Annotated in this window: 55 protein-coding genes and 1 tRNA gene (2 of these 56 running past the window's edge); 26 read left to right on the forward strand and 30 right to left on the reverse strand. The window is 67.9% G+C overall.

Translation table 11 applies throughout. The annotated features are described in order from the left end of the window. Window positions 1-180 carry the final stretch of a ComEC/Rec2 family competence protein gene (locus G8O29_RS13290; protein WP_367890179.1) on the forward strand. The gene continues 1944 nt to the left of window position 1, outside the view, so the window shows 180 of its 2124 coding nt (coding positions 1945-2124); its start codon lies off the left edge, out of view; its stop codon occupies window positions 178-180. Here G8O29_RS13290 and lexA read toward each other — a convergent pair whose 3' ends face one another. From lexA to carA, 12 genes are all read right to left on the reverse strand, one after another. Beyond that, window positions 181-867: a transcriptional repressor LexA gene (gene lexA / locus G8O29_RS13295; protein WP_166403714.1), complete on the reverse strand. Its 687-nt coding sequence runs from the start codon at window positions 865-867 to the stop codon at window positions 181-183. 79 nt (window positions 868-946) lie between these two features. After that, window positions 947-2116, reverse strand: coding sequence for a molybdopterin molybdotransferase MoeA (locus tag G8O29_RS13300; RefSeq protein ID WP_166403777.1), 1170 nt, complete (start codon window positions 2114-2116; stop codon window positions 947-949). Continuing rightward, entirely contained in the window at window positions 2116-2592 is a 477-nt protein-coding gene (gene moaC, locus G8O29_RS13305; RefSeq protein ID WP_166403715.1) for a cyclic pyranopterin monophosphate synthase MoaC, read from the reverse strand. The genes G8O29_RS13300 and moaC overlap by 1 nt, the downstream gene beginning before the upstream one ends. Beyond that, window positions 2589-3401, reverse strand: a complete 813-nt coding sequence (gene trpC, locus G8O29_RS13310) for an indole-3-glycerol phosphate synthase TrpC (protein WP_166403716.1) — start codon at window positions 3399-3401, stop codon at window positions 2589-2591. Before trpC ends, moaC begins: the two co-directional genes overlap by 4 nt. A gap of 10 nt (window positions 3402-3411) precedes the next feature. Then, a complete protein-coding gene (trpD, locus tag G8O29_RS13315) occupies window positions 3412-4425 on the reverse strand; it encodes an anthranilate phosphoribosyltransferase (RefSeq protein WP_166403717.1) in 1014 nt (337 codons plus the stop codon). Further along, window positions 4422-5009 (reverse strand): anthranilate synthase component II, encoded by a 588-nt coding sequence (locus tag G8O29_RS13320; protein ID WP_166403718.1) that lies wholly within the window; start codon window positions 5007-5009, stop codon window positions 4422-4424. The genes trpD and G8O29_RS13320 overlap by 4 nt, the downstream gene beginning before the upstream one ends. A gap of 267 nt (window positions 5010-5276) precedes the next feature. Next, on the reverse strand, window positions 5277-5642 hold the full coding sequence (locus tag G8O29_RS13325) for a phosphomannose isomerase type II C-terminal cupin domain (RefSeq protein WP_166403719.1): 366 nt from the start codon (window positions 5640-5642) through the stop codon (window positions 5277-5279). Window positions 5643-5911: 269 nt separating this feature from the next. Then, the gene (gene tdh / locus G8O29_RS13330) at window positions 5912-6937 is read right to left on the reverse strand and encodes an L-threonine 3-dehydrogenase (protein WP_166403720.1); all 1026 of its coding nucleotides are present in this window, start codon (window positions 6935-6937) and stop codon (window positions 5912-5914) included. A 44-nt stretch (window positions 6938-6981) separates the two neighbouring features. Beyond that, a complete protein-coding gene (locus tag G8O29_RS13335; RefSeq protein WP_166403721.1) occupies window positions 6982-8172 on the reverse strand; it encodes a glycine C-acetyltransferase in 1191 nt (396 codons plus the stop codon). Between the two features lie 85 nt (window positions 8173-8257). Continuing rightward, window positions 8258-8809 carry a helix-turn-helix domain-containing protein gene (locus tag G8O29_RS13340; protein WP_166403722.1) on the reverse strand — a complete coding sequence of 184 codons (552 nt, stop codon included), beginning with the start codon at window positions 8807-8809 and terminating at the stop codon, window positions 8258-8260. Between the two features lie 188 nt (window positions 8810-8997). Continuing rightward, on the reverse strand, window positions 8998-10890 hold the full coding sequence (locus G8O29_RS13345) for a glycosyltransferase (protein ID WP_166403723.1): 1893 nt from the start codon (window positions 10888-10890) through the stop codon (window positions 8998-9000). A gap of 62 nt (window positions 10891-10952) precedes the next feature. After that, window positions 10953-12104, reverse strand: a complete 1152-nt coding sequence (carA, locus tag G8O29_RS13350; RefSeq protein WP_166403724.1) for a glutamine-hydrolyzing carbamoyl-phosphate synthase small subunit — start codon at window positions 12102-12104, stop codon at window positions 10953-10955. A 182-nt stretch (window positions 12105-12286) separates the two neighbouring features. Here carA and G8O29_RS13355 point away from each other — a divergent pair, with 182 nt between their 5' ends. Together G8O29_RS13355 and G8O29_RS13360 are read left to right on the forward strand one after the other, a co-directional pair. After that, window positions 12287-12745: a GatB/YqeY domain-containing protein gene (locus tag G8O29_RS13355; protein ID WP_166403725.1), complete on the forward strand. Its 459-nt coding sequence runs from the start codon at window positions 12287-12289 to the stop codon at window positions 12743-12745. A 113-nt stretch (window positions 12746-12858) separates the two neighbouring features. Then, on the forward strand, window positions 12859-13146 hold the full coding sequence (locus G8O29_RS13360; protein WP_166403726.1) for a hypothetical protein: 288 nt from the start codon (window positions 12859-12861) through the stop codon (window positions 13144-13146). A 28-nt stretch (window positions 13147-13174) separates the two neighbouring features. On the opposite strand, the gene G8O29_RS13365 is transcribed toward G8O29_RS13360, so the two are convergent. The 5 genes from G8O29_RS13365 to lipB form a co-directional block, all read right to left on the reverse strand. Then, window positions 13175-13684, reverse strand: coding sequence for a DUF2244 domain-containing protein (locus G8O29_RS13365; protein WP_166403727.1), 510 nt, complete (start codon window positions 13682-13684; stop codon window positions 13175-13177). 14 nt (window positions 13685-13698) lie between these two features. Continuing rightward, a complete protein-coding gene (locus G8O29_RS13370; RefSeq protein WP_166403728.1) occupies window positions 13699-14646 on the reverse strand; it encodes an alpha/beta hydrolase in 948 nt (315 codons plus the stop codon). Window positions 14647-14717: 71 nt separating this feature from the next. Continuing rightward, window positions 14718-16397 carry a cytochrome c oxidase subunit I gene (ctaD, locus tag G8O29_RS13375; RefSeq protein ID WP_166403729.1) on the reverse strand — a complete coding sequence of 560 codons (1680 nt, stop codon included), beginning with the start codon at window positions 16395-16397 and terminating at the stop codon, window positions 14718-14720. A 240-nt stretch (window positions 16398-16637) separates the two neighbouring features. Beyond that, entirely contained in the window at window positions 16638-17048 is a 411-nt protein-coding gene (locus G8O29_RS13380; protein ID WP_166403730.1) for a c-type cytochrome, read from the reverse strand. Between the two features lie 90 nt (window positions 17049-17138). Continuing rightward, the gene (gene lipB, locus G8O29_RS13385; protein ID WP_166403731.1) at window positions 17139-17810 is read right to left on the reverse strand and encodes a lipoyl(octanoyl) transferase LipB; all 672 of its coding nucleotides are present in this window, start codon (window positions 17808-17810) and stop codon (window positions 17139-17141) included. A 98-nt stretch (window positions 17811-17908) separates the two neighbouring features. Between lipB and G8O29_RS13390 the strand changes: the two genes are divergently transcribed. The 6 genes from G8O29_RS13390 (at window position 17909) to G8O29_RS13415 (ending at window position 24436) form a co-directional block, all read left to right on the forward strand. Further along, window positions 17909-19438: a peptidoglycan-binding domain-containing protein gene (locus G8O29_RS13390; protein WP_166403732.1), complete on the forward strand. Its 1530-nt coding sequence runs from the start codon at window positions 17909-17911 to the stop codon at window positions 19436-19438. 98 nt (window positions 19439-19536) lie between these two features. Next, a tRNA-Leu gene (locus tag G8O29_RS13395) sits at window positions 19537-19623 on the forward strand. A gap of 285 nt (window positions 19624-19908) precedes the next feature. Then, window positions 19909-21009 carry an ABC transporter ATP-binding protein gene (locus tag G8O29_RS13400; protein WP_166403733.1) on the forward strand — a complete coding sequence of 367 codons (1101 nt, stop codon included), beginning with the start codon at window positions 19909-19911 and terminating at the stop codon, window positions 21007-21009. 58 nt (window positions 21010-21067) lie between these two features. Continuing rightward, the gene (locus G8O29_RS13405) at window positions 21068-22141 is read left to right on the forward strand and encodes an ABC transporter substrate-binding protein (protein ID WP_166403734.1); all 1074 of its coding nucleotides are present in this window, start codon (window positions 21068-21070) and stop codon (window positions 22139-22141) included. A 59-nt stretch (window positions 22142-22200) separates the two neighbouring features. Further along, on the forward strand, window positions 22201-23454 hold the full coding sequence (locus G8O29_RS13410; RefSeq protein ID WP_166403735.1) for an ABC transporter permease: 1254 nt from the start codon (window positions 22201-22203) through the stop codon (window positions 23452-23454). Window positions 23455-23464: 10 nt separating this feature from the next. Continuing rightward, complete coding sequence (locus G8O29_RS13415) at window positions 23465-24436, forward strand: ABC transporter permease (RefSeq protein ID WP_166403736.1); 972 nt, start codon at window positions 23465-23467, stop codon at window positions 24434-24436. Window positions 24437-24487: 51 nt separating this feature from the next. Here the strand turns inward: G8O29_RS13415 and G8O29_RS13420 are convergent, their stop codons facing one another. From G8O29_RS13420 to G8O29_RS13450, 7 genes are all read right to left on the reverse strand, one after another. Next, the gene (locus G8O29_RS13420) at window positions 24488-25426 is read right to left on the reverse strand and encodes an AEC family transporter (protein WP_166403737.1); all 939 of its coding nucleotides are present in this window, start codon (window positions 25424-25426) and stop codon (window positions 24488-24490) included. Between the two features lie 72 nt (window positions 25427-25498). Then, window positions 25499-26302, reverse strand: a complete 804-nt coding sequence (locus G8O29_RS13425; RefSeq protein ID WP_166403738.1) for an MBL fold metallo-hydrolase — start codon at window positions 26300-26302, stop codon at window positions 25499-25501. Next, window positions 26302-27120 (reverse strand): TatD family hydrolase, encoded by an 819-nt coding sequence (locus G8O29_RS13430; protein WP_166403739.1) that lies wholly within the window; start codon window positions 27118-27120, stop codon window positions 26302-26304. Before G8O29_RS13430 ends, G8O29_RS13425 begins: the two co-directional genes overlap by 1 nt. 5 nt (window positions 27121-27125) lie before the next feature. After that, on the reverse strand, window positions 27126-28259 hold the full coding sequence (locus G8O29_RS13435) for a DNA polymerase III subunit delta' (RefSeq protein WP_166403740.1): 1134 nt from the start codon (window positions 28257-28259) through the stop codon (window positions 27126-27128). Between the two features lie 41 nt (window positions 28260-28300). Next, on the reverse strand, window positions 28301-29485 hold the full coding sequence (locus G8O29_RS13440) for a S1 family peptidase (protein ID WP_166403741.1): 1185 nt from the start codon (window positions 29483-29485) through the stop codon (window positions 28301-28303). Between the two features lie 84 nt (window positions 29486-29569). Then, window positions 29570-29731, reverse strand: a complete 162-nt coding sequence (locus G8O29_RS13445; RefSeq protein WP_166403742.1) for a hypothetical protein — start codon at window positions 29729-29731, stop codon at window positions 29570-29572. 74 nt (window positions 29732-29805) lie between these two features. Further along, window positions 29806-30402: a TetR family transcriptional regulator gene (locus G8O29_RS13450; RefSeq protein ID WP_166403743.1), complete on the reverse strand. Its 597-nt coding sequence runs from the start codon at window positions 30400-30402 to the stop codon at window positions 29806-29808. Window positions 30403-30494: 92 nt separating this feature from the next. On the opposite strand from G8O29_RS13450, the gene G8O29_RS13455 reads away from it, so the two are divergent. Then, window positions 30495-30959, forward strand: coding sequence for a (2Fe-2S)-binding protein (locus tag G8O29_RS13455; RefSeq protein WP_166403744.1), 465 nt, complete (start codon window positions 30495-30497; stop codon window positions 30957-30959). Between the two features lie 2 nt (window positions 30960-30961). After that, window positions 30962-33220, forward strand: a complete 2259-nt coding sequence (locus tag G8O29_RS13460; RefSeq protein WP_166403745.1) for a xanthine dehydrogenase family protein molybdopterin-binding subunit — start codon at window positions 30962-30964, stop codon at window positions 33218-33220. Between the two features lie 16 nt (window positions 33221-33236). Here G8O29_RS13460 and G8O29_RS13465 read toward each other — a convergent pair whose 3' ends face one another. The 5 genes from G8O29_RS13465 to G8O29_RS13485 all read right to left on the reverse strand — a co-directional run bounded on the left by G8O29_RS13465 (window position 33237) and on the right by G8O29_RS13485 (window position 39661). Then, window positions 33237-35732 (reverse strand): cation:proton antiporter, encoded by a 2496-nt coding sequence (locus tag G8O29_RS13465; RefSeq protein WP_166403746.1) that lies wholly within the window; start codon window positions 35730-35732, stop codon window positions 33237-33239. A 163-nt stretch (window positions 35733-35895) separates the two neighbouring features. Next, window positions 35896-36984, reverse strand: coding sequence for a TRAP transporter substrate-binding protein DctP (gene dctP / locus G8O29_RS13470; RefSeq protein WP_166403747.1), 1089 nt, complete (start codon window positions 36982-36984; stop codon window positions 35896-35898). A gap of 51 nt (window positions 36985-37035) precedes the next feature. Continuing rightward, complete coding sequence (locus G8O29_RS13475; protein WP_166403748.1) at window positions 37036-38373, reverse strand: TRAP transporter large permease; 1338 nt, start codon at window positions 38371-38373, stop codon at window positions 37036-37038. Further along, window positions 38374-38883, reverse strand: coding sequence for a TRAP transporter small permease subunit (locus G8O29_RS13480; protein ID WP_166403749.1), 510 nt, complete (start codon window positions 38881-38883; stop codon window positions 38374-38376). A 19-nt stretch (window positions 38884-38902) separates the two neighbouring features. Then, entirely contained in the window at window positions 38903-39661 is a 759-nt protein-coding gene (locus tag G8O29_RS13485) for a DeoR/GlpR family DNA-binding transcription regulator (RefSeq protein WP_166403750.1), read from the reverse strand. Window positions 39662-39804: 143 nt separating this feature from the next. Here G8O29_RS13485 and G8O29_RS13490 point away from each other — a divergent pair, with 143 nt between their 5' ends. From G8O29_RS13490 to G8O29_RS13500, 3 genes are read left to right on the forward strand one after another with little or no spacing between them, the layout of a single operon-like run. Next, on the forward strand, window positions 39805-41202 hold the full coding sequence (locus G8O29_RS13490) for an NAD(P)/FAD-dependent oxidoreductase (RefSeq protein ID WP_166403751.1): 1398 nt from the start codon (window positions 39805-39807) through the stop codon (window positions 41200-41202). After that, a complete protein-coding gene (locus G8O29_RS13495; protein WP_166403752.1) occupies window positions 41195-42403 on the forward strand; it encodes an FAD-dependent oxidoreductase in 1209 nt (402 codons plus the stop codon). Before G8O29_RS13490 ends, G8O29_RS13495 begins: the two co-directional genes overlap by 8 nt. Further along, window positions 42400-43842 (forward strand): FGGY family carbohydrate kinase, encoded by a 1443-nt coding sequence (locus tag G8O29_RS13500; RefSeq protein WP_166403753.1) that lies wholly within the window; start codon window positions 42400-42402, stop codon window positions 43840-43842. Before G8O29_RS13495 ends, G8O29_RS13500 begins: the two co-directional genes overlap by 4 nt. Window positions 43843-43891: 49 nt before the next feature. Here the strand turns inward: G8O29_RS13500 and G8O29_RS13505 are convergent, their stop codons facing one another. Further along, complete coding sequence (locus tag G8O29_RS13505; RefSeq protein ID WP_166403754.1) at window positions 43892-44842, reverse strand: LysR family transcriptional regulator; 951 nt, start codon at window positions 44840-44842, stop codon at window positions 43892-43894. 134 nt (window positions 44843-44976) lie between these two features. On the opposite strand from G8O29_RS13505, the gene G8O29_RS13510 reads away from it, so the two are divergent. The 12 genes from G8O29_RS13510 to G8O29_RS13565 form a co-directional block, all read left to right on the forward strand. Next, entirely contained in the window at window positions 44977-45801 is an 825-nt protein-coding gene (locus G8O29_RS13510; protein WP_166403755.1) for a dioxygenase family protein, read from the forward strand. 5 nt (window positions 45802-45806) lie between these two features. Next, entirely contained in the window at window positions 45807-46763 is a 957-nt protein-coding gene (locus G8O29_RS13515) for a VOC family protein (RefSeq protein ID WP_166403756.1), read from the forward strand. Between the two features lie 8 nt (window positions 46764-46771). Next, window positions 46772-47422 carry an alpha/beta hydrolase gene (locus tag G8O29_RS13520; protein WP_207623821.1) on the forward strand — a complete coding sequence of 217 codons (651 nt, stop codon included), beginning with the start codon at window positions 46772-46774 and terminating at the stop codon, window positions 47420-47422. Beyond that, the gene (locus G8O29_RS13525) at window positions 47419-48477 is read left to right on the forward strand and encodes a maleylacetate reductase (RefSeq protein ID WP_166403758.1); all 1059 of its coding nucleotides are present in this window, start codon (window positions 47419-47421) and stop codon (window positions 48475-48477) included. The genes G8O29_RS13520 and G8O29_RS13525 overlap by 4 nt, the downstream gene beginning before the upstream one ends. Before the next feature lie 22 nt (window positions 48478-48499). Continuing rightward, window positions 48500-49774, forward strand: a complete 1275-nt coding sequence (locus tag G8O29_RS13530; RefSeq protein WP_166403759.1) for an ABC transporter substrate-binding protein — start codon at window positions 48500-48502, stop codon at window positions 49772-49774. 61 nt (window positions 49775-49835) lie between these two features. Next, complete coding sequence (locus tag G8O29_RS13535; RefSeq protein WP_166403760.1) at window positions 49836-50555, forward strand: ABC transporter ATP-binding protein; 720 nt, start codon at window positions 49836-49838, stop codon at window positions 50553-50555. Continuing rightward, the gene (locus tag G8O29_RS13540) at window positions 50556-51263 is read left to right on the forward strand and encodes an ABC transporter ATP-binding protein (RefSeq protein ID WP_166403761.1); all 708 of its coding nucleotides are present in this window, start codon (window positions 50556-50558) and stop codon (window positions 51261-51263) included. 132 nt (window positions 51264-51395) lie between these two features. Further along, window positions 51396-52241: a branched-chain amino acid ABC transporter permease gene (locus tag G8O29_RS13545; protein ID WP_166403762.1), complete on the forward strand. Its 846-nt coding sequence runs from the start codon at window positions 51396-51398 to the stop codon at window positions 52239-52241. A gap of 13 nt (window positions 52242-52254) precedes the next feature. After that, the gene (locus G8O29_RS13550) at window positions 52255-53289 is read left to right on the forward strand and encodes a branched-chain amino acid ABC transporter permease (RefSeq protein ID WP_367890180.1); all 1035 of its coding nucleotides are present in this window, start codon (window positions 52255-52257) and stop codon (window positions 53287-53289) included. Between the two features lie 12 nt (window positions 53290-53301). Next, on the forward strand, window positions 53302-53493 hold the full coding sequence (locus G8O29_RS13555; protein WP_166403764.1) for a hypothetical protein: 192 nt from the start codon (window positions 53302-53304) through the stop codon (window positions 53491-53493). Continuing rightward, window positions 53490-55244: an FAD-dependent oxidoreductase gene (locus G8O29_RS13560; protein ID WP_166403765.1), complete on the forward strand. Its 1755-nt coding sequence runs from the start codon at window positions 53490-53492 to the stop codon at window positions 55242-55244. Before G8O29_RS13555 ends, G8O29_RS13560 begins: the two co-directional genes overlap by 4 nt. A 1-nt stretch (window position 55245) precedes the next feature. Beyond that, a protein-coding gene (locus G8O29_RS13565; RefSeq protein WP_166403766.1) for an intradiol ring-cleavage dioxygenase crosses the window boundary here: on the forward strand, window positions 55246-55889 show its 5' portion. 229 nt of this gene lie beyond the right edge of the window; only the first 644 of its 873 coding nucleotides appear in the window; the start codon lies at window positions 55246-55248; its stop codon lies beyond the right edge, outside the window.

The following is a 55889-nucleotide window of genomic DNA, read 5'->3' on the forward strand; positions in this document are numbered from 1 at the left end:
GGTTGCCGGCTGATCGACCAGCAGACCCTGGCCCAGACCGGCCCCCTTGCGCTGTGGCAGAGCGGTGCGACCCTGCGGTTCGAAACCACGAAGGGGGCGCACCGTCTGTGGTCGCCCCCGTCGCGGGAGGTGGACCTGCCGGACCTGTCGGTCAGGCAGGTCGCCCTGGCGGGTCAGTAGTCAGTAGCTGCGGATCAGCCCGACAAGGCGGCCCTGCACCTTGACAAGGTGGTCGGGGAACACCCGCGTCTCGTAGGCGGGGTTGGCGGCTTCCAGCGCGATCATGTTGCCGCGGCGGCGGTAGCGCTTCAGCGTGGCCTCGTGGTCCTCGACCAGAGCCACGACGATATCGCCGTTCTCGGCCGTGGACTGTTCGCGGATCACCACGATGTCGCCATCGTTGATCCCGGCCTCGATCATGGAATCGCCTTTTACTTCAAGGGCATAGTGCTGCCCCTTGCCCGACAGCATCGACCCCGGCACCGCGACGTGATGCGAGACTTCGGAGATCGCCTCGATCGGCACACCGGCGGCGATGCGGCCCATCACCGGCAGTTCCAGCGCATGAACCGCAGAGATCGGCATCGCGCCGCGCGGCGGATCGACCCTGTCGCCCTCGATCACTTTGGGCGAGAAGCCCGGCTTTTCCATCGCCTCGGGCAGCTTCACGATTTCCAGCGCCCGGGCGCGATGGGCGAGGCGGCGGATGAAGCCGCGTTCCTCCAGCGCCGTGATCAGCCGGTGGATCCCGGACTTCGACCGCAGGTCCAGGGCATCCTTCATCTCGTCGAAGGAGGGCGGCACCCCGTCACGGTCCATCCGCGTCTTGATGAAGTCGAGAAGTTCCAACTGCTTGCGTGTCAGCACGGGGTCCACTCCCACATCATGCGTTTACACAATGTTCTGCCCGTGTTCCCGGTTTGTGTCAAGACTTATCCACATCGCCCTAGAGCGGCAGGTAGGGCACCGTGTCTCCGGCGCGACAGGGCGGGGCATCGACCGGCCGGATCAGAAGCGCATCGGCCTGCCCGAGGATCGACAGGAGGGCCGAGTCCTGCCGGTCGAAGGGCGCGATCCCGGGCAGCCCGTCGTCGGGGGCAAGCCGCGCCCGCATGTAATGCGCGCGGGGGCCGTTGGCGGGAAGGTCCACGGTCAGCCGGCCCTTGCGGGGCTGCGGCGCGGGCGAGGGGTCGCCCAGCATCGCGCGCACCATGGGCAGAAGGAACAGATGCCCGCAGACGATGGCCGAGACCGGATTGCCCGGCAGGCCCAGCATCGGGACCCCGTTCAGCCGCCCCGCCATCAGCGGCTTGCCGGGGCGCAGCGCCAGCTTCCAGAAGCTGTGCTCCAGCCCCGCCACCTTGCCCACAAGGTCATGGTCGCCCACCGACGCCCCGCCGATGGTGACGATCAGGTCTGCCCCCTCGGCCAGAGACAGCACGGTCAGAAGCTCTGCCTCGTTGTCCCGCGCGATGGGCAGCAGCCGCGCCTCGCCGCCCTCGGCCTCGACCAGCGCCTTCAGGGCAAAGCCGTTCGAGGCGATGATCTGGTCGGGGCCGGGAGTTTCCCCCGGCATCACCAGCTCGTCCCCCGTCGCAATCAGCGCGACCACCGGCTTGCGCCGGGCCTGCACGGCGGGGATGTTCATCGCCGCCAGAAGCGCAAGGTCATTCGGGCGCAAGCGGCGGGGAGAAAGGCTGTCGCCTGCGCGGAAATCCTGGCCCGGGGGGCGGATGTGGGTGGCGCTGTCCAGCCCCTTCCGCAGGATGATCCGGTCGCCCTCGCGGACCACATCCTCCTGGATGATGACCCGGCTTGCACCCCGGGGCAGCGGGGCGCCGGTGAAGATGCGGACCGCCTGCCCCGGCCCGACCGTCCCGTCGAAGGCATGGCCCGCACCGGCCTCGCCGATCACCAGGAACGTGTCGTCGGGCGCCGGATTGCCCGACACCGCATAGCCGTCCATCGCCGAGGCCGCGAAGGGCGGCTGGTCGCGGGTTGCCACGGCGGGGACACACATCCAGCGGCCTGCGGCTTCCGCGAGGGGCACGGTCTCGGGCGGCAGAGGTGCCACCAGGGCCAAGCAGCGGGCCAGCGCCTCTTCGACCGAAATCATCATTCCGCCTCGTAACGGCCTGATTTTCCGCCGTCTTTCAGGATCAGCCGGATCCCTTCGATCACCATCGACTTCTCGACCGCCTTGACCATGTCATAAACCGTCAGGGCCGCGACGCTGACCGCCGTCAGCGCCTCCATCTCCACCCCGGTCTGGCCCGAGGTCTTGACGGTGGCCTCGATCCTGACGCCGGGCAGGGCGGGGTCGGCGGTCAGCTTCAGCGCGACCCTGGTGATCGGCAGGGGATGGCACAGCGGGATGAGGTCCGCGGTCTTCTTGGCCGCCATGATCCCGGCAAGCCGCGCCACCGACAACACGTCGCCCTTCTTCGCCCGGCCTTCGGTAATCAGCGCCAGCGTTTCGGCCGTCATCCGCACCGCGCCTGCGGCCACCGCGACGCGGTCGGTCACCGGCTTGCCCGAGACATCGACCATATGGGCCTGGCCCCGGTCATCGAAATGGGAAAGTCCGGTCATAGCCCGCCCTGTGCCGTCAATGGTTTCGAAAGGATCTCCCGGGTGGCGGCGGCCACGTCCGCCTGCCGCATCAGACTTTCTCCTATCAGGAAGCAGCGCGCGCCGTATTGCGCGAGGTCGGCCAGATCGTCGGCCGTGTAAAGCCCGCTTTCGGCGACGATCATCCGATCCTCGGGCACCCGGCGGGCCAGCCGCCGCGTGGTGTCGAGCGTCACCTCGAAGGTGTGCAGATTGCGGTTGTTGATGCCGATCAGCGGCGATTTCAGCAGCGCCGCCCGGTCCAGTTCGGCCTGGTCGTGGACCTCGATCAGCACATCCATGCCCCAGTCCAGCGCCGCCGCTTCCAGTTCGGCGGCCTGGCCATCTTCCAGCGAGGCCATGATGAGCAGGATGCAATCGGCGTTCAGCGCGCGGGACTGGACGACCTGCCAGGGGTCATACAGGAAATCCTTGCGCAGGCAGGGCAGGGCGACCGCGTCGTGGGCGGCGACCAGGTATTCGTCGGCGCCCTGAAAGCTCGGGGCATCGGTCAGGACGGACAGGCAGGTCGCGCCGCCGGCCTCGTAGGCACGGGCCAGGGCGGGAGGGTCGAAATCCGCCCGGATCAGGCCCTTGGAGGGGCTGGCCTTCTTGATCTCGGCAATCAGGCCATAGCCGGTGTGGGCGGCATCCCGCAGCGCCCGGGCAAAGCCGCGTGGGCTGGCGGCGCCGCGGGCGGCGGCTTCCAGCGCGGACAGGGGGGTGGCGGCCTTGGCCCTGGCCACTTCCTCCAGCTTGTAGGCCTTGATGCGGTCGAGGATGGTGGACATGGGCGGCCTCTCAGGCGTTCGTCAGGCGGCAAAGCGCGTCGAGCTTGGCCTTCGCGGCCCCGGAATCGATGGACTCCCGTGCCAACGCGACGCCTTCGGTCAGGGTTCCCGCGCGGTCGGCCACCACCAGCGCGGCGGCGGCGTTGAGGAGAACCGCATCCCGGTAGGCGCCGGGCGCGCCGTCGAGAAGGGCGCGGAAGGCCTGGGCGTTTTCCGCAGGCGTGCCGCCAAGGATCGCCTCGAACGGATGGGCGGGCAGCCCGGCGTCCTCGGGGTGGACGGTGAAATCGCGCACCGCGCCGTTTTCGACGGCAGAGACGCTGGTCGCCCCGCAGATGGTGATCTCGTCGGTGCCGTCCGAGCCGTGGACGAGCCAGGCCTTCTCCGACCCGAGCGCGAGCAGCGTCTCGGCCATCGGGCGGATCAGGGCGTCGGAGAAGGCGCCGGTCAGCTGGCGCTTCACCCCGGCGGGGTTGGTGAGGGGGCCGAGGATGTTGAAGATCGTGCGGGTGCCAAGTTCTGCCCGGACCGGCATGACATGGCGGATCGCGGGGTGGTGCATCGGCGCCATCATGAAGCCGATCCCGGCCTCGGCGAGGCATTTCTCGACCACCTCGGGGCCGACCATCACGTTCAGGCCCAGTTCGGTCAGCGCATCCGCCGCGCCCGACTTGGAAGAGAGATTGCGGTTGCCGTGCTTGGCGACCGTCACGCCCGCGCCTGCGACGACGAAGGCGGTGGCGGTGGAGATGTTCAGCGTGCCCTTGCCGTCGCCGCCGGTGCCGACGATGTCCATGGCACCCGGCGGGGCCTTCACGGCGTTGCATTTCGACCGCATCACGCTGGCGGCGGCGGCGTATTCGTCCACCGTCTCGCCCCGGGTCCGCAGCGCCATCAGGAAGCCGCCCATCTGCGCGGGGGTGCCCTCACCCTCGAAGAGCGCGTTGAAGGCGGCCTCGGCTTCGGGCCGCGTCAGGGGGCGGGTGGCGGCGATGCCGATCAGCGGCTTGAGGGTGTCGGTCATGCCGGGACCCTGGCTTTGGCCGCGTCGAGAAAGTTCCGCAGCAGCTGGTGGCCGTGTTCGGAGGCGATGCTTTCGGGGTGGAACTGGACGCCCTCGATCAGGTGCTGGCGGTGGCGCAGGCCCATGATCGTGCCGTCCTCCAGCCAGGCGGTGATTTCGAGGTCCGCCGGAAGCGTGGCGCGGTCGACGACAAGGCTGTGGTAGCGGGTGGCCTGGAAGGGCGAGGGCAGGCCGCGGAACACGCCTTCGCCGGAATGGTGGATGGTGCCCATCTTGCCGTGGACGATCTCGTGGCAGCGGACGACCTTGCCGCCGAAGGCCTCGCCGATCGTCTGGTGGCCGAGGCAGACGCCGAGGAGGGGGATGCCCGCCGTTGCGGCGGCTTTCGTGAGCGGCAGGCAGATCCCGGCGGCGGCGGGGTCGCAGGGGCCGGGGGAGAGAACGATGACCTCCGGCGCCATGGCGATCACGTCCTGGACTTGGAGGGCGTCGTTCCGTTTCACGACCACTTCGGCCCCCAGTTCGCCCAGGTAGTGGACGAGGTTCCAGGTGAAGCTGTCGTAGTTGTCGATCAGGAGGAGCATAGGTCGGGTCCCGCAGGGCTACGGGCTGGTTATCGCCGATGCGGGGGGCCGTGTAAACCGGGCTTGGGGAGGGGTGCGCCGCGCGTGGCGCGGTTTTCGAGGCTTTGGAAATCAAGGGGTTGGGTGTGGGCGTTTACTTTGGCTTTACCTTTGGACTCGGCTCATCGCGTCCTTCGGTCGCTCTTCTCTGGGGCGCGTCTGCTCATCGCTCCCGTCGGTCGCTCTTCTCTGGGGGTCCGGCGAATGACCGGAGAAAGGAAGGAGGCGTCAGTCGTGGCGCACCGCGTCGTCGTCGCCGAGGTAGTGGCCGGTTTCGACCGCGATCAGGGTGACGGGCAGGCGGCCGGGGTTCTCGATCCGGTGCGGCTGGCCGAGGGGGATCAGGACCGCCTCGCCCTCGCCCACAAGACGGGACCGGATGCCCGTGGTCACTTCGGCGGTGCCTTCGACCACGACCCAGTGTTCCGAGCGGTGGAGATGCGATTGCAGCGCGGTCGCCTGACCGGGCTGCAAGGTCAGCGCGCGGACGCGGAAGCGGCGGCCTTCGGCGAGGACGGGGCCCTTGGGGAGCGGATCAGCGGGCGCAAAGGCCACCCGAGCCTCGGCAAAAACTGCGTGATCGGTTCCGTCCATCGTGCTGCCCCCGTCTGATGCCCCCCGAGACTCCTCGGGAAATGGTTAGCGGGGGGTTAACGACGCGCGGCCATTTCGGGGCATTTCGGGGGTTTTGCGCGGGCGGCCCGGCCGAGGCCCCCCCCCCCCATCCCCTCCCCACAGAGGGGGAGGGGAGGCGCTTGTGGTGCTGGCGGTCTTCCGTGCGCAGCCGGGGTGCGTGGGGAGGCGTCGCTGCCTCCGGCGGGGATATTTGGGGACAGATGAAAGGGCTTGGCTGGCGCGGGAGGTCAGGTCCAGTCGAGCACGACCTTGCCGGACAGGCCGGAGCGCATGGCGGCAAAGCCTTGTTCGAACTCGGCCACCTTGAAGCGGTGAGTGATGACGCGGCGGATGTCGAGGCCGTTTTCCAGCATGGCGATCATCTTGTACCAGGTCTCGAAGATCTCGCGCCCGTAGACGCCCTTGATGGTGATGGCCTTGAAGACGATGCGGGACCAGTCCACGGGGGATTTGCCGGGCGGGATGCCCAGCATGGCGATGCGGCCGCCCATCACCATGTGTTCGACCATCTGGTCGAGGGCGGCCTGGCTGCCCGACATCTCCATCCCCACGTCGAAGCCCTGCGTCATGTGGAGGCCCGCATAGACCGATTTCAGCTCGGTGGTGGCGACGTTCACCGGGACCACGTCGGCAACCCGGGCCGCGAGGTCGAGCCGCGCCTGGTTGATGTCGGTGATGACGACATGGCGAGCGCCGACATGGCGGGCGACGGCGGCGGCCATGATGCCGATGGGGCCTGCGCCGGTGATGAGCACGTCCTCGCCGATCAGGTCGAACGACAGGGCGGTGTGGACGGCGTTGCCGAGGGGGTCGAGAATCGCCCCGATCTCGTCGTCGATGGCGTCGGGCAGGGGGACGACGTTGAAGGCGGGGAGCCGCAGGTATTGGGCGAAGGCGCCGGGCTCGTTCACGCCGATGCCGCGGGTTTCGGGGTCGAGGTGGAAGCGGCCCGACCGGCTTTGGCGCGAGGTCTTGCCGATCAGGTGGCCTTCGCCCGAGCAGCGTTGGCCGATCTCCAGCCCTTCGACGTTGCGGCCCTTGTCGACGATGATGCCTGCGAATTCGTGGCCGGTGACAAGGGGCACGGGAACGGTCTTCTGCGCCCAGTCGTCCCAGTTCCAGATGTGGATGTCGGTTCCGCAGATGCCGGTCTTGTGGATCCTGATGAGCACATCGTCGGGGCCGATCTCGGGGATCGGACGGGTTTCCATCCAGAGGCCGGGCTCGGGTTTGGATTTGGCGAGGACGGTCATTTCGTTTGCGCGCTGTCCGCGCGCGGGCATTTCGTTGGGGCGGGTCATTGCAGGACTCCGGTGGCTTTGCCGGCGGCGGTGAAGGCGTCCAGCGCGAAGTCGAGGTCGGCGCGGGTGAGGGCGGCGTTCATCTGGGTGCGGATGCGGGCCTGGCCCCTGGGGACGACGGGGAAGAAGAAGGGGGCGACATGGACGCCGCGGGTGGCAAGGTCGGCGGCCATGGCCTGCGCGAGTTTCGCGTCGCCGAGCATCACCGGGATGATCGGGTGGTCGCCGGGCAGGAGGGTGAAGCCTGCCTTGGTGAGGCCCGCGCGCCAGTATCGGGCGTTCTCGGCGAGGCGGGCGCGGAGGTCGTCGGCCCCTTCCACGATGTCGAGGGCGGCAAGGGCGGCGCCGACGACGGCGGGGGGGAGGGCGTTTGAGAACAGGTAGGGTCGCGCACGCTGGCGCAGAAGGTCGATCACGGGCTGGGGGCCGGCGATGTAGCCGCCGAGCGCGCCGCCGAGGGCCTTGCCGAGGGTGCCGGTGAGGATGTCGACTCTTACTCCGGCGCGGGCGGGGGTGCCTGCGCCATTGGGTCCGGTGAAGCCGGTGGCGTGGCAGTCGTCGACCATCACCAGCGCGCCGTATCGGTCGGCGAGGGCGCGGATTTCGGGGAGGTTGGCGTAGGTGCCGTCCATCGAGAAGACGCCGTCGGTGGCGATCAGGAGGAAGCGGGCGTTGTCGGCCCTGGCGGCCTTCAGCTGGGCTTCGAGGTCGGCCATGTCGTTGTTGGCGTAGCGGTAGCGTTTCGCCTTGCACAGGCGGATGCCGTCGATGATCGAGGCGTGGTTGAGGGCGTCGGAGATCACCGCGTCTTCGGGGCCGAGGAGAGGCTCGAACAGGCCGCCGTTGGCGTCGAAGCAGGCGGCGAAGAGGATCGTGTCGTCGTGGTTCAGGTAGCGGGCGAGGCGGGTTTCGAGGCGGCGGTGCAGGTCCTGCGTGCCGCAGATGAAGCGGACCGAGGCCATGCCGAAGCCGTGGTCGTCCATCGCCTGTTTCGCGGCGGCGATCAGGCGGGGATCGGAGGCCAGACCGAGGTAGTTGTTGGCGCAGAGGTTCAGCATGTCGCGCCCGGCCATCCGCACATGCGCGCCTTGGGCGCCCTCGATCAGCCGTTCGCGTTTCGTCAGCCCGTCGGCCTCGATCCGGGCGAGGGTGGCGGTGATGTGGTCGAGGAAGCTCGAATCCGTCATAGTAGAACCCTTTCCGGTTTGGCGGAAAATGGCAGATCGTCGAGGGTGTGTCAATTTGACGGATGGTTGTCCGCCATGGTGGAATTCAGCTGTCCTGGACGATGAGGATCGCGCGGGCGGGGCTTTCGGCGGCGATCTCGTGCGGGCGGTCGGCGGGATAGCGGGCGACGTCTCCGGGTTGCAGGTGGTCGGTGGCATCGCCGGAGGTGACGGTGAGGCAGCCTTCCAGCACGGTCAGATGCTCGCGGCAGCCGGGGGAATGGGGGTCGGAGGTGAGACGGGCGTCCCTGGCGAAGGCGAGTTCGTAGACCTCGTGGTGGCCGACGGATTCGGGGGCGGAGAGGATGCGGATCGTCACGCCGCTGCGCTGGATCACCGGGGCCTGGGCGGCGCGGATGACCTCGATGCCGGGGGCGGGGCGGCCTTCGAGAAGGCCGGCGAAGTCGAGTTGCAGCGCCCGGGTCAGGGCCCAGAGGGTGGCGACGGTGGGCGAGGATTCGCCGCGTTCGATCTGGCTGACCATGGAACGGGAGACGCCGGAGAGTTTCGCGGCGGCTTCAAGGGACAGGCCGCGTGCCTTGCGGGCGGCGCGGAGGGAGGCGGCGAGGCGGTCGTGGATGTCGGAACGGTCGGCCATGCAACCACCGTGGAACGGAAGGGCGGAGGCGTCAATCCGCGGCGTCGCGCATCGCGCGGCGCGGCCGGTTTCTGGCCCCGCGGATGTCGGAGCCGCGCATGCCGCATCACGCGTATCGCCATCGCCGCGCCCCGGGGCCGCGGCCTGTGGTGCCAGATCCCCCGATCTACGCCCCCGATCTACGCCCTTCACAATGCCCCGACCTGCCGGCTGCCGACCGCATGGTCAAAAAGGCCATGCGTGGTCTTGTCCCAGTAGAAGGGCCGGGTGGCCAGTTCCAGCAGGCCCTTGTAGGCGGCAAGCGAAGCCAGCGGATGGTAGAGCTTCAGCGTCAGCACCCAGAGCAGGCTGAGCCCGTGGGAGGTGCGACCCAGGCCAAGCGCGCCGACCAGGATATTGGTTGCCTCGGACAGGAGGAAGATCCCGACAATGGCCCAGATCGCGGCGGCGGGCAGGGCGGCCGCAATCGGGTGCGGAAGGCCGAAGGTCAGGATCATGAAGCTCCACAACAGCGGAGCCAGAAGGAACTGCGCGATGGTGCCCAGGAACAGGACCTGAAAGCCCAGAAATCCGCGCGGTCCGAGTTGCCGCCACAGCTGCCGGGGCGTGCGCATGTGCACGACCCAGGTCATCATGTAGCCCTTGATCCAGCGCGAGCGCTGCTTGATCCAGGGCAGGGGCCGGCAGTTCGCCTCTTCCATCGTCACCGTCTCGATCAGCTCGGTCCGGTAGCCATGCCGGGCGAGGCGGATGCCGAGATCGGCGTCCTCGGTCACGTTGTGGGCGTCCCAGGCGCCGAGACTGTCCAGCACGTCGCGGCGGAAGAACAGCGTGGTGCCGCCCAGCGGCACGACCAGGCCAAGCCGCGCGAGGCCCGGCAGCAGCAGGCGGAACCAGCCGGCATATTCGATGGTGAAACAGCGCGACAGCCAGTTGGTGCGGGGATTGTAATAGTCGAGCATCCCCTGAAGGCAGGCGACATCGGGACCGGAGCGCTGGAACCGGGCCACGACCTTGCGCAGCTGGTCGGGTTCGGGCGCATCCTCGGCGTCGTAGACCCCGATGATCGCCCCGCGCGCATGGTCGAGCGCATGGTTCAGCGCGCGCGGCTTGGTCTTGACCTGGCCTTCGGGCACGATCACGACCCGCATCCAGGGCGGCAGTTCCGCCCGGGCCAGCGCATCGAGCGTGACGGAATCCTCGGCCTCGACCGCGAGGATCACGTCCAGACGTTCGACAGGATAGTCCAGCCGCGCAAGCCGGCGCACCAGCCGGGGCGCGATGTCACCTTCGCGGTAGAGCGCCACGATGATCGACACGACCGGCGGGATCGCGTCGCTGACAGGCTCGGCCGCCCGGTCGGGGGCCCGCAGGGTTGCCAGGGTGGCGGCGATCTTCAGCACGGTCAGGCAGGCCAGCGAAAAGACGGCGAAGGCCAGGGCGGCAAGGCCGCTGGCGAGAGGCGCCAGCGCAAGGCTGGCAAGGATCACGCCAAGGCAGGCCATCGCGCGCGGCGAGCGGTGCAGCCGGGGCCAGGACCGGCAGCTTTCGGCCTCTGGCACCCGGGTTTCGGCGGCGCGGGCCAGCTGGTCGCCGCGCCGGGCATGGATCGCGGCCAGGATCGCCCGGGACGAGGCGATGCCGGCCGCGACGGGACCGAGCCGCGCCTCGAGCATGGGACGGAGGCGGCGAAACTCCTCGGGTCGGGAGGTGGCGACGATGGTCACATCGCCGACGCGCTGCCAGGGGACAAGACCGTGGCGCAGGCAATCCTGCACGCCGACCGCGTCGATCAGCCGGGGATCGGGCAGCGCGCTGTCCAGATCGACGACCCGGATGCCGTGATTGCGGGCATCGACGCCGAGGAGGTCGCGTTCGACGACCAGACCCCGGGCGCGCAGCACATCGGGCAGGCGACCGGCCTGTCGCCCCCGGTGCGACAGGGCGGCGACCATCTCGTCCGGGGCGACAACGCCTTCGCGCAGGAGAGAGGCACCGACGGCGAAGGTGCGGCGCGCGGGGCGCTGCGCGGCAGGTGCCGCGTCAGGCTGCAAGACCGTGATCCGTTCGGCGGCACCCATGCCCGTTCCCCCTGTTCCGCAGGTCAGCTTGCGCGCGCGGGGTTAACAGGCGGTTAATGCTTTCAGGCGCGGCGCGCCTTCATCGCGTCGGCGAAGCGTTCGAACAGGTAGAAGCTGTCCTGCGGGCCGGGCGAGGCCTCGGGGTGATACTGGACGGAATAGACCGGCTTGCCCTCGACCGCGATGCCGCAGTTCGTGCCGTCGAAGAGGGAAACATGCGTTTCCTTCACCCCCTTCGGCAGGGTGTCGGCATCGACGGTGAAGCCGTGGTTCATCGAGGTGATCTCGACCTTGCCGGTGGTCAGGTCCTTCACCGGATGGTTCGCGCCGTGGTGGCCGTGGTTCATCTTGCGGGTCTTCGCGCCAAGGGCCAGCGCCAGCATCTGGTGGCCAAGGCAGATGCCGAACAGGGGCAGGTCGCGGTCAAGGACGCCCCGGATCATCGGCACGGCATATTCGCCCGTGGCCGCCGGGTCGCCGGGGCCGTTCGACAGGAACACGCCTTCGGGGTTCAGGGCCAGCACCTCTTCGGCGGTGGCGGTGGCGGGCAGGACGGTGACCTCGCAGCCGACCGAGGCGAGGCAGCGCAGGATGTTGCGCTTGGCGCCGTAATCGACCGCCACGACGCGCAGGCCGGGGCCTTCGCGGCGGGTATAGCCCTGCGGCCAGGCCCAGCGCTTCTCGTCCCAGCGGTAGGATTGCGCGCAGGTCACGTCCCTTGCCAGGTCGAGGCCCACCAGCCCCTTCCAGGCGCGGGCGCGGGCCACCAGTTTCTCGATGTCGAAACGGCCTTCGGGGTCATGGGCGAGTGTCACATGCGGCGCGCCCTGCTGGCGGATCGCGCGGGTCAGACGCCGGGTGTCGATCCCGCCGATCCCGATGCGGCCGACCTTCGACAGCCATTGGGTCAGTTCCCCCGTGGCGCGCCAGTTCGACGGCTCGGTCGGGTCCCATTTCACCACCATCCCGGCGGCGGCGGGGGTGGCGGTCTCGTCATCCTCGGCGGTCACGCCGGTATTGCCGATATGGGGGAAGGTGAAGGTCACGACCTGGCCGGCATAGGAGGGGTCGGTCATGATCTCCTGGTAGCCGGTCATCGCGGTGTTGAAGACCAGTTCGGCGACCGTCTCGCCGGTGGCGCCGAAGCCCTTGCCGTAGAAGATCGTCCCATCGGCCAGGGCCAGGCAGGCGGTAGCATCGCGCGGCGCGGGCATGGAAGACTCTCCCTTTTGGCAAATTGCGCGGAAACTAAGGGGTGCAGCGGGCGGGGTCAAGGGTCGAAGCAAAAAGGAAAAAGCAGCAGATTCAGTGGCTTGGCAAAATTGCCTGAGGTTGCGGTCGGGCCGGGTTCGGGGTATGGTCCAGGACCTGGGGAAACGACCGGAAAGACCGAACCATGCTGTTGCGCGACCGTCTGCAGACGGCCCTGAAAGAGGCCATGAAGGCAAAGGAAGCGGACCGCCTGTCCACCCTGCGCCTGATCAATGCCGCCATCAAGGACCGCGAGATCGCCATCCGGGGTGAATCCGATGCGGGCGAGGTGGGCGAGGCCGAGATCCTTCAGATCATGGGCAAGATGGTGAAGCAGCGCCAGGAATCGGCGCGCGCCTATGAAGAGGGCGGGCGGCTGGAACTGGCGGAGAAGGAACTGGCCGAAATCGCCGTGATCCAGGAGTTCCTGCCGCGTCAGATGGATGAGGGCGAGATCGCGGCGGCGGTCGAGGCGGCGGTGGCCGAGACCGGGGCAACCAGCATCCGCGATGTGGGCAAGGTGATGGCGGCGCTGAAGGCGAAATACACCGGGCAGATGGATTTCGGCGCGGTGGGTGCGCTGGTCAAGGCGCGGCTGGGGTAGCGCGGGGCGCCCGAGTCAGGCTTGATCCAGATTGCGACTTCTGGCGGAATGAAAGGCGCGGCGGTTTCGCTGCGCCCTTTTCATTGTCTCACCGATTTTCAGGAGGATTTGACATGATTTCCTGGCTTTTCACGGCGACTCTCGGTCTGAGTGTTGCCAGCTTTGTTGTCTTCGTGCTGAGTGCATGGTGGGCCTACAGGCTGGCGCGCGTCGCAGCAGCGGCGGGCGGCGGCGCCACGTTCGAGGCCGCCGGAACCGACTTCCCGGACCTGGCGAAACTTGCGGAAGCCTTTGCCAAGGCCGGCACCCCCGCCACGGCGGCGGCCTTGTCGATCTTCGTCATGTTCGTGGCGCTCCTGGTCGCCGGGGTGGTCGAGCTTTCCGTGGACACCAAGCCATGAGCCGAGGTTGCCGCAAGCGAATAGCCCGTCAGCCTTGCCCTGACGGCGGGCCAGAGCGCAGCCGGTGCAGGCGGGTTTCCAGCTCGTCCTTCAGCGCAACCCTCTCGTCCTCGGACAGGAAGGGGCCGAGTTCCACCTCGCGCCCTTCGCCCTTCAGCGTCAGGTAGCGCGGCACCGGGCCGCCGGTTTCGTGCAGGGTGACGCGCAGCCAGTAGGGATTGGCCTCCCAGTCCTGACGGCGGCCCTTCGGCCCGTGGCGCGTCAGGGTGATCCGGTCAGGCGACAGGCGCAGGTCCTCGAGGATGTCGCGGTCGCGCCCGTTCTTGCGCAGCGCGAACCAGATCGCCCAGATCGCCCCCAGAAGGAACGGCAGCAGCGCCCAGAGCACCGGGCTGCCCAGGATGCCGAGCAGCGGCACGGCGATCAGGGCCGAGGTCGCGCCGATGAACCAGACGAAACCGCGCTGGGTCAGCGAGCGGTGCGGCCAGAGGTGGAGCCGGTCCTGTCCGTCCTCGGGGGGAAGCCATTCGTAGGGCATCGGCGGGCGTCGCGTCAGGGGGCAATGCGGTTGAGAAAATCGCCGAAGGCGGCGCGGTAGGCGGCGGGATCCTCGGCGTAGGAGCCGAGGTGATCGGCGCCGGTCCACAGCGATACGGTCGGGGCGCTGCGGCTGGCGGCCAGGCTCTGGCTGGGCCCGATGGGCACGATGCGGTCGCCCGCGCCATGGGCGATGAACAGCGGGCCAGCGAAACCCTGGTAGACCGCCGCCACCTCGGCCCTGGCCAGGGGCAGCGGGGACATGAACGGCAGCATCTGCCTGGCGGTCCAGGCGATGAGGCCGGGCAGGGGCTTTTCGCCCTGGGCGGCGAGGTGGCCGATCACCGCAGCAAAGCTGATCGCCGGGCTGTCCAGCGCCACGGCGCTGACGCGGGATGCCAGCGGGCTTTGGTGCAGGAACTGGCCCAGGATCGCGCCGCCCATCGATTCGGCGGCGACCAGCACCCGGTCGCTGTCGCCGGGGGCAAGATAGGCCACCGCCGCCTCGAGGTCGGGCCATTCGGTCAGGCCGAAGCCATAGGTTGCCCCAGGCGCAGGCGGGGCGTCGGTGTCGTTGCGGTAGCTGATGAGCAGGACGGACCAGCCGGCCTCGTGCAGGAGGCTGAGGGCGCGGTAGCCATCCTCGCGCGCCCCGGCGATGCCGTGGACATAGATTGCCCGGCCCGCTTCCTGCCCGGCGGCGGGGACCAGCCAGGCCTCGCTTGGGCCAAGCGGCGTGGTCAGGGTGACGGTCTGGAACGGCAGCGCCAGCGCGGTTGCGGGATCGCCGCGATAGCCCAGCGCCAGGGGGTCGGTCGGCGGGGTGGCAGTGGCCAGAACCGCGGCAATCGGGCCGACCTTCAGAAGACCTGCGGCGGCATGGGCGAGGAAGTAGCCCGCGATGCCGACATAGCCCGCGAAGGCCACGACCGCGAGCACGCCGATGAATACCAGAACACGCATCATGGTCTTCCCATCGAATGGAAAAGGCCCCGGGCAGGTGCAGCCCGGAGCCTTCGGTTCAGTTCTGGCGACTAGTGCGCGAGGCTCTTGTCCCAGTCGGACGGCTTGGGCAGCTGCTCGAACGTGTGTTCGGGCGGCGGCGAGGGCAGGGTCCATTCCAGGGTGTCGGCGTATTCGTTCCAGTAGTTGTTCTCGGTCACGCGGCGGCCCCACATCAGGGTGTAGAACACCACGCCGATGAAGAACACGAAGGAGGCGAACGAGATGAACGCACCGACCGAGGAGAACCAGTTCCAGTAGGCGAAGGCCTCCGGGTAGTCGATGTAGCGGCGCGGCATGCCCTGGCGGCCCAGGAAGTGCTGGGGGAAGAAGGTCAGGTTCGAGCCGACGAACATCATCCAGAAATGCAGCTTGCCCGCCCATTCCGGATACTGCCGGCCCGACATCTTGCCGATCCAGTAATAGATCCCGGCGAAGATCCCGAAGACGGCCCCCAGCGACATCACATAGTGGAAGTGGGCCACCACATAGTAGGTGTCGTGATAGGCGCGGTCCACCGGGGCCTGGGACAGGACGATGCCCGTGACGCCGCCGACGGTGAACAGGAAGAGGAAGCCGAAGGCCCAGAGCATCGGGGTCTTGAACTCGACCGAACCGCCCCAGATCGTCGCGATCCAGGAGAAGATCTTCACGCCCGTCGGCACCGCGATGACCATTGTTGCCAGCATGAAGTAGGACTGCTGGGTCAGGCTCATCCCGGCGGTGTACATGTGGTGCGCCCAGACGACGAAGCCCAGGACGCCGATCGCCACCATGGCATAGACCATCGGCAGGTAGCCGAAGATCGGCTTGCGGGCGAAGGTCGCAATGACATGGCTGATGATGCCGAAGGCGGGGATGATGATGATGTAGACTTCCGGGTGGCCGAAGAACCACAGGATGTGCTGGTAGAGGATCGGGTCACCGCCGCCGGAGGGCGAGAAGAAGGTGGTGCCGAAGTTCCGGTCGGTCAGCAGCATGGTGATGGCACCGGCCAGCACCGGCAGGGCCAGAAGGATCAGCCAGGCGGTGACGAAGATCGACCAGGCGAAGAGCGGCACCTTGTGCAGGGTCATGCCAGGCGCACGCATGTTCAGGAAGGTGGTGATGATGTTGATCGCGCCCACGATCGACGAGGCGCCCGAGAGGTGGACGGCAAAGATCGCCAGGTCCATCGCATAGCCGCCCTCGGCGGTGGTGGTCAGCGGCGGGTACATGACCCAGCCGACGCCCGAACCCGGCCCCAGATCACCGCCGCCGCCCGGCGCCAGCATCGAGGCCACGCCGAGCGAGGTCCCGGCGACAAAGAGCCAGTAGGACAGGTTGTTCATCCGGGGGAAGGCCATGTCCGGCGCGCCGATCATCAGCGGCATGAAATAGTTGCCGAAGCCGCCGAACAGGGCCGGGATGACGACGAAGAACATCATCAGCACGCCGTGATAGGTGATCATCACGTTCCACAGATGCCCGTTCGGGGTGCAGGTCGCCGCGGCATCGGCCACGAAGCGTGCGCCTTCCTGGCACATGTACTGCACGCCCGGCTCCATCAGCTCCATCCGCATGTAGACGGTGAAGATGACCGAGATCAGGCCGACGAGACCGCCGGTGAACAGGTAGAGGATCCCGATGTCCTTGTGGTTGGTCGACATGAACCAGCGGGTGAAGAACCCGGGTCCGTGGTGTTCGTGGCCATGGATGGCTGCGTCTGCCATTGGCGTCCTCCGCTTTGTTCGTTCCGATGTTCCGTTTGCCACCCGCGAAAGGAGGCCCGGTTCCCTTGTGCCTTGTCTTTAGCCGCAGGTCGTAACGCTCGCAATGCACGACTTTGCCGCAGGGGGCAGAAACTGCGGGGAAAATGCAAAGGGCGCTGCCCGTGCAGGGAACCGCGCCCGGCAATGCCTGTCGCCGGACCGGAGGCCGGACGACAGGGCCGCTATCTGCTGTGCTGGGATCTACTGCGCGACCGAGGCCAGATAGGCCGCGACATCCTCGCCGCCGGAGGCCAGCTTGAACGACATCTTCGACTTCGCCGCATTGTCGCCCAGCGCGGACTTCAGATAGGCCGCCGGATCGGCGGTATAGGCGGCAAAGCTGGCCTCGTCCCAGACGGCACCCGTCGCCCCCAGTGCCGCAAGCGACTCGCCATACTTGAAGTCCGGGTCCGAGGCGATGCGACGGCCGATGACGCCATAGAGATTCGGGCCGGTGCGGCCGCCCCTCTGGATCTCGGTCCCGTCGGGGGCGATCACGGAATGGCAGGCCTTGCACTTCTTGAACGCGGCTTCGCCGGCAGCCGGATCGCCCGCAAGCGCCGGGGCGGCCATGGCAGTGGCGGCTACGGCAAGAAGGATGAACGTCTTCATGATGTCCTCGTGCTGAACGGGGCGCAACGCGGCGCTCCTACAGGCGGAACATGGGGGAGGGGGGCGTTGATATGCAATAGCATCTTGGTGCTATGCGACATCTTGCGCGGCGCAGCTGCGCCGGAAGGCCCGTTCGAAGGTGGACATCAACGCCGCGTCGAGGTCGGCCATCGTCACCGGCAGGCCGAGGTCCACCAGACTGGTCACCCCATGGTCGCGGATGCCGCAGGGGACGATGCCGTCGAAATGCGACAGGTCGGGTTCCACGTTGATCGAGATGCCGTGAAAGCTGACCCAGCGGCGCAGCTTGATGCCGATGGCGGCGATCTTGTCTTCGGTCGGGCGGCCATCGGGGCCGGGACGGTCGGGGCGGCTCACCCAGACGCCGACGCGGCCCTCGCGGATCTCGCCCCTGACGTTGAACTCGGCCAGGGTGTCGATCACCCAGCGTTCGAGATCGCGGACAAAGCAGCGCACGTCGCCGCCGCGCGCCTTGACGTCCAGCATGCAGTAGATCACCCGCTGGCCCGGACCGTGATAGGTGTACTGGCCGCCGCGCCCGACGGGATAGACGGGGAAACGGTGCGGATCGACCAGATCGGCCGCCCTGGCCGAAGTGCCGGCGGTGTACAGCGGCGGATGTTCCAGAAGCCAGATCGCCTCGCCCGCGCGGCCCTCGTTCATGGCGGCGACATGGGCCTCCATCGCGGCGAGGGTTTCGGGGTAGGGGGCGAGCCCGGGGATATGGGTCCAGTCGACCAAGTGTCAAAACCTTGCCGCAATTGCCGTGAAATCCTGACTTCTCTTATGCCGAAGCCATGGTAGGCTGAAAGCAGAAAACTTTATATTGAGGTGATGTGATGAAGGCCAAGACAATTGCAACGGCAGGGCTGATGGCAGCGGTCGCCCTGTCCCCGGTTTCCCCGGTCTCGACCCCCGCCCGCGCCGATGGCAAGGATTTCATCGCCGGCGCGATCATCGGCGGCCTGATCGGCGGCGCGGTGGCGAACGAGAACAACAAGAAGAAGGTGGTGACCACCACGCGCACCAAGACCACGTCCACCAAATCCACGATGACCTCTGCGCAGCGCGAGGAGAACCGCGAGGTGCAGACCGCGCTGAACTATTTCGGCTACAATGTCGGCACCCCGGACGGGGCCATCGGCCCGAAGTCGCGGGCCGCGATCAGCAGCTACCAGGCCCTGCTAGGCTATCCGCCCACAGGCCAGCTGACCGAACATGAGCGCACGATCCTTGTCACCTCGTATCACCGTGCCGTGGCGGGCGGGCCGATGGTCGCCTCGACCGTGGCGGGCAGCCCGCTTGGGCTGAAGGCGGTGCTGATCGCCCAGCGCGACGAGATGGCGGGCATCGCGCCGATGGGCGGCATGGCGGCCTCGGGCGTGCCGGTCCCGGGGTCGGTGGGCGCAGCCGCTGCGGCGGCGCTGCCGGCGCTGGTCCCGGAGGCCGAGCCGGAGGTGGAAGAGGTCGCTGCCGCCGAACCGGGCCTGCCCTCGTTCATGGGCGCTGCGGGGGCCAGGGGCTCGCTGGCGTCGGAATGCAACCGGATCGGTCTGACGACCACGGCCAACGGCGGGATGGTCACGGCCGAGACGATGCAGGACGCAAGCTTTGCCCTGGGCGAGCAGTTCTGTCTGGCGCGCAGCTTTGCCATCTCGAAAAGCGACGAGCTGACCGCGCAGATCGCCGGCTTCACCCCCGAGCAGATCGCCACACAATGCGCGGCCTTCGGGCCGGCGCTGAAGGATCACGTCGCCGCCCTGTCGCTGAAGCCGGCGGCAAGCGTGCTTCAGGGGGTCGAAGGGTTCATCCTGTCCTCGGGCATGTCGCCGGCGCAGCTGTCGGGGACCGCGAAGGTCTGCCTGGGCGTCGGCTATGCCCGCGATGACCTGAGCGTGGCCATCGGTTCGGCCCTGCTTCTGGCCGCGATGGGCGAGCGGGGCTATGCCGAGTTCCTGGGCCACCACCTGAGCCAGGGCTTCGGCGCCACCGAACGGCCCGACCTGGCTATGGACTGGTACCAGATGTCGCTGGATGCGATGGAACAGGGCCAGATGGTCGTGGCGCCCGGCATGGCGGGACGTGACGCGGTGATCCGCAAGGCCTCGTACACGATCAACGGCCGCGCGCACGAGCTGGCCCCCGAGCCGGTGTTCCAGGAGGCCGCGCTGCCGGTCTTCGAGATGGTGCCGGATGCCGCCCCGTCGGATGTCGCCATGGCCGCGCCGCTGGCGCCGGTCGGAGAGACCGCGGCGGCCGACGCGGCGCCGGTCCTTCCGGCGGCGCCGGACGGGTCGATGATGAACGCGGGCGCCCAGGCGGCGATCATGGCGGCGCGGCTGCCGGTCCTGCTGTTTTCCGGCAACTGACCGGCCGCATGGCCGGGGCTGGTGTCGCGGGATGAAAATGCCCCTTTTCATCCCGCACGCCAGTCGCTAGATAGCGGACGTCCGGAGCGGACCCGCATGCGGATGTGGCGGAATTGGTAGACGCGCAGCGTTGAGGTCGCTGTTCCTTAACCGGAGTGAAAGTTCGAGTCTTTTCATCCGCACCAGGGTCTGCCGGGCACAGCCGAGGGCGTGGGGGAAACCCCGCGCCCTTTGCCTTTGCGGCCCGATCCTGCCGCAGGATTGCCTCCTTTTCTTGCGCTGATTGCGGGCAGATCGGCTGCGGAACTGCGCAATACTGTGCGTTCTTCCCGTAACGGCGCAAACTGGCCCGAACAGGTCGCCAAAGTGCCTTTTCGCGTCGAAAAACTGCGTTGCATTGGGGGGCCGGTTTCGGTTTAGTCGAATCAAGCCAGAGGGCGGTAAGCCCCGGAACCATCAGGGAGACACGGGTGACGCAAGAGCCCCGCACCGACGCCTTCGTCGCGTTCGAGCATGTTCAGAAAAGCTATGATGGTGTCACGCTGGTCGTGAAGGACCTGAACCTTTCCATCGGCAAGGGCGAGTTTCTGACGATGCTTGGCCCGTCGGGCTCGGGCAAGACGACCTGCCTGATGATGCTGGCGGGGTTCGAGACCGCCACGCATGGCGAGATCAAGCTGGACGGGGTCAACATCAACCAGGTGCCGCCGCACAAGCGCGGGATCGGCATGGTGTTCCAGAACTACGCGCTGTTTCCGCACATGACGGTGGCTGAGAACCTGGCCTTCCCGCTGGAAGTGCGCGGCATGGGCAAGGCCGACCGCGAGGCGAAGATCAGGCGGGCGCTGGACATGGTGCAGATGGGCGCCTTTGCCAACCGGCGACCGGCGCAGCTGTCGGGCGGCCAGCAGCAGCGCATCGCCCTGGCCCGCGCGCTGGTCTTCGACCCCAAGCTTGTGCTGATGGACGAACCCCTGGGCGCGCTGGACAAGCAGCTGCGCGAACACATGCAGTTCGAGATCAAGCATCTGCATGAGAACCTTGGCATCACCGTGGTCTACGTCACCCATGACCAGGGCGAGGCGCTGACCATGTCGGACCGCGTGGCGGTGTTCAACGACGGCCGCATCCAGCAGCTTGCGCCCCCCGCCGACCTTTACGAACGGCCCGAGAACAGCTTCGTCGCCCAGTTCATCGGCGAGAACAACAAGCTTCTGGGCACCATCGAGGAGCTGTCGGGCGACAAGGCTCTGGTGCGGTTGCCCAGCGGAGAGCTGATCGACGCGACCGCTGTCAACATCAAGGAAAAGGGCCAGCGGACGCTGGTCTCCATCCGGCCCGAACGGGTGGAGTTCAAGCCCGAGATGATGCCCCCGGGGGCCCATACCCTTGAGGCCGAGGTGGTCGAGGTGATCTACATGGGCGACATTCTGCGGGCCGTGCTGAAGGTCGCGGGCTCGGACGATTTCGTGATGAAGATGCGCAATACGCTGGGGCAGACCAGGCTTTCCCCCGGCCAGAAGATCAAGGTGGGCTGGCATCCGCTGGATGCCCGCGCGCTGGACCCTTGATGCAGACCCGGCCGTGGCGAGCGGCCATCCAGACCAACCAGAACAGGGAGACTGACTGATGAAGAAGACCCTCATCCTGACGACCGCCTTGATCAGCCTTGGCTTTGCCGCCAATGCCGACGTGACGGTCATGTCCTGGGGCGGCGCCTATGGCGCGGCCCAGACCGAAGCCCATGTGAAGCCGTGGATGGCCGCGACCGGCAATGCCACGATCATGGTGGACAGCGACAACCCCGCCCCCGCCATCAAGGCGATGGTCGAGGCCGGCAACGTGACCGTGGATGTGGCCTCGGTCGAATATGCCGATGCGATCCGCCTGTGCGACGAAGGCATCCTGGAACCGATCGACGTGGCCAGCCTGCCGCCCGCCCCCGATGGCACCCCCGCGACCGAGGACTTCCTGCCCGGCGCGATCACCGAATGCGGCGTTTCGACCGACATCTGGTCGAACGTCTTTGCCTATGACGCAAGCAAGTTCACCGGCGACAACGTGCCGAAGACGGCGGCGGATTTCTTCGATCTCGAGAAGTTCCCCGGCAAGCGCGGCCTGCGCAAGGGCGCGAAAGCCGTGCTGGAATTCGCGCTTCTCGGCGACGGTGTTCCCCCGTCCGAAGTCTATGAGGTGCTGAACACCCCCGAGGGCGTGGACCGTGCCTTTGCCAAGCTGGACACCATCAAGGGGAACGTCGTCTGGTGGGAAGCCGGCGCCCAGCCGCCGCAGCTTCTGGCCGATGGCGAGGTCGTGATGACCACCGCCTACAACGGCAGGATCTTCAACGCCGCGATGACCGAGGGCAAGCCCTTCGTCATCGTCTGGGACGGTCAGATCTACGAGAACGAAATGTACGTCGTGCCGAAGGGCGCGCCGAACAAGGACCTGGCCATGGACTTCATCCGCTATGCCACCTCGACCGAGGGGTTGCGTGCGCAGGCCCAGCAGATCTCTTACGGGCCGGCCCGCAAGTCGTCCTTCGCAGAGCCGATCATCTTCAAGGATGGCAAGACCGTGATGGCGCCGCACCTGCCGACCGCGCCCGAGAACCTGGGCAACGCGCTGGAAACCTCGTCGGACTTCTGGGTCGATCATGACGCGGAACTGAACGAGCGCTTCCAGGCCTGGCTGGCGCGGTAACCCGATCACCGGGCGCGGGGGAGACCCTCGCGCCCGGTCCTTCCGACGACGAGGCAGTCATGGCCGAGGCAACGACCGAACTTCTGACCACCGCCGACGGCCGCCCGCTGAAAGCCGCGCTGGCCGCCGCGCAGGCCCGTGCCAAGCGCCGGGCGTTCCTTCTGGTGCTGCCGCTGCTGCTGTTCGTGCTTTTTACCTTCCTCATTCCCATCGGCTACATGCTGAAGCGGTCCTTCGAGCATGACGGCTTCGCCTCGTCTGCCCCGGCCCTGGTGGCCTGGTTCGAGGCCAACCCCGATTTCGACCCGGCGAACCCGCCGGAAGAGGCCTATGCCGCGCTGGTGCAGGACCTGGCGCGGATGCAGACGGAAAGGACCACGGGCATCGCGGGCACCCGGATCAACTATTCCGTGCCCGGCTCGATCAGCCTGTTCAAGAAGGGCGCACGCGAGGCGGCGAACCTGACGCCTCCGTTCAAGGAAAGCCTTGTCGCCCTGGATGCCGACTGGGCCAGGCCCGCCCTCTGGCGCGGCATGGAATCCGCAAGCCACGTCTACACGGCCGAGTTCTACAAGGTTGCCTCGGACATGAAGCTGACCGATTCAGGCTGGGCGCGCGGGCAGGACAAGGAACGCATCTACCTTTACCTCTTTGCCAAGACCTTTTTTGTTTCGGCCCTGATCACGGTGATCTGCCTGCTTCTCGCCTTTCCGGTCGCACATCTTCTGGCGACGCTGCCGATGGCGAAGTCCTCGCTTCTGATGATCCTGGTGCTGCTGCCGTTCTGGACCTCGCTCTTGGTGCGGACGACATCCTGGATCGCGCTTCTGCAGGAACAGGGGGTCGTCAACAACCTTCTGGTCGGACTGGGGCTTCTGAGCAACGATGGCCGACTGACGATGATGTACAACATGACCGGCACCATCGTCGCGATGACGCATGTGCTGCTGCCGTTCATGATCCTGCCGCTTTATTCGGTGATGCGGGTGATACCGCCCAGTTATGCCCGCGCGGCACGCAGCCTGGGGGCGACGTCGTGGACGACCTTCCGCCGGGTCTACCTGCCGCAGACCCTGCCGGGCATCGCGGCCGGATCGCTTCTGGTCTTCATCCTGGCGGTCGGCTACTACATCACCCCGGCGCTGGTCGGCGGCGCGGACGGGCAGCTGATCTCGAACCTCATCGCCTTCCACATGTCCAAGTCGAACTGGTCGCTGGCCGCCGCCATCGCCGGGATGCTGCTGGCGTCGATCCTGCTGCTTTACTGGCTTTACGACCGGCTGATCGGCATCGACCGGCTGAAGTTCGGCTGAGGAGGAACCCATGGCCCTGCCCGTTTATGCCTCGCCGCTGGAACGCGCCTGGCACTACATCTATCTGGTGATCTGCGCGCTGGTGTTCCTGTTCCTGATCGCGCCGATCCTGATCGTCATTCCGCTGTCCTTCAACGTCGAGCCCTATTTCACCTTCACCCCGAAGATGCTGGCGCTGGATCCCGAAGGCTACAGTCTGCGCTGGTATGACACGCTTCTGACGCTGGGTCATCCCGCGCCCGAGACGCCAAGGGACGGGACCTGGTGGGCGGCGGCGTGGGAGCGGGCGACCTGGGTGCAGGCGGCGAAGAATTCGTTCTGGGTCGGGCTTTGGGCGACGATCCTGGCGACGGTCCTGGGGACCGTCGCGGCCCTGGGACTGAGCCGGCCCGAGATGCCCTACCGCCGCCTGATCATGGCGCTGCTGATTTCGCCCATGATCGTGCCGATCATCATCATCGCCGTGGGGATGAGCTTCTTCTTCGCCAAGGCCTGTGTGGCACCCGACAGCGCGATGGGGGCGATCTTCGGCCTGTTCCTGTCGGAAAAGGGCTGTCTTGCGAATTCGCACCTGGGCGTGATCGTGGCCCATGCGGTCCTTGGCATCCCCTTCGTCATCATCACGGTGACCGCGACGCTGACCGGCTTCGACCAGTCGCTGATCCGGGCGGCGCAGTCGCTGGGGGCGAACCCGCGCACGACCTTCTTCAAGGTCATCATGCCGCTGATCCTGCCGGGGGTTGTCTCGGGGGCTCTGTTCGCCTTCGTCACCTCGTTCGACGAGGTGGTGGCGGTGCTGTTCATCGCCGGTCCCGATCAGCAGACCATCCCGCGACAGATGTTCAACGGGATCCGCGAGGCGATCTCTCCGGCGATCCTGGCGGTGGCGACGATCCTTGTTGTGATCTCGGTCCTGCTTCTGACCTCGGTGGAGTTGTTGCGACGCCGGTCGGACCGGCTGCGCGGCGTGACCGGGCGCTGACCGATTTCCGGACGGAAATCGGTCCGGATTTCTGCGAAATCCGGTGGCGTCCTAGGGCAGGATGTGCAGCCAGGCCCAGGCGGTCAGGATCGAGGCTGCCGTTGCGGCGAGGACGGAGGCGGCGTTGACCCTTTTGCCCACGCCATACATGTGGGCGAACATGTAGGCGTTCACGCCCGGCGCCATCGCCGCGGTCACCACGGCCGAGCGCAGCGCATCGGGGCCAAGCGCGAAGACCCTGGTGCCCAGCGTCCAGGTCACTGCCGGGTGCAGGATCAGCGAGGCGAGCGTGACCAGAAGGACCGGGCCGAGGTCGCCCTCGATCCGGTAGCGCACCAGGACCCCGCCCAGACCGAACAGCGCGACCGGGATCGCGGCGCGGGTGATCATGTCGATGCCGGACCAGAAGACCTCGGGCAGCGGGTTGCCGGCCAGATTGACCGCAAAGCCGAGCAGGATGCCGATGACCAGGGATTGCGACAGGATCGCCCGGGCGATCTGGCCGAGGAGGGCGGATCCGGACAGCCCGCGCCCGCGGCTGCGCGCCCATTCCATCAGGGCGATCCCGAAGCCGTACAGCAACGGTGCATGCAGCGAGATGATCGCGTAGTTGCCTTCCAGCGCGGCGGGGCCATAGGCGCGTTCGGTGATCGCAAGGCCCAGAAGCAGCGAATTCGAGAACAGCCCGGCAAAGCCGATGGCCACCGCATCCGGCATGGCGCGGCGAAAGATCAGCATGGCGCCGAGGAAGCAGGCGAAGAAGCCGGTGAAGGCTCCGGCGTAGAAGCTGACCATGAGGCCGGGGTCATAGGCGGTCGAGAGGTCGAGATGGGCGATGGACCGGAACAGCAGGCAGGGAACCGCGAAGTTCTGCGCAAAGCGCATCAGCCCGTCGATCGCGGTTTCGGCCAGCCAGCCGGCGCGCACGGCCGCATAGCCGAAGCCGATCACAAGGAAGACCGGCAGGATGACGTCGAGCAGCGCGCTCAATGCCGCCGCGGACCGGGGGTTTCACACCCCCGGACCCCCGTGGAGTATTTGGGCACGGGGCAAGTCCGGGGATCAGGGCTGGTTGTCATAGGCAAGCGTCATCCCGTCGAAGGCGGGCAGGATATGCGGGGGGAGTTCGGCCCGGAGCGTTTCGTAGTCGAGGTCGATGTGCATGTTGGTGATGACGGCGCGGGCGGGGCGGGCACGGGCGATCCAGCCCAGGGTCATCTCCAGGTGGGCGTGGGTCGGATGCGGCTTGCGGCGCAGGGCATCGACGATCCAGCAGTCGAGGTCGGCGAGCACGGGCCAGCTTTCCTCGGGAATGGCGACTGCATCGGGCAGGTAGGCCAGCGGGCCGATGCGGAAGCCGAGCGCATCCATGCTGCCATGGTCGGCGCGAAAGGGGATCAGCGTCATCGGGCCGCCGGCGCCGGGGACGGTGACCGGCCCGTCGATGGTGTGCAGGTCGAGGATCGGCGGATAGGGCGAGCCTTCGGGTTGCACGAAGGCATAACCGAAGCGGGAGAGCAGCGCCTCTTGCGTCGGCCCGTCGGCCCAGACCGGCAGGCGGCTTCTCTGGTTGAACACGACCTGGCGCAGGTCGTCGATTCCGTGCATGTGATCGGCGTGGCTGTGGGTGTAGATCACGCCGTCCAGGCTGCCGACGCCGGCGTCGAGAAGCTGCTCGCGCATGTCGGGCGAGGTGTCGATCAGCACGCGCGTCGCGCCTTCGGCCGTTTCGCGGGTGATCAGCAGCGAACAGCGGCGGCGGCGGTTCTTCGGGTTTGAAGGATCGCAGTCGCCCCAGATGCCGCCAAGGCGCGGAACCCCGCCCGAGGAGCCGCAGCCGAGGATGGTGAAGGTCAGCCGCGCCATCATGCCACCTTTGCCCCGCGGGCCGCGCGGGAGAAGAGCCGGTCGAAGTTTGCAGTGGTGATCGCCGCGAACTCGCAGAGGCCAAGGCCGAAGACCGGCGCCAATGCGCGCGCGGTATGGGCGACATAGGCCGGTTCGTTGCGCTTGCCGCGGAAGGGGGGCGGGGCCAGATAGGGGCTGTCGGTTTCCAGGATCAGCCGGTCAAGCGGCGCGCGGGCGAAGATCTCGCGCAGGGCGCCGCTTTTCGGGAAGGCGGCGATGCCGGAGATCGAGAGGGTGAAGCCCATCTCCAGCGCCGCCTCGGCCAGGCGCGGGCCGGAGGAGAAGCAGTGCATCACGCAGGCATAGGCCTTGCGGGCCATGCCTTCGGCGAGGATCGCCTCCATGTCCGCATCGGCGTCGCGGGCGTGGATGATCAGCGGCAGGCCGGTTTCCTGCGCGGCCTCGATGTGGATGCGCAGGCTGGTCTGCTGGATCGCCCTGGTTTCGGCGGTGTAGTGGTAGTCGAGCCCGGTTTCGCCGATGCCCACGAATTTCGGATGGCGGGCAAGGGCGACGAGGCCTTCCACCGTGGCGAGCGGTTCTTCATGCGCGCTCATCGGGTGGGTGCCGGCGGCGTAGAACACCCCGGAATGGGCCTCGGCGATGGCGCGGACGGCGGGTTCGTTCCGCAGCCGCGTACAGATCGTCACCACGCGGCTGACCCCGGCAGCGCGGGCACGGGCGAGGATCGCCTCGGTCTCGCCGGCCAGATCGGGGAAATCGAGGTGGCAGTGGCTGTCCACCAGGTCGGGCAGGTCGGGGTCGGTTGGGAGCATCCGGCTTACCTCTGGGCGAGGCTTCCCGCCGTCTCGTCGAGCTTGAGAAGCATATCCATCAGAAGCGCGGCAGGGTCAAGATTGACCGCCTTGCCCCGCCGGGCGCGGGCGGCGAGGGTCTGGGCCAGGTCGGCCCAGCCGCGGGCGGCATGCGGATCAGGGGCGAGGCGGGCCAGAAGCCGGGCCTCGCCCGGTGCCGCTTCGGGCGGGGTCAGGCCGGTCACGCCGTGGCGGGCGAGGCGGGCGAGGAACAGGTCGATCAGGGTGACGAGCAGGTCGAAGGTTTCCGCCGCGCCGCGCGCCGCGGCGAGATCGGCCAGAGCCAGAGCCTGCGGCCGGTCAAGCCGGGGCAGGGTGGAGAACAGCCGGATCAGCGCGGCGTAAAGCTTCAGCCCGTCGAGGTTGGTCAGGCGGAAGGCCTCGCCCACCGAGCCGCCGGACAGTTCGGCCAGCGCGCTGCGGTCCTCGGGCGCGATCTCGCCGCCGGCCTGGGTGAGCGCAGCGGCGAGGTCGGGCGGCGCAAGCGGCGACAGGCGCAGCTCGCGGCAGCGCGAGCGGATCGTGGGCAGAAGCCGCGCGGGCTGATGCGAGATCAGCAGGAAGGTGACGTTCGCCGGAGGCTCTTCGAGCAGTTTCAACAGCGCATTGGCTGCGGCAGAGTTCAAATCGTCCAGGCTGTCGATGATCGCGGTGCGGGCGCCGCCATCGGCGGCAGAAAGGGCGAAAAAGCTTTTCATCTTGCGCACCTCTTCCACGGAGATCACCTGGGAGAGGGCGGTTTCCTTCTCGTTCGCGCCGCGCCGCAGCAGGAAATGCCGCGGATCGGCGCCTTGCAGCAGCCGGCGGGCGACGGGGTGGTCGGGCGGAATGTCCAGCGTCCGGGGCGGGGGCGGGGCGAACATGCCGCCGTCATCGGGCGGTGCGGCCAGAAGGAAGCGCGCCAGCCGCCAGGCGAGCGTGGCCTTGCCCACGCCCTTCGGGCCGGTCAGCATCCAGGCGTGGTGCAGACGGCCGGAGTTGTAGGCGCGCAGCACCTCGGCCTCGGCGGCGGCATGGCCGAACAGGGCCTGCGTCTCGCGCGGGTGGGGGGCGCCTTCCAGGCGGTCGGGTTCGGGCAGGGGGTCCTTCGGCTCGGCCATGGCCGGCAGATTGCACGGGCCGGGGTCCGGGGGGAAGGGGGTCAGTTGCAGGTGATGAGGCGCGTGAAGCCCTGGGCGAGATCGGCGAGGTCCTCGGGCGGCAGGGGGGTGGTGTCGCCGGTCTCTTCGGGCTCGATGCCGTTCTGGTAGAGGAAAAGCCTGGCGATCTCGCCCCGGATGGCGAAATTGACGTTCTGCGGGATGTCGCCGATCGCGTCGGCCACCATCCGGGCGTCAAGCTTGGAGACGACGACGCCGACCACCTGACCGCTGGCATTGACCACCGGACCGCCCGAATTGCCGGGCTGGACCGGGGCCGAGATCTGCATGCGGATGCCGTCGCCCGCGATGCCCTTCAGGCTGGTGACCGAGCCGCGGGTGACGTTCACCCCGCCCAGAAGGTCGGGCAGGGGATAGCCGATCACGGTCACGTCAGAGTTGAGCCACGCCGGTCTTTCGGCAAAGCGGGCCGGTGTGCCGCCGGCCGATCCGGGGCTGCGCAGCAGCGCCAGGTCGAAAGCTGCATCCGTGGCAATCACCGTGGCGGGCTTGCCGTCGATCGACAGGGTCTGACAGCCCCGAATGACATGGTTGTTGGTCAGGTAGTCCCCCTGGGTCGAGACGAGGAAGCCGGTGCCAAAGCCTTGCGGCCCGTCCGTCTTCGGCGTGCGGTCGGACACCGCAGGCGCGGGAGGTGCGGGCGGCGGGGTCTGGTCCTCTGCCTCTGCCAGGGCTGCCAGGGTTTCGATGCCCCGTGTCAGGATGCCCGGTGAAATGCCGATCTCTGGCGCATAGCCGGGTTCGATGCTGCCGGTGACGGCGGCCAAGAGCCCCGCGTCCCGGTCGGCCGCCGAGAGCATGATCGTGGACCAGGCGCCGCGGCGATAGTCGGAGCGGGTGTAGAGTGTGACCCCGGTCGCAGTCCGGGCCGAGGTGATCCACAGCGTCGAACGGCGGACGCGATAGACCTCTCCCCGCGCGCGGTCGGCGGTGTAGCGGTGCAGGGGTTCGGTCTCGGCGCCCGAACCGATGGTCAGGCTGTAGCCCAGCGTGGTGCCGGCCAGTTCCAGGTTGACGAAGTTTTCGGACGGAGCGCCGTCCTGCAACCCGATGGTCGGCACGAGGAAGGACATGTCGAGCGCGGAATTGTACTGCCGGACCCAGCCGTGGCGTTCCAGCGTCTCGTAGGTCTGCAAGGCCAGGAACAGCACATCGGCATTGGTCACGAAGGCGCTGCGGCCGTTGCGAAGTTCATAGGATTCAAGGGCGCGCTGGCTTGCCGGGCCCCAGGCGCCGTCGATCAGGCCGTTCTAGACATTGGCAAAGGCGAGACCGGCCTGAAGAAAGCGCTTCTCGCTGGCGGTCAGGGCGCGGGCGTCGAACGCGCGCTGCATTTCGTCGGCCCGGTAGGCCCGCGCCTCGGGTTCGGCGAAGAGGATCAGAACCACAAGCAGCAAGGAAAGGCGCAGCACGACGAGCCCCGGGCCGAAGTCACCCCATCAGAGGCGGGCAAGGCGGTTTCGTCAAGCGATATGGCGATCCGGCCCTAGCTGCCAAGTGCCCTGGCCCAGATGGCCGCGAGGCGCGCCTGCGCGGCGCGGTAGTCGGCGAAATCCTTCGCCTGCGCCTTGATGCCGAACTTGGCCGCCATCAGGGTTGCCGCGATCTCTGCCGGTGTGGCGTCGAGCCCGGCAAGGCTGAGTCGCCCCGCCGCGACCCCGCGCGCGATCCAGGCCGCGAAATGGCCGGTGATGCGGTCATGCGCCTCTTGCACCTCGGACTGGCTGAACGGCTGGTCGGCCGACAGGATCTCGTCGGCATGGGGCGAGTTCAGCATGGCCTCGACGGCCGTGCCATCCACCGCCTGCATGGCGGCAAGGAGCGTCTCGGCAGGCGGCCCGTCCCCGGCCAGAACCTGGGCCACGTCCCGCTCGGAGCGCTGAAAATGCATCCGGACCAGGGCGTTGAAGATGTCTTCCTTGTTGGCGTAGTGCCGGTACAGCGCCGGACGCGACATGCCCGCGCCTTCGGCGATGTCGGCCATGGACGTCCGGCGCAGCCCATAGCGTGCAAAGGCCACGAAGGCCGCTTGCAGGATGGCGGCCTCTTTCGGGTCGATCTTCGGATCGTCGCAGAACTGCATGCCCCCCGTATCGCAGAAGCCTGCCGCCTGGTCAAATTCCTAGTTGACGGAATGACAAAATACGTCAAATATGTCAGAAACGGAGGGTGCAGATGACCGTCACGCTGAAGATCAACGGAAAGCCCACTCAGGTCGATCTGCCCGGCGAGGTGCCGCTCTTGTGGGCCTTGCGCGACGGGCTGGGGCTGACCGGAACCAAGTTCGGCTGCGGTGTCGCGGCCTGCGGCGCCTGCACCGTTCTGGTGGATGGCGAGGCGGTCCGGTCCTGTCAGCTGGCCATCGGCGATGTGGCGGGCGAGATCACCACGATCGAGGGTCTGGGCCAGCCCGGGAACCTGGCGCCGATCCAGGCGGCCTGGGTCAGGCATCAGGTTGCGCAATGCGGCTATTGCCAGTCGGGCCAGATCATGCAGGCCGCGGCGCTGCTGGCCGCGAACCCCGACCCCTCGGACGAGGACATTGACGCGGCGATGCAGGGCAACCTCTGCCGCTGCGGCACCTATCCCCGGATCCGGGCCGCGATCCACGAGGCCGCAGCGATGATGAAGGCGGGCTGAGCATGGCGCACTGGAAGACGATCACCCGCCGGTCGTTCCTGGTCCTGGGCGCGGCCGTTGCGGGCGGCGCGGCCTTTGCCGCCTACAAGATCACCGAGGTTCCGGCCAACCCGCTGGTGCCGGGACCGGACGGCGTGCCGCTGAATCCCTGGGTCATCATCAACGGCGATGGGGTGACGGTGATCGCGCCCCGGGCCGAGATGGGGCAGGGGATCTCGACCACCCTTGCCGCGCTGGTGGCCGAGGAGCTGGACGTGGACTGGGAGCAGGTCCGCGTGCTGCACGGCCCCCCGGCGCAGGCCTATTTCAACGCCGGTTTCGTCGACCGGATGTCGAACGAGCCGGATTTCATCGTTTCGCAGCGGCCCAAGGCGCACAATGCGATCCTGGCGGCGGTGCCGAAGATCTTCTCGCTGCAGGTGACCGGCGGCTCGACCGGCGCGATCGGGGGCTTCGTGCAGATGCGGCTGGCCGGGGCCGGCGCGCGCGAGGCGCTGAAGGCGGCGGCGGCACGCCGGCTGGGCGTGGCGCCCGAGACGCTGCGGACCGAGGGCGGCATGGTGATCGGCGCGCAAAGCTTCACCTATGCCGAACTGGCGGCCGAGGCGGCGGACCTGGTGCCCCGCGATGTCGCGCTGCGCGATCCCTCGACCTGGCGCTATGTCGGCAAGGCGATGCCGCGGCTTGACATGGTGGCGAAATCCACCGGGACCGAGAGCTTCGGCATCGACACCTGGCTGCCGGGGATGAAGTTCGCCACGGTGCGGATGAACCCCAGACGCGGCGGGGCGATGCTGGGTTTCGACGCCTCGGCCGCGCTGGCCATGCCGGGGGTGGCGCAGGTCGTGGGCCTTGGCACCGGCATCGCCGTGATCGCCGACACGACCTGGACCGCGATGCAGGCGGCCGCTGTAGTGGAGATCGACTGGGGGCCGGCCGACTATCCCGCCGATACCGCCGGGATGCTGGTGAAGATCGAGGCGGCCTTTGCGACCGCGCCGGACTCGCGCCTGCGCGATGACGGCGATGTCGAGGCGGAGCTGGCCAGGGGCGCCGGGTCCGGGGCCGTGATCGAGGCCGAATACCGCATCCCCTTCCTGGCCCATGCCGCGATGGAGCCGCTGAACGCCACCGCCTGGGTGAAGCCGGACGGCTCGGTCGAGGTCTGGTGCGGCAACCAGGCGCCGATCATGACGCGAGATGCCATTGCCGGGGCGCTGCGGATCGGCGCAGAGAAGGTGACGCTGCACACCCCGGTCATGGGCGGCGGCTTCGGCGGGCGGACCGATCCGGTGCCCGCGGTGCTGGCGGCACGGGTGGCCGCCGCGATGCCCGGCACGCCGGTCAAGGTGACCTGGAGCCGGGAAGAGGACATGACGCAGGACTACTACCGTCCTGCGGCCATCGCCCGGATGTCGGGCCGCATCGAGGCGGGCCGCGCGACCGCTCTGTGGGGCCGGACGGCGGCGCCTTCAGCCACGCGCAACGCGCTGGCCCGGCTGGTCGGCTTCGCCCCGCCAGGGGCGGACCGCGGCACGGTGGAAGGCGGATTCGACCAGCCCTACGGCCTGCCGAACTATCGCTATGACGGCCATATCGCCGATCTGACAGTGCCTCTGGGCTTCTGGCGCTCGGTCGGGAATTCGATGAACGCCTTCTTCCTGGAAAGCTTCATCGACGAGTTGGCCCATGCCGCCGGGGCCGATCCGCTGGCCTTCCGGCTGGACCTGATGCGGGACACCCATGCGCCGTCGGCGAAGGTTCTGGAAACGGTGCGCGACATGTCCGGCTGGGACCGGCTGAGGCGCCCCGGCTTCGGGCGCGGTGTGGCCTTCTGCTATTCCTTCGGCACTCCCGTCGCCGAGGTGCTGGAGGTGCAAGAGACCGAGGCGGGCATCAGGCTGACCCGGGCCTGGATCGCCTGCGATCCGGGCCTGGCGATGGACCCCGGCATCATCGAGGCGCAGATGACCGGGGCCATGGTCTATGGCCTGTCCGCCGCCGTACAGGGGGCGATCACCTTCCGCGATCAGCAGGTGGTGGAGCAGAATTTCCCCGACTATGACGGGCTGCGCATGCACTCGACCCCGGCCTTCGAGGTGGCGATCCTTCAGAACAACGGCGGGTTCGGCCATATCGGCGGCGTGGGCGAGCCGGGGACACCCCCCGCCGCGCCGGCGCTGGCCAATGCGCTGTACGATCTGACCGGCATCCGCGCCCGCGAATTGCCGCTGAACCGCCAGTTCGGCTTCGCCCTCTGAGCCGGGTGGCGGGCCCTCAGAACTCCAGCGCCGCTATGTCGAGCCCGCGCTTCCTTGCCGACTCGATCACCGCGGACCGCAGCCTTTGGTTGCGGTTCAGCAGGCGGCGGAACCCGGTCTCGTCCAGCACCAGAAGCGTGGTGTGGCTGATCGCCGTCGCCTGGGTGCGGCGGGTCTGGCGGCTGAGCAGCGACAGCTGACCGAACATCTCGCCCCGGCCCAGGCGGAACCTGTGGCCCGCCGTTTCGAATTCGACCGCGCCCGAGGCGATGAAATAGACCTCGCGCGGGGGGGCGCCCTTGCGCAAGAGCACCTCGCCCGGCTGCACATAACGGGTGCGCAGCGCCCGGGCGAGTTGCCGGCGATTGGTTTCGTTCATCGTGGCGAACAGCGGAAACTGGCGGACGAGTTCGGTCTTCTGCACCGCCAGGTCCAGCGGCGGCTGCTTGTCGAAGGCGCGGCGCTTGGCGGCCAGTTCCTGCTTCAGCGCGGTGTGCAGTTCCTGGCCGATCAGGCCGTCGGCATGGAGGATGTCGTATTCCCGTTCCTCCAGCCGCAGCGAGGTGCGGCGCAGGAAGCGGCGCTCGGTCTCTTCGGCATAGCCGGGGTATTGCAGGCGCAGACCGTCCAGCGCGGTCGCGGTTTCCTCCTCGCGCCGGCGGACCAGTTCGTGAAGAAGGTCGGCAACGCGCTTGCCGTGGATGCGGCGGATCTTGGTGTCGATATAGCCGTGCAGGTCGCGCAGGATCAGCCGCAGGTTCAAGAGGATCTCGAAGCGATCAGCCGTCAGGCGGGCGAGATAGCCCGACAGGCGCAGCCGGTTGTGCAGCATGCTGGCAAAGCGGTAGCCCCGGCCCTGGGCCAGGCTGAGCCGACCCGAGGCGCGGTACTCATCGCGCCCGCCGGCCCTGGTGCGTTCGATCAGCCGGTCCGCGTCCGACAGCATCCGTTCGGCCAGCCGCGCCGAGATCAGCTTTTCGCGGAAGGCTTCAAGGATCATGTCGCGCTCTCGGCCCGCCAGCGCGACGAGGCCCAGCGTGATCCGGTCGCGGTCGGGAATGTCGTCGGCGGCCTCGGCCTTCTGGATCGCGACATCCAGCCGTTCGGCAAAGCGCTTGGCCTCGGACCGGACGATATTCTGCGACAGGTCGTGGTTGCGCGCCGTCTCGGCCACTTCCTCGCGCACGGTTTGCAGCGCCACGGCGATGACCTGGCTGGACAGCGCCCGGTCTAGCGGGGCCAACTTGTCCAGCCCGAGGAGCGAGATCACCCCGCGCAGGGTCGTCCCCTGCGCCAGGAGCGTGAACAGCGTGAAGCCGGTGGCCAGGATGCCCACCTCGCGCTTCACGTCGGCGGGCACGCGGAAGTTTTCGGACACGGCCAGGGCCAGGGCCAGCGTCACCGCTCCGCGCAGGCCCCCCCAGAGGATCGCCACCCGGTAGGGCCGGTCGATCCGGGGGGACAGCCGCAGCGCGGTCAGCACCGGCAGGATCAGGTAGAGGACGAAGAGCCGCGCCAGCGTCGCCGCCACGACCACGACGCCGATGAGGAACAGGTCGTAAAGCCGGAAATCGGCCAGCAGGCGCGGCACCAGCAGCGCGGCCAGAAGGAAGATCAGCGCTCCGGCCCAATGGGCCAGCACGTCCCAGACCTCGCGCAGGTTGGTCCAGTTGGTCGGCGGCATCCGGCCGGGACCCAGGTAGTTCAGCGTCATCCCGGCCATCACCACTGCGATCACGCCCGAGACGGCCAGAAGCTGGTCGGCCACCAGATAGGCGACATAGGGCAGGGCGACCGAGAGCGAGACCTGCGCGAGCGGAAAGCGGGCGAGCCAGGCCAGCACGGCCAGGCAGAAGCGCGCCAGGATCCAGCCGATCGCGAGACCGCCGAGGATCAGCGTCGGAAAGCCGATCAGCGCGTCGCGCAGCGTCGGGTTCGGCACGCCCAGCATGACGAAGGTCAGGAAGAAGCCGAAGAGCGCGATGGCGGCGGCGTCGTTCAAGAGGCTCTCGCCCTCGACGATGCGGGTCAGCCGCTGCGGGGCGGCGATGCTGCGGAAGATCGAGACCACGGCCGAGGGGTCCGTGGTGGCGACGATGGACCCCAGAAGCAGGCAGGCCACCAAGGACAGCGAGGTGAAGGGTTGCAGGGCAAACCCGATGGCGAAGGTCGCCACCACCACCGCAACGACCGCCATCACCAGGATCGGCACCCAGTCCTCGGCCATCCGCCGCAGGTTCAGGCCGAGCGAGACCTGGAACAGAAGCGTCGGCAAGAGGACATAGAGGAAGACATTCGCCCGGATGCCGAACTCCAGCCCTTCGACCGCCGGCACGAGATCGGCGACCATGGAGTCGTGCTGCATCAGATAGGCCGCGCCCAAGCCGATCATCACGCCGATGATGGCCAGGACCACCGTATAGGGTAGGCGCGACCAGTCGGCCAGGGGCTCGGACAGGCCGATGACGATGAAGAGCGCGGCGACGATGCCGACAAGGCTGATGACATCCATGAAGCCGGGTCTAGCGCAATCCTCGGGGGAATTCAGCCGTTTGCGTGCAAGGTCGGGGAATCATGCGCGGATGGGCGGCGTGCCCCGGCCTCGGGCAGGGGTGGCGGCCACTGCCGCGACCGCGCCCGCCGGGGGCGCGGTCCTTTCGGGTGCCGGTTCTGACCTAGCGGTAGGGATAGCCGGCCTTTTCCATCGTGTCGGCGTATTTCTTGAACGCCTCGACCACCCTCGCCGACCGCGGCGAAGAGGCGGCGATCTCGTCCCAGAAGCCGCTTGCGTCGGACACGACCTGCGCCCATTCCTCGTCGGGCAGCGAGGTCAGTTCCATCTTCTCGCCTTCGACGCGCAGCTTCGCCTCGCCGCCCCAGTACCAGACGTTGCGGTAGTAGTGCGACTGGTCGATGGTGATGCGGAACAGTTCCTGAAGATGCGGCGGGACCTTCTGCCAGCTTGCGGTGTTGGCGAAATAGCTGCCGAACCAGGCGCCGGTGACCGAGTTCGTCAGCGCATATTTGCAGACATCGGCCCAGCCGACCTCATAGGCTTCGGTGAAGCCGCACCAGGCCACGCCATCCAGTTCGCCCGTCTGCATCGCGACTTCCACGTTGTCCCAGGGGATCGTCACCGGGATGAGGCCGTAGCGCGACAGGAAGCGCCCCGCGGTCGGCACGCCGAAGACGCGCAGGCCCTTCATGTCGGCAAGGCTGCGGATCGGCTTGTCCACGGTGAAGATGTGCAACGGGTCCCACGCGCCGCAGGACAGCCAGGTGACGCCCTCGACCTCGGAATAGGCCTCTTCCCAGATCTCTTGCAGCCCGTAGTAGCGGAACAGCGCCGGCACATCGAGGCTGTAGCGCGTGGCAAAGGGGAAATAGCCGCCGAAGACCGAGATGTCGACCGGCGAGGCCATCGTCGCCTCGTCCGACTGCACCGCGTCGAGCGTGCCGTTCTGCAGCGCGCGGAAGAGGTCGGCGGTGGGGACCAGCTGGTCGGCGTAGTAGAGTTCGATCTCCATCTCGCCGTTGGCGGCGGCGTTGAAGGCCTCGATCTGCGGCTTGATCACATGGGCGCCGAGGGGGGCGCCGGAATAGGTTTGCAGGCGCCACTTGATCGGGCCGGTCTGGGCGATCACGGCGGGCGCGGCCAGCGTGGCGCCCGCCACGGCTCCGGCGCCCATCACGGACTTGCGCAGGAAATTCCGGCGCGAGGCGAGGATCGCCTCGGACGGGCTTTGCGGTTTCTGGTCGGTCATCGTCGTCTCCTTGTTGTTGCGGGCTTCTTCGGCCCTTGGGTGGTGGAATGGTCAGCCCCGCACGTTCAGCTGCTGCGGCAGCCAGAGCGCGATCTGCGGGAAAATCATCAACAGCACGATGGTCAGCGCCATCATCGCCGCGAAGGGCCAGATGGAGCGGTAGATGTCGGGCAGGGTGATCTCGCGCGGGGCGAGCGAGCGCATGAGGAACAGGTTGTAGCCGAAGGGCGGCGTGATGTAGGCGATCTGGCAGGTGATGGTGTAAAGCACGCCATACCAGATCAGCTGGTTGTCGAAGCCGAGGTCGAGGCCGGCCACCAGCGGGATGTAGAGCGGGGCCACGATCACCAGCATCGCGGTGTCGTCAAGGAACATCCCCAGGAGCAGGAAGCTGAGCTGCATCATGATGATGATCGCCCAGGGGCTGAGGTCCCACTGTTTCAGGAACAGGTTCTCGATCGCCTTCACGGCGCCCAGCCCGTCGAAGACCGCGCCGAAGGCCAGGGCGGCCAGGATCAGCCAGAGGAACATGCAGGACACCGCCAGCGTCTTCATCGAGGTCTCGCGGATCAGCCGCCAGGAGAAGCGCCCCTTCGCCAGCGCGGCCAGCGTCGCGCAGGTCGCGCCCACGGCCGAGCTTTCCACAAGGCTGGTGTAGCCGCTGACGAAAAGCCCGGTCATGAAGAAGAAGATCAGGAAGGGGATGATCCCGGCGCGGGCAAGGGCCAGCTTCGCGCCGAAGGACATGTTCAGTTCCTCGGGCGGGACGGGGGGCGCGAGTTTCGGGTTCAGCCTGGCGCGGATCATGATGTAGGTGATGAACATCGCGGCCATCATCAGACCCGGCATCAGCCCGGCGAACCACAGCTTCGACACCGGCTGCCGCGCGATCATGCCGTAAAGCACCAGCACGACCGAAGGCGGGATCAGGATGCCCAGCGACGACCCTCCCTGCACCACGCCGGAAATCAGCACCTTGTCATAGCCCCGCCGCAGCATCTCCGGCAGGGCGATGGTGGCGCCGATGGCCATGCCCGCGACGGAAAGCCCGTTCATCGCCGAGATGATGACCATGACCAGGATGGTGCCGACGGCCAGGCCTCCGGGCAGGCGTCCGAACCAGACATGCATCATCTTGTAGAGATCTTCGGCGATCCCGGATTCCGCCAGGATGTAGCCCATGTAGATGAACATGGGCAGAGTCAGCATGGCATACCAGTTGAACAGCTTGAACACCTGGTTGTAGGGCAGCTCGATGGCGCCATTGCCATAGAGCAGCAGCGAGGCCCCGGCTGCCACGAAGCCGATGGCGGCAAAGACGCGCTGCCCGGAAATAAGTAGCAGCGCCATGGTGGCGAACATCAGAAGCGCGATCAGTTCGTAGGACATTTACAGGGACTTTCCGCGCAGCGTGGCGATGTGCTTGAACACCAGCGCGAAGGCCTGGAGCAGCATGAGGACAAGGCAGACGGTCAAGAGCGCCTTGATCGGGATGACCGAGGGGTTCCACATCGAAAACCGCTTTTCATTGGTCTGGATGGCGTATTGCAGCGACGAGATCGAGCCCACCAGCATCACGCCGAGGTAGAAGATCATGCACCAGACGGTGACGAGATCCATCTTCGCCTTCCCCCGGTCCGACAGGTTCGCGTACCACAGGTCCATCCGCACATGGCTGTTGTTCTTCAGCGTGATCGGCCCGCCCATGAAATAGTAGGCGGCCAGAGTGAACTGCGTGAGCTCGATCGCCCAATGGACCGGAATGTTCAGCACGTTCCGCGTCACCGCATCCAGCAGCAGCGTCGCGCCCATGAAGAAGATCAGCGAGGCAGCAAGGTAGCCGACATAGTCCGAGATCTTGTCAACACTCCGCACATAGGCCCGGATCAGACGCGGCATGTCGGGCCTGCCTTCCGTATCATGTCCAAAGCTCCACTCCCCTGTCGCGCAGCGCCTCTCGGTGCGCCCTGTCCAGACTGTCGTCGCTGATCACCAGGTCGATGTCCTGTACAGGACAGACCGCAAAGGCCGCGTGACGGCCGAATTTCGTGGAATCGGCCAGAATGGTCACCGAACGGGCATTCCTGACCATCGCGCGGGCAATCTGTGCTTCGTCGAGGCTGGCATCCATCGCGCCTTCCACCGGGTCCAGCGCCGCCACCGTCAGCACCGCCCGGTCGGCGCGGAAGGTCTGCAACTGCTCGATCACCGCGATGCCGGTGGTCTGCGCGTTGTCCGATCCATAGCGCCCGCCCAGCAGATGGATCGCGGCATCCGACCCTGCCCGGGCCAGCCGCTCGGCCAGGCGGCAGGAATTGGTGATGACGGTCAGGCCCGGGATCACGGCCAGAGCCTCGGCCGCGGCCAGCGTGGTGGACCCGGTGTCGATGAACAGCGTCTCTCCGGGCCCGACCGCATCGGCCAGTCGTCGCCCGATCGCCGCCTTGGCCGCAGTGGCGACCGTGGCGCGTTCGTCATGGCTCGGCTCGCGGATCAGAAGCGGCCGGCGCGCGCCGCCGTGCACCTTCTGGATCCGGCCGCTTTCGGCCAGGACGCCCAGGTCACGGCGGATCGTCTCGGACGAAACGTCGAACCTCTGTGCCAGCATTTCGACCGAGACTTCCCCTTCGCGCCGGATGATCGCCTCGATCTGAGGCTGTCGCTCGTGCGGCTTCATTGACTTCCCCGATGCCAGCCGACCCCAGCCCGCGCCGCAGGTCAACAGATTTCTTGACCGGGCGGTTGATTTTCTGCCTGTGCGAGTCATATTGACAGGAATGACCGAATAGTCAATTCATGTTGAAAACCACAGGGTGACTTATGACAGGCTCTGACCCGGCAAGCGGCCCCGCGGGCTATGACGTGGCCGTGATCGGCGCGGGCGTCGTGGGCTGTGCTCTGGCGCGGGCCTTCACGCTGGCGGGCGCGCGGGTGGTGGTGCTGGAAAAGGCGGTGGATGTGCTGGATGGCGCGTCCAAGGGCAACAGTGCGATCCTGCATACCGGCTTCGACGCGCCGGAAGGCAGCCTGGAACTGGCCTGCATCCGCGAGGGCTATCGGCTCTATCACGAGGTGCGGGAACGGTTGGGCCTGCCGTTGGTGCAGGCCGGGGCCATGGTGCTGGCGTGGACCGAGGAAGAGGTCGCGGCCCTGCCCGCGCTGATGGATCAGGCCGTGGCGAATGGCGTGACCGACATCCAGCCCCTGACCGGGGCCGAGGCGCGGGGGCAGGAGCCGCAGCTCTCTGACCGGGTCCTCGCCGGCTTCCGCGTGCCGGGCGAGCATCTGATCGACCCCTGGTCGGCGGCGCATGGCTATCTTTTGCAGGCGCTGGCCAACGGGGCGGTGCTGATGCGGCAGGCCGAGGTGCTGACCGGGCGCCATGCGGAGGGGCTCTGGCAACTGGCGACGACGGCCGGGCCGGTCTCGGCCGGGCTGGTCATCAATGCGGCGGGCCTCTGGGGGGATGAGGTGGACCGGCGCGTAACGGGCGAAAGCTGGTTCACCATCAAGCCGCGCAAGGGCCAGTTCGTGGTCTATGATAAGACCGCCGCCGCGCTGGCGGGGCACATCCTTCTGCCGGTGCCGACGAAGATCACCAAGGGCATCGTCGTCTGCCGCACCGCCTTCGGCAACCTGCTTGTCGGCCCGACCGCCGAGGAACAGGAGGACCGCGAGCATGCCAGCCTCGACCGCGAGACCTTGCAGGCCCTGATGCGGCGCGGCACGGAAATCCTGCCCGCGCTGGCCCGGCACGAGGTGACGGCGGTCTATGCCGGCCTGCGGCCTGCGACCGAGGAAAAGCACTACCGCATCCGCACCGACCTGGCGCCCGGCTACATCTGCGTCGGTGGCATCCGGTCCACCGGGCTTTCGGCGGCGCTGGGGATCGCGGCGCATGTGGTGCGGCTGGCGGCGCGCGAGTTCAGCCCCCTGGCCGATCCCGTCTGGCCCCGGATGCCCAACATTTCTGTAGAAGGCCCGCGCGACTGGCAATGTCCGGGCCATGGCGGCGTGGTCTGCCATTGCGAACTCGTGACCCGGCGCGAGATCGAGGCGGCGCTTTCCGGCCCCATGCCCGCGACCAGCCTGGCCGGGCTCAAGCGCCGGACGCGGGTGACGATGGGGCGTTGTCAGGGCTTTTACTGCACGGCGGAACTCGCGCGGCTGACCGAAGGTCGCCTGGCCCAACCCATGCTGGACCCCGGCCATGTCTGACCCCGATGTCATTGTCGTGGGCGCAGGGCCGGCCGGTCTTGCCGCCGCCACCGACCTGGCCCGCGCCGGGCGGCGGATCACCGTCCTCGACCGCGAGCCCGAGGCAGGCGGCATCCCGCGCCATTGCGGCCATTACCCCTATGGCATGCGCGAGTTCCACCGCCTGCTGCGCGGTCCCGACTATGCCGCCCGGCTGCGCGCGGCGGCCCTGGCGGCGGGCGTCACGCTTCGCACCCGCACCACCGTCACGGCACTTCGTCCGGGCGGCGCGGTCGAGATCACCGACGACAGCGGCCCCGCCACCGTTTCGGCCCGCGCCGTCCTGCTGGCAACGGGCGTCCGCGAGACCAGCCGCGCCGCCCGGCTGATCGGCGGCGAAAAGCCCGGCGGCGTCCTGTCCACGGGCGCCTTGCAGGGCCTCGTCCATCTCAACGGGCAGCGCCCCTTCCGCCGCCCGGTGATCCTGGGGACGGAACTCGTCGCCTTCTCGGCGCTGCTCACCTGCCGCCATGCGGGCATCCGGCCGCTGGCGATGATCGAACCCGGCCCCCGGATCACGGCGCGCAGCCCGGCGATCTGGCTGGCGCGGCTGATGGGTGTGCCGGTGCGGCTGAACACCGATATCGCCGCCATCCATGGCCGCACAAGGGTCGAGGGCGTGACGCTGTCCACCCCGGACGGGCCGCAGGACCTTGCGACCGACGGGGTGATCGTCACCGGCGGCTTCCGCCCGGACGCCGCCCTGCTGCGCGGCAGCCATCTGGCGGTGGACCCGGGCAGCGGCGGACCGGTGATCGACCGCTGGGGGCGGCTGTCGGACCCGGCCTATTTCGCCGCAGGCAACCTTCTGCGCGGGGTCGAGACGGCGGGCTGGTGCTGGTCCGAAGGCAGGCGCACCGCCCGCGCCATCCTCGATGCGCTGGACGGCCATCTGCCCGCCCCGGGCGGTGCCCGGCTGGATCTCGGGCATCCCGGTCTCCGCCTTGCACTGCCGCAGGTGATCGGCGCCGGCAGCGGGGCGCACGATCGGCTGCAAGTCCGGCTCGCCGCCCCCGCGCGCGGCCGCCTGGCCCTGATGCAGGACGGGCGTACTCTCGTCTCGCGCCGCATCGACAGTCTGCCCGAACGCCGTCTGTCACTGCCGCTGCCCCCCGTCACCGGCACAGAGCCCGTGATCCTGACCATCCTAGAGGCGCCATGAGGATCGCCGCCATCGACCAGGGCACGACCAGCACCCGCGTGCTGCTGCTGCGCGCCGATGGCGGGCTCGACCCTCTGCTCTCGCTTCCGCACGCGCAGACCTATCCCGCCCCCGGCCATGTCGAACAGGATGGCGAGGAACTGCTGGCCAATGTCCGGCGCTGCCTCGATGCGGCGGGCGCCGATGTGGTGGGCCTGGCCAACCAGGGCGAAAGCTGCCTTGCCTGGGACGCGCGCGACGGCAGGCCGGTCAGCCCGGTGATCTCGTGGCAGGACGACCGGACGGCCGATGTCACGGCGGGGCTGGAGCGGGACGGGGCCGGGCCGCTGGTGATGGCGCGGGCGGGGCTGCCGCTTGACCCCTATTTCTCGGCCTCGAAACTGGGCTGGATCCTGCGCCATGTGCCTGCGGCCGCGACGCTTGCCGCCCAGGGGCGCCTGCGGCTGGGGACGACCGATGCCTTCTTCCGCGACCGGCTGACGGGGCGGTGCGAGACCGACATCGCCACCGCCTCGCGCACCTCGCTGATGAACCTGGACACCGGGGCGTGGGACCCCGATCTCTGCGCGCTGTTCGGCGTGCCGATGGCCTGCCTGCCGCGGATCGGTCCGACCTCGGGCGAGCTTGGGCCGTTGCCCGGCGGCGCGCTGCTTGCGGCTTCCATCGTTGACCAGCAGGCAGCGCTGTACGGACACGGCTGCCGCAGGCCCGGCGCGGCGAAGGTCACCTTCGGCACCGGCGCCTTCGTGCAATGCCTGACCGGGGCGCTGGTCCGCCCGGCCCGTCCCGGCCCGCTGCCGACCGTCGCCTGGCAGAAGGCGGGGGAGCCTGTCACCCATGCGCTGGACGGCGGGGTCTATGCGGCGGCATCGGCGGTGAACTGGGCGCGCGGGCTTGGGCTTTTCGACGACCATGAGACGATTTCCGCCTTTGCCGCCCCGCCGGCCATCGACCGTGGCCTGATCTTCGTTCCCGCGCTGGCCGGGCTTGGCTGTCCGCACTGGCAGCGCGCCGTGCGCGGAGCCTGGCTGGGGCTGGGTCTGGACCACGGCAAGGCCGATCTGATGCAGGCGCTGCTGGAGGGCGTGGCGCTGCGCACCGCCGAGGTGCTGGACGCGATGCGGGCGGTGCACGCCCTGGACGGTGCGGTCTCGGTCGATGGCGGGCTGGCGCGGAACGCCTATTTCGTGGACTTCCTGTCCGAAGTGGCCGGCCAAGACCTGCACCTGCCCGCCGAGACCGAGCAGACCGCCATGGGCCTGGCGCTGATGGCCGCGGAAGCCTGCGGGCTGGAGCCTCTGCCACCCGGTGCCGGTCGCCTGATCCGGGTCGGACAGAGGCGCAACCGCGACCGGCTGGACCGTTTTGCCGCGGCGCGACAGGCGCTGTCCGATATGGCCGCGGCGCAGGACAATGGGCGCGTGCCGCCGTCGTCCTGATCCCCGCCCGCAGGTCGGTGCGGAGTGTGGAAGCGGGTCACGACGGCGACTAGCGGCGCCAGACCACGGCGTTTTCATGCCGCAGGATCAGCGCCTGCATGTCGGCGAAGGACTGCACCACGAAATCGGAAAAGGCCTGGGCGGCCGGGTTCTTGGCCGGGCCAGCCAGTTGCAGGATGCCGAGGTTGCGTTGCGGCTGGGGAATGTCCACCGGCAGCACCGCGATGCGGTTCTGCTTGCGCTCGGCGAACCAGACCGAGAAGGGCAGGACGGCCAGGGCATCCGTCTCGGTCATGTAGTTCACCACGCTCATCAGCGACCCGCCCGAATACCGGATGTCCAGATCGACCGCCCCGAGCGAGGAGCGGATGGCGAAGAGGTCGGCCAGTAGCGGCGAGCCGGGCAGGGGGGCGACCCAGGGATAGCGGCCAAGGTCGGCGGTGGTCAGCCGGCGGTTCGCCTGAAGCGGATGGCCAAGGCGGGAGCACACGACGTTGCGCGCCGACAGGATCGGGGTGAAGGCCAGGCCCTCGGGCTGGCCGGACAGGCCAAGCGGCACGATCCCGAGGTCAAGCTGGTCGGCGCGAAGGCCGTTGCCGACCTCGATCAGGTTGCCGTAGCTCTGCTGGAAATCGACGTCCGGGTGCTGGTTCTGGAAGGCGGCGATGATCCGGCTGATCATCGCATCCATGAAGAAGGGCACCCCCATCACCCGCACCAGCCCCCGGGTGCCGCGCAGGAGGCTTTCCACCGCCTCGGCCGCGCGGCGGCTTTCCACCAGGATCCGACGCCCGTGCGCGGCCAGCTGGATGCCCAGGGGCGTCGCCTGCAAGGGCCGGCGGTCGCGCAGGAACAGAGGTTTGCCGACCCGCGCCTCGAGCTGGGCCAGCGAGCGCGACAGCGCGGGCTGCGACAGGCCAAGCGCGGCCGCCCCCTTGGACAGGCTGCCGGCATCGACCACGGCGGAGAGCTGGATGAGATGCGCCTCGCTGAGTTTCATAACGACTTGGTATATTGATCTGCAAGAAATGCAGTGTCCGGCCGGTCCGGACCGTCTAGTTTCGTCGCACGTCAGGGAGGGCGGACATGGACGGTCAGGGGGCAGGGCTGGAGGACTCGCGCGTTGCGGTCTAGTTGCGCCGCCGGCTGGATGCTGCCGCTCCCGGGCGTCTGACGGATGCGGTCCGCCTGATCACCCGGCATGCCTTCGAGGTGGTGGCCGACCTGCGGCCAACCCCGCAAGAGCTTGAGGCGCTGCTGCAATTCCTGACCGATGTCGGTTATGCGACCGATGCGCGGCGCCAGGAATGGGTGCTTCTGGCCGATGTGCTTGGCATGACCGACAGCGTGACCAGCACGCATCTGCCCGACCGTCCGGGGATCACGCCGGCGACCCTGCCTGGGCCGTTCTATCGCCCCGATGCGCCGCTTGTGCCTTTGGGGGCCGACCTTTGCCGCGACGGCTGCGGCCGGCCGCTGGAGGTGGCGGGCACGCTGTGCGGACCGGCGGGCCAGCCGGTGCCGGGTGCCCTGGTCGAAGTCTGGCATGCGAACGCGGTCGGTCGCTATGAGAACCAGGATCCCGACAGTCAGCCCGAATTCAATCTGCGCGGCCGGTTCCATGCCGATCGGCAGGGTCGCTTTCATTTCCGCACGATCCGCCCGGCCGGCTATGCGCTGCCCGACGACGGGCCGGTGGGAGCCCTGGCCCGGCAGCTTGGGCTGTCCCTCCAACGTCCCGCCCATATCCACTTTGCGGTGACCGCGCCGGGGTACCGGCGGCTGGTTACTGCGGTCTTTGACGGCTCGGATCCGGCCATCGAGCGCGACGCCCTTTTCGCGGTCCGTCCGGGCATGATCGGCACGATCCGCCCCCAGGGTGGCGGTTTCGCCCTTGAGGTGGCGCTTGTGCTGGACCCCGAACCGCCCTTTCCCGAACCCGAAACATCAGAAGGATGACCGATATGGCCCTTGTTTCCGGCTACCACCACCTGACGATGAGCACGCACGGCGTGCAGGAAGACTACGACTTCTACACCAGGGCGCTGGGGCTTTACTCGGTCAAGCGCACGGTGCTGTTCGACGGGGTCCTGCCGGTCTATCACCTGTATTACGGGTCGAGGCACGGCGATGCCTCGACGATCATCACGACCTTCCCGTTCAAGAAGCCGGGCATCTTCGGACGGCGGGGCACGAACCAGACCCGCACGATCATGCAGGCGATCCCGGTCGGTGCGGCGGAGTTCTGGCTGGACCGGCTGAACAAGCGCGGCATCCCGGCGGTGAAGGGCGAACGCTTTGGCCTGACCCGGGTGATGTTCGCCCATCCCTGCGGCATCCCGCACGAGCTGGTGGAAAACCCCGACGACCCCCGCAAACCCATCGTGAACGAGGCGCAGGGCACCACGGCGCAGGTCGCGATCAAGGGCATCTACGGCGGCGCGGTCGCGGTGATGGATGCGGGCCCGATGGAAGAGTTCCTGGACATCGGGATGCAGTTCCGGCGTGAGGGGACCGACCCCAACGGCAGCATGTGGATCGTGCCGCAGGATGACGGGTTGCGGTCTGTCATCGAGCTGGTCACCGACCGCGACAGCCCGCAGGGGACCTGGACGCTGGCGGGCGGCACGGTGCATCACCTGGCGTTCAACACCGGGAACGAGGAGAACCAGATCGCGCTGAAGGCCCGGCTGGAGGGGATGGGATACACCGACGTCAGCGAACAGAAGGACCGGATGTATTTCAAGTCGATGTACATGCGGTCGCCCGGCGGGGCGATGTTCGAACTGGCCTGGACCGTGCCCGAGGGTTGGGCCAAGGACGAGCCCGCCGATGCCATCGGAAAGTCCCTCGTCTTCCCGCCGTGGTTCGCCGACCGTCGGGCCGAGATGGAAGCGGGCCTGGAAGCGGCCAGCTTCTGATGCGGGGGGTGGCGGACATCCTGTCGCTGGGCGTTCCGGTCAACCGGGCGAAGGTGCTGTGCGTCTTCGTCCATGGCCGCGGCCAGACGCCCGAAGAGATGGAGGCAGCGGTCCTTCGTCGTCTGTCCGCGAAGGACGTGACCTTCGCGCTGCCACGGGCCGAGGGGAAAAGCTGGTATGCCGCCCGGGCCATCGAGCCCTTGACTGACGCCACGCGGGATGAGGTTGCGCTGTCACTCGCTGGTCTTGGTAGAGCCGTTGCCGACCTGCGTCACCAAGGGTCCGGCTTGCCGCTGGTCCTGGCCGGGTTCAGCCAGGGCGCCTGCCTGTCCTTGGAACATGCCTTTGCCGGTCGGGCTGTCCCCGACGCCGTGGTCGCCTTCACCGGCTGCCGTGTCGGCGTCGCGGGGGATGAGCGGCCGTCCCGACTTGGGACGGGGTTGCCGGTCTACCTGTCGGCGGGCACCGCGGACCCCTGGATTCCGGTCCATGCCTTCGCCGAGGCGGTGGCCGAGCTTGGACAGTCAGAGGCGCGGCTGCGCTGCGATGTGTTCCCCGGGCGTCCGCATGCGGTCTCGGACGCCGAGATCGCGATGCTGGACGGTATCCTGACCGACCTTGCCGAAGGGCGCCCGCCCCGGATGGAGGCCCCCCGATGACCCGCCCCTTCGTCTTCCCGGGACTGACGACCCGCGTCGTCTTCGGCCACGGCACGCTGGCTCAGGTCCCCGATGAGGTCGCGCGTCTGGGCCATTCCCGCGCGCTGGTCCTGTCCACCCCGCATCAGGAGGCCGAGGCGCAGGCCCTGGCCGACCGGCTGGGTGACCGCGCTGCCGGGGTCTTTGCCAGGGCTGCGATGCACACGCCGGTCGAGGTGACGGAGGATGCCGTGGCCGCCTTCCGTGCAGCCGGGGCGGAGTGCGTCGTGTCCTTGGGCGGTGGGTCCACCACGGGCCTTGGCAAGGCCATCGCGGTGCGGACGGGCGCCGATCAGGTGGTGATTCCGACGACCTACGCTGGCTCTGAGATGACCGATATTCTGGGCGAGACGACGGGGGGAGAAAAGACCACGCGACGCGACCCGGCGATCCGGCCCGAGGTCGTGGTCTACGACGTGGACCTGACGCTGAGCTTGCCGGTGGGTCTGACGGTCACCTCGGCCCTGAACGCGATCGCCCATGCGATGGAGGCGCTTTACGCCCCGGACCGCAACCCGGTGATCGAGGCGATGATCCGCGATGCGCTGCCGGCGTTTCGTGACGCGGTTCCTGTGCTGGTGGCACAGCCGCAGGACGGGGAGGCCCGCGCCCGGGCGCTGTATGCCGCATGGTGCTGCTCGACCGCACTTGGCTATGTCTCGATGGCCTTGCACCACAAGCTGGCCCATGTCCTGGGAGGCAGCTTTGGCCTGCCCCATGCCGAGACCCATGCGGTCCTTCTGCCCCACACGACGGCCTACAATGAACCGGCGGTGGGCGATCTGCTCAAGCCCATTGCCGAGACCTTCGGCGGGACGGCGGGGGCGGGGTTGTGGCAGTTTGCCAGATCGGTCGGCGCGCCGCTGCGGCTGGCGGACCTGGGCCTGAAGGAAACCGACCTCGACCGCGCGGCCGAGACCGCGACCAGGAACCCTTACGCAAATCCGCGCCCCGTCAGCCGGGACGGTATCCGGCAGCTCTTGCAACAGGCCTACGACGGGCAGTGCCCGGACTGACCAACACACGGGAGGAACCACCATGCTTACCAGACGCAAGCTTCTGAAAACCGGCGCGGCCACCGGCCTTGCCCTCGCCACGCCCGGCCTCTTTGCCCCCGCCATCGCGCAAGGGGCGAAGATCCGCATCGGCTATGTCAGCCCGCAATCGGGGCCTCTGGCCGGGTTCGCGGAAAGCGACGCCTACAACATCCAGGCCTTTCTGGCCACGGAAGCGGGCCGGAACTTCGAGGTCATCGTCAAGGACAGCCAGTCCGACCCCAACCGCGCCGCCGCGGTGGCGAAGGAGCTGATCGTCAACGACGAGGTGAACCTGATGGTCGTCGCCTCCACCCCCGAGACGACGAACCCCGTCGCCACCACCTGCGAGGCGGAAGGGATGCCCGTCATCTCGACCAAGGCGCCGTGGCAGCCCTGGTTCATCGGCCAGCAGGGCAACCCGGGCGATCCGGCAAGCTGGAAGCCGTTCAACTACGCCTTCCACTATTTCTGGGGGCTGGAGGACGTGATCGCCGGCTTCCTGAACATGTGGAACCAGATCGGGACGAACAAGGCCGTGGGCGGCCTTTTCCCCAACGACGGCGACGGCAATGCCTGGGGCGATCCGAACGTGGGCGTGGGCCCCGGCTTTGCCGCGCAGGGCTATGCGCTGACCGATCCCGGCCGCTATCAGAACCTGACCGACGATTTCTCGGCCCAGATCAACGCCTTCAAGGCGGCCAGCTGCGACATCGTCACCGGTGTCGTCATCCCGCCCGATTTCACCACCTTCCGCAATCAGGCTTTGCAGCAGGGCTATAACCCGAAGATCATCACGGTGGCCAAGGCCATCCTCTTCCCGCAGTCGGTCGAGGCCCTGGGTGCGGCCGGGCACAACCTGTCCTCCGAGGTCTGGTGGAGTGCGACGCACCCGTTCATATCCTCGCTGACCGGGCAGTCGGCGGCGGAACTGGCCGCCGATTTCACCGAGAAATCGGGCCGTCCCTGGACCCAGCCGATCGGCTTTGTCCATTCGCTGTTCGAGGTGGCCTCCGACGTGATGGGCCGGGTGTCGGACGTGACCGATGCCGATGCGGTGGCCGCCGCCATCTCCGCGACCGACCTGGACACGATGGTCGGCAAGATCGCCTGGAAGGGCGAGGGCGTCCCGCCGTTCGCCGCGACCAACGTCACCAAGACGCCGCTCGTCGGCGGTCAGTGGCGCCGGAAGGAGGACGGGACCTTCGACCAAGTGATCGTGGACAACCAGACCGCCCCGGCGATCCCCACGGGCGGCCAGATGGAGGCGCTGGCCTGAGCCGGATCACCTCGCGAACACGCGCCCCGGGCCTGACCCGGGGCCTCATTCAGGACCCGTGATGACCGTTCTTGAACTTGCCAATGTCTCGAAAACCTTCGGCGCCCTCAAGGTGACCGACGACGTGACCTTTTCGGTGCCGAAGGGTCAGGCGCTGGGCATCATCGGTCCGAATGGCGCGGGGAAATCGACGCTGTTCAACCTCATCACCGGCAATATCCTGCCCGATGCCGGGACCGTCACGCTTTTGGGCCGCGACGTGACGCGCAGCCCCGCGATGGAGCGGGTGCGCATGGGTGTCGGGCGCAGCTTCCAGATCCCCCAGCCCTTCGAGGGCCTGACGGTCTTCGAAAACCTGCTGACCGCCGCCGCCTATGGCCAGAGAAAGCGCGAGGCCGAGGTGCAGGACGCCTGCATCGCCATATTGCAGGACACCGGCCTGCTGGCGAAAGCCAATGTGCTGGCGGGGGCCCTGTCGCTGCTCGATCGCAAGCGGCTGGAACTCGCACGCGCGATGGCGACGGGGCCGGAGCTGCTGCTTCTTGACGAAATCGCCGGTGGCCTGACCGAGGCCGAATGCCGGACGCTGGTGGCGACCATCCGTGGACTTCACGCGCAAGGCATCACGATCATCTGGATCGAACATGTCCTGCATGCCCTCACCTCGGTCGTCGAACGCCTTCTGGTGCTGGATTTCGGCCGCGTCATCGGCATGGGCGAGCCTGAGGTCATCATGGCGTCGAAGGACGTGCGCGAGATCTACCTTGGGATGGAGGTCTGATTGGCGCTTCTGTCCACCCATGCCCTGACGGCGCAATACGGCCAGTTCAAGGCGCTGTTCGGTGTCGATCTGCACATCGACCCCGGCGAATGCGTCGCGATCATCGGCGCCAACGGGGCGGGCAAGACCACGCTGATGCGCGCGATCACCGGGGTCCTGAAGAACGCGCCCGAGATGATCCGTCTGGGCGGCGAGCCCATCGGCGCGCTGCCGCCCGACCGGATCCTGCAACGGGGCATCGCCATGGTGCCCGAGGGGCGGAAGCTGTTCCCTTCGCTTACGGTCGAGGAAAACCTCCTGATCGGCGGTCAGGTGCGCCGCGGATCGGGCCGCTGGTCGCTGGACGACATCTACCGCCTCTTCCCGATCCTGAAGGACCGCCGCCATTCACCCGGCACCGCGCTGTCGGGCGGACAGCAGCAGATGGTCGCGATCGGCCGGGCGCTGATGTCGAACCCGGAGCTCCTCCTCTGCGACGAGATCAGCCTGGGCCTTGCCCCCGTGGTGATCCGCGACATCTACGCGGCCCTCCCCGCCATCCGGGCCACAGGTGCCGCCGTGATCCTTGTCGAACAGGACATCACCCGCGCACTGTCCGTCGCCGACCGCGTCTATTGCATGATGGAAGGCCGCGTGACCCTGACCGCCCCCGCCGGGCAGGTCACGCGCGAAGCCATCCACGCCGCCTATTTCGGAGCCGCCGCATGACCCGTCTTTCCCTTCGCCAGATATCCCCGCCGGAGGCACGCCCGGGCTGGTTGGCGCCTGCGCCAGAGACGAGACGGAAGGCGCGCGCGCAAGCGCCCGATCTGGAAACCGCCCCAAGCCGCGAGGTGGCCGATGATCTGGCTTGACGTCCTGGTCCAGGGCATCCTTCTCGGCGGGCTTTATGCGCTTTTCGCGGCAGGCCTGAGCCTGGTCTTCGGCATCATGCGGCTGGTCAACCTTGCCCATGGCGACCTGATCGTCTTGGCGGCCTTCGTGATCCTTCTGATCGTCGCCACGACCGGGCTCGATCCCTTCCTCGCCGCGCTGATCGCCGCCGGCTGGCTTCTGCAACGCCTGGTCCTGAACCGGGTGCTCGGCCGCGACATCCTGCCGCCGCTTCTGGTCACCTTCGGCCTTTCCGTCGCGCTTCAGAACGGGATGCTCGAAGCCTTTTCCGCCGACAGCCGGCGCCTGCGCGTGGGCGCGCTGGAAAGCGCCTCGATCGGCTTCGGCCCGGTGACAGTGGGGACGCTGCCGCTGCTGACCTTCGCCTCTGCGGTTGTCGCCATCTTCGTGCTGAACCGGATCTTCTACACCACCGCACTTGGCCGGGCCTTCCGCGCCGTGTCGGACGACCCCACGACGGCCAGCCTGATGGGGCTGAACCCTCGGTCGGTCTTCGCCATCGCCACCGGCCTGGCCATGGTGATCGTCACCCTCGCCGCGCTTTACCTGGGGATGCGGTCGAACTTCGACCCCTCCATCGGCCCCGCGCGTCTGCTTTATGCCTTTCAGGCCGTCATCATCGGCGGCCTCGGCAGCCTCTGGGGCACACTGGCGGGGGGTGCGATCATCGGCGTTGCCCAGACCCTGGGCGCGCAGATCAACCCGGAATGGCAGATCCTCGCCGGCCACATCGCCTTTCTGGTCGTGCTGCTGATCCGGCCGCGCGGGCTGTTTCCCAGGGCGGTGGACTGAGATGCGCCACAGCGTGACCACCCGCACCCGCACCTCGACCGTTGCCGGCATTGCCGCCCTGGCGCTGGTGATCCTTGGCCTGTTCCTGCCCGCCTTCGCCACGCGCAGCCTGATCCAGGACCTGTTCTTCATCCTGACCATGCTGACCCTGGCGCAGCTTTGGAACCTGATCGCAGGCTACGGCGGCATGGTCAGCGTCGGTCAGCAGGCCTTTGTCGGGATCGGCGCCTATGCGATGTTCGCCGGCGTCATCCTCTGGGGTTGGGACCCGGTGCCGGCGATCCTGCTGGGCGGGGCGGCCGCCGTGCTGCTTGCCATCCCCATGGCCTTCTTCGCCTTCCGCCTGCAAGGCGCCTATTTCGCCATCGGTACCTGGGTCATTGCCGAGGTCACCCGCCTGTCGGTGGCACAGTGGAAGACGCTGGGCGGCGGCACCGGCACCAGCCTGCCGCGCGAGGCCACGGCGAACATCATGGGCGTGAAGGCGATCGCCGAGCTTTTCGGCGTCCGCGACGCCGCCGCGCGTGATATTCTTGCCTACCGGCTTGCGCTGGCGCTTGCCGTCGGCACCATGGCCGCGATCTACGCGCTTCTGCGCGCGCGCACCGGCCTTGCCCTGGCCGCGGTCCGCGACAACGACAATGCCGCCCGCTCGGTGGGCGTGGATGCGCGGCGCATCAGGTGGCTGGTGTTTCTGTCCGCCGCTGCGATGACCGGCCTGGTCGGAGCGCTGATCTACGTCCAGACCGCCCGCGTCAGCCCGGATGCCGCCTTCAGCGTCACCAGCTGGACGGCATATGTCATCTTCATCGCCGTGATCGGCGGGATGGGCCGGCTGGAGGGTCCGATTGTCGGCGTGCTGGTCTTCTGGGCTCTGCAAACCGCCTTCGCCGACTACGGCAGCTGGTATCTGCTTGCGCTGGGCATTCTGGCCATCCTCACCATGCTTTTCGCCCCGCGCGGGGTGTGGGGTTTGATCCACGACCGCACGGGCCTTGCCCTGTTTCCGGTCCAACGCCGACTTGTGACCGACGTGAGCCTGACCTGACGGGAGAAGCCAGTGACCGACCAGACCCGCCGCGATCCGATCGTCGCCACCGCAGCCGCCGCCGATTTCTTCCGGAAATCGGTCCGGAGCCTGAACAGGCTCCGCTGCGGGGTTTTCGAGATCCCCGCCTGCTTCCGGGATCGGGCTTCGGCCATTCCGCGACTGATGTCATTGCCTGACACGACCAGAGGAGGACCCAAATGACCGCCGATATCACCACCGACGTCCTTGTCATCGGTACCGGCCCGGCCGGATCGGCGACGGCGGCCCTTCTCGCCTCTTACGGGGTAGAGGTGCTGGTCGTGAACCGCTACCGCTGGCTGGCCAAAACGCCGCGCGCCCATATCACCAACCAGCGCACGATGGAGGTGCTGCGCGACCTGGGGCCCGAGGTCGAGGCCGAGGCGATGCTGCATGCAGCACCCCAGCACCTGATGGGCAACAACGTCTTCTGCGTCTCGCTGGCCGGTGAGGAACTGCGCCGGATGCAGTCCTGGGGCACCAGCCCGGAGTCGAAGGCCCGCCACCTGCGCGCAAGCCCCTGCGAGATGAACGATCTGCCGCAGACCTTCATGGAGCCGATCCTGTTCAAGACCGCCTGTTCGCGCGGGGCGCAAAGCCGGATGAGCACCGAATACCTCTCCCATGTGCAGGACGCGGACGGCGTCACCACCACCTGCCGCGACCGGCTGACGGGCAAGGACTTCACCGTGCGTTCGACGTATCTCGTGGGCGCGGATGGCGGGAACAGCCTGGTGGCCGAACACGCAGGGCTCCCGTTCGAGGGCAGGATGGGTGTCGGCGGGTCGATGAACATCCTCTTCCGGGCCGATCTCTCGCGCTATGTCGCGCACCGTCCTTCAGTCCTTAACTGGGTCATGCAGCCCGGCGCGGATGTCGGCGGCATCGGAATGGGCCTGGTGCGCATGGTCCGGCCCTGGAACGAATGGCTGATCGTCTGGGGCTATGACATCACCCAGCCCGCCCCGGTGGTGGACGCGGCGATGGCCACCCAGGTCGCGCGGCAACTGGTGGGAGTGCCGGATCTGGAGATCGACCTGATTTCGGCCAACACCTGGACGGTGAACAACTGCTACGCCACCCATATGCAAGCCGGGCGCGTCTTCATAATGGGCGACGCGGCGCACCGGCATCCGCCGTCGAACGGGCTGGGGTCCAACACGTCCATTCGGGACGGGTTCAACCTCGCCTGGAAACTGGCCGCCGTGGTCAAGGGCCAGGCGACGCCGAAGCTCCTGGACAGCTACTCGGCCGAACGCGCCCCGGTGGCGAAGCAGATCGTCACCCGCGCCAACCAGTCCATCGCCGAGTTCGGCCCGATCTTCGAGGCGCTGGGGATGGACGGTGGCGTCGATCACCAGCGGATCGAGCGCAGCATGGCCGCGCGCTGCGATGCGACCGAGGCCGGGGAGAAACAGCGCGAGGCGCTGCGCCGCGCCATCGACTTCAAGGTCTACGAATTCGACTGCCACGGGGTCGAGATGAACCAGCGTTACAACTCGGGCGCTGTGGTCGGCGACGGCACCACCGCGCCGGTGGGCGAGAACATGGAGCTTTACTACCACCCCACCACCTGCCCGGGCGCGCGGCTGCCGCATGCCTGGGTCTATGACCGGGCCGGGGGGAAGCATTCGACGCTGGACCTCTGCGGCAAGGGTCGGTTCACGATCCTGACGGGGATCGGCGGCGGGGCTTGGGTCAAGGCTGCCGAAGCCGTGTCAAGGGCGCTTGGACTGCCGATCCGCGCCGTCACCATCGGGCCGCGTGCGGATTACGAGGATCACGTCGGCGACTGGCACAAGGTCCGCGACATCCGCGACAGCGGCTGCATCCTCGTCCGTCCCGACCACCATGTCGCCTGGCGCAGCCAGAGCGTTTCCGCAGACCCGGAGGGCGATCTTTCCCGCGTCCTTCGCCAGATCCTGGGGCACTGACATGAGCGAACAAGGGTTCTTCACCGAAGCCACCTCGGCCGAGGTCGTCATCAGCCGCAACGCCAAGGCCAGGGACGCGCGCCTGGCCGAAGTGATGGCAATCCTGACCCGCCACCTTCATGCCGCCGTGAAGGAGATCGAGCCGACCGAGGCCGAATGGTTCGAGGCGATCCGGTTCCTCACCGCCACCGGCCAGATGTGCACCGACTGGCGGCAGGAGTTCATCCTGCTGTCGGACGTGCTTGGCGTCTCGATGCTGGTCGATGCGATCAACAACCGCAAACCATCGGGCGCGTCAGAGAGCACTGTCCTTGGCCCCTTCCACATCGCCGATGCGCCGGAATTGCCGATGGGATCGGACATCTGCCTGGACCGGAAGGGCGAACCGATGCTGGTGCGCGGCGCGATCCGGTCCACCGACGGGACGCCGCTGGCGAACGCGAAGATCGACGTCTGGCAGGCCAACGACGAAGGCTTCTACGACGTGCAGCAGAAGGGCATCCAGCCCGACTTCAACCTGCGCGGCGTGTTCCGCACGGGGGCGGACGGCGCCTACTGGTTCAAGGGCGTGAAGCCAAGGTTCTACCCGATCCCGGACGACGGGCCGGTGGGCAGGCTTCTGGCCGCACTTGGCCGCCACCCCTA

This window comes from Rhodobacter calidifons (genome assembly GCF_011174775.1).
GTDB lineage: Bacteria > Pseudomonadota > Alphaproteobacteria > Rhodobacterales > Rhodobacteraceae > Tabrizicola > Tabrizicola calidifons.

Excerpts from the sequence above, each read along its gene's own strand:
- G8O29_RS13320 (WP_166403718.1), bottom strand. The coding sequence starts at position 5,009 with ATGCTCCTCCTGATCGACAACTACGACAGCTTCACCTGGAACCTCGTC.
- G8O29_RS13560 (WP_166403765.1), top strand. The coding sequence starts at position 53,490 with ATGACCGCCGATATCACCACCGACGTCCTTGTCATCGGTACCGGCCCG.
- G8O29_RS13500 (WP_166403753.1), top strand. The coding sequence starts at position 42,400 with ATGAGGATCGCCGCCATCGACCAGGGCACGACCAGCACCCGCGTGCTG.
- G8O29_RS13545 (WP_166403762.1), top strand. The coding sequence starts at position 51,396 with ATGATCTGGCTTGACGTCCTGGTCCAGGGCATCCTTCTCGGCGGGCTT.
- G8O29_RS13485 (WP_166403750.1), bottom strand. The coding sequence starts at position 39,661 with ATGAAGCCGCACGAGCGACAGCCTCAGATCGAGGCGATCATCCGGCGC.
- G8O29_RS13515 (WP_166403756.1), top strand. The coding sequence starts at position 45,807 with ATGGCCCTTGTTTCCGGCTACCACCACCTGACGATGAGCACGCACGGC.
- G8O29_RS13460 (WP_166403745.1), top strand. The coding sequence starts at position 30,962 with ATGGCGCACTGGAAGACGATCACCCGCCGGTCGTTCCTGGTCCTGGGC.
- G8O29_RS13380 (WP_166403730.1), bottom strand. The coding sequence starts at position 17,048 with ATGAAGACGTTCATCCTTCTTGCCGTAGCCGCCACTGCCATGGCCGCC.
- G8O29_RS13480 (WP_166403749.1), bottom strand. The coding sequence starts at position 38,883 with ATGCCGCGTCTGATCCGGGCCTATGTGCGGAGTGTTGACAAGATCTCG.
- G8O29_RS13325 (WP_166403719.1), bottom strand. The coding sequence starts at position 5,642 with ATGGACGGAACCGATCACGCAGTTTTTGCCGAGGCTCGGGTGGCCTTT.
- dctP (WP_166403747.1), bottom strand. The coding sequence starts at position 36,984 with ATGACCGACCAGAAACCGCAAAGCCCGTCCGAGGCGATCCTCGCCTCG.
- G8O29_RS13450 (WP_166403743.1), bottom strand. The coding sequence starts at position 30,402 with ATGCAGTTCTGCGACGATCCGAAGATCGACCCGAAAGAGGCCGCCATC.
- carA (WP_166403724.1), bottom strand. The coding sequence starts at position 12,104 with ATGCCCGCGCCGCGCGATGCTACCGCCTGCCTGGCCCTGGCCGATGGG.
- moaC (WP_166403715.1), bottom strand. The coding sequence starts at position 2,592 with ATGACCGGACTTTCCCATTTCGATGACCGGGGCCAGGCCCATATGGTC.
- trpC (WP_166403716.1), bottom strand. The coding sequence starts at position 3,401 with ATGTCCACCATCCTCGACCGCATCAAGGCCTACAAGCTGGAGGAAGTG.
- G8O29_RS13300 (WP_166403777.1), bottom strand. The coding sequence starts at position 2,116 with ATGATTTCGGTCGAAGAGGCGCTGGCCCGCTGCTTGGCCCTGGTGGCA.
- tdh (WP_166403720.1), bottom strand. The coding sequence starts at position 6,937 with ATGACCGTCCTCGCCAAATCCAAACCCGAGCCCGGCCTCTGGATGGAA.
- G8O29_RS13415 (WP_166403736.1), top strand. The coding sequence starts at position 23,465 with ATGGCCCTGCCCGTTTATGCCTCGCCGCTGGAACGCGCCTGGCACTAC.
- G8O29_RS13430 (WP_166403739.1), bottom strand. The coding sequence starts at position 27,120 with ATGCTCCCAACCGACCCCGACCTGCCCGACCTGGTGGACAGCCACTGC.
- G8O29_RS13355 (WP_166403725.1), top strand. The coding sequence starts at position 12,287 with ATGCTGTTGCGCGACCGTCTGCAGACGGCCCTGAAAGAGGCCATGAAG.
- G8O29_RS13370 (WP_166403728.1), bottom strand. The coding sequence starts at position 14,646 with ATGCGTGTTCTGGTATTCATCGGCGTGCTCGCGGTCGTGGCCTTCGCG.
- G8O29_RS13410 (WP_166403735.1), top strand. The coding sequence starts at position 22,201 with ATGGCCGAGGCAACGACCGAACTTCTGACCACCGCCGACGGCCGCCCG.
- trpD (WP_166403717.1), bottom strand. The coding sequence starts at position 4,425 with ATGACCGACACCCTCAAGCCGCTGATCGGCATCGCCGCCACCCGCCCC.
- G8O29_RS13335 (WP_166403721.1), bottom strand. The coding sequence starts at position 8,172 with ATGACGGATTCGAGCTTCCTCGACCACATCACCGCCACCCTCGCCCGG.
- G8O29_RS13455 (WP_166403744.1), top strand. The coding sequence starts at position 30,495 with ATGACCGTCACGCTGAAGATCAACGGAAAGCCCACTCAGGTCGATCTG.
- G8O29_RS13365 (WP_166403727.1), bottom strand. The coding sequence starts at position 13,684 with ATGCCCTACGAATGGCTTCCCCCCGAGGACGGACAGGACCGGCTCCAC.
- G8O29_RS13530 (WP_166403759.1), top strand. The coding sequence starts at position 48,500 with ATGCTTACCAGACGCAAGCTTCTGAAAACCGGCGCGGCCACCGGCCTT.
- G8O29_RS13360 (WP_166403726.1), top strand. The coding sequence starts at position 12,859 with ATGATTTCCTGGCTTTTCACGGCGACTCTCGGTCTGAGTGTTGCCAGC.
- G8O29_RS13435 (WP_166403740.1), bottom strand. The coding sequence starts at position 28,259 with ATGGCCGAGCCGAAGGACCCCCTGCCCGAACCCGACCGCCTGGAAGGC.
- G8O29_RS13495 (WP_166403752.1), top strand. The coding sequence starts at position 41,195 with ATGTCTGACCCCGATGTCATTGTCGTGGGCGCAGGGCCGGCCGGTCTT.
- ctaD (WP_166403729.1), bottom strand. The coding sequence starts at position 16,397 with ATGGCAGACGCAGCCATCCATGGCCACGAACACCACGGACCCGGGTTC.
- G8O29_RS13505 (WP_166403754.1), bottom strand. The coding sequence starts at position 44,842 with ATGAAACTCAGCGAGGCGCATCTCATCCAGCTCTCCGCCGTGGTCGAT.
- G8O29_RS13535 (WP_166403760.1), top strand. The coding sequence starts at position 49,836 with ATGACCGTTCTTGAACTTGCCAATGTCTCGAAAACCTTCGGCGCCCTC.
- G8O29_RS13525 (WP_166403758.1), top strand. The coding sequence starts at position 47,419 with ATGACCCGCCCCTTCGTCTTCCCGGGACTGACGACCCGCGTCGTCTTC.
- G8O29_RS13475 (WP_166403748.1), bottom strand. The coding sequence starts at position 38,373 with ATGTCCTACGAACTGATCGCGCTTCTGATGTTCGCCACCATGGCGCTG.
- G8O29_RS13390 (WP_166403732.1), top strand. The coding sequence starts at position 17,909 with ATGAAGGCCAAGACAATTGCAACGGCAGGGCTGATGGCAGCGGTCGCC.
- G8O29_RS13425 (WP_166403738.1), bottom strand. The coding sequence starts at position 26,302 with ATGGCGCGGCTGACCTTCACCATCCTCGGCTGCGGCTCCTCGGGCGGG.
- G8O29_RS13465 (WP_166403746.1), bottom strand. The coding sequence starts at position 35,732 with ATGGATGTCATCAGCCTTGTCGGCATCGTCGCCGCGCTCTTCATCGTC.
- G8O29_RS13345 (WP_166403723.1), bottom strand. The coding sequence starts at position 10,890 with ATGGGTGCCGCCGAACGGATCACGGTCTTGCAGCCTGACGCGGCACCT.
- G8O29_RS13405 (WP_166403734.1), top strand. The coding sequence starts at position 21,068 with ATGAAGAAGACCCTCATCCTGACGACCGCCTTGATCAGCCTTGGCTTT.
- G8O29_RS13340 (WP_166403722.1), bottom strand. The coding sequence starts at position 8,809 with ATGGCCGACCGTTCCGACATCCACGACCGCCTCGCCGCCTCCCTCCGC.
- G8O29_RS13490 (WP_166403751.1), top strand. The coding sequence starts at position 39,805 with ATGACAGGCTCTGACCCGGCAAGCGGCCCCGCGGGCTATGACGTGGCC.